The sequence below is a fragment of the Streptomyces sp. SAS_270 genome (genome assembly GCF_052543295.1).
The window spans coordinates 1-56,947 of sequence record NZ_JBMNDS010000043.1 but is presented as its reverse complement, the minus strand read 5'-3'; the positions used below and the strand labels follow the sequence as shown (position 1 = coordinate 56,947).

Genomic DNA, 56,947 nt, shown 5'->3' with positions numbered 1-56,947 from the left:
CGGTCAGGGCGCGCCTCAGGATCGCCCCCACCTGTCCGGTCCCCCCAGGTATCACGATCTTCATCAGGCTCCCCCTCAGTAGTTGATGGGAGCCTATCCCAGGAAGTTGAACATGTTCAAAAGAGGGGTGCAGTCGGTCTCCCCGAGCCCACGCCGCCTGGAAAACCGGTGGAACATCGCCCCCGCGCGCCACTACCGTGCTGCCGGACCAAGTCGTCTAGGCAAGGGCGTCCCGTTGTACACCGTGTGAGACCTCTCGAGCGCTGAATCGTCGCGCGGCGCGCCCTGTGCGCCGCGCTCCTCCGTGCTGCGTAATTCTCACTGAAACCGGTGTACCTCTGTGCTCAACAACTGGGTGGTCGCGCCCACCTGCCTGCCTCTTGTTCGCCGCCGTTGCCACGCGTGCGCGTCCGAACGTTTCCGGGCAAACGGAAAATTTCGGATTAACGCACACCACAAGCTCATCGACGCCTGGCTCCTCGTGCTCTGCACCGCTTGCGGGGAAACCGCGAAGCTCACGTTCCTGGAGCGGACGAATGTGCGCTCCGTACGGCGTGAGCTGCTGGACCGGCTGCATGACAACGATCCCGGCCTGGCAGCTGAACTGCTCCAGGATCCGGTGGTGCGGCGCCGTAATCGCATCGCTCTCGACTGGGACAACGCCTGGCGCCTCGACACCGGCGGATCGGATCATCTGGACCGCGAGGTGATCGACGTATCGGTCCGCTTTGCGGCACGGATCCCTGTCCGGCCGGTGCGACTGATCGCTGAAGGGTGCCGTCTTTCGCGCGCCGAGGTCGAGAGACTGATCATCGAGGGCAGGCTGGTGTCGGCAGTCCGGCTGAGCGACAAGCTCTCCGGCGACTTCACCTTCACGCTCAAGCGCTGAGACCCTTGGGCCCGTGGGCCTGACCGGCATGATCCGCCGGACGGGCCCATGGGCCCGGCCGGCGGATCATGCGGCAGTCCCGGAATCTGTCAGGCGCCGTTGCTTCCCTGCGAACTGATTCGCCGGACGGCTCTACGGGGCCTTCGCGTAGTCCTGCGCCATGCCGCCCGCGAAGTCGTACACGACGACCGGCTCGTCGCCGAGGACCCACGCGTCGTGCCCGGGCGGGCACACGAAGACGTCGCCGGGTCCGACCTCGCCTTCGGTTCCGTCATCCATACGCAGGTGCATCCGACCCTGGACGACATAGCCGTTGTGGTGGATTTCGCAGCTCTCGGTGCCGGCGATCGGTCCCACGGACTCGGACCAGCGCCAACCGGGCTCGAAGGTTCCCACGGCGAAGTCGAGTCCCGTGAGGTGGACGGCTTCGAGGTGGCCCCGAGGGAAATCTCGCCGTTCATCCGGCTTGTCGGCCGCCTTGATCTCAAGCATGACGGCTGCCTCCAATCTGGCCTTGCCCGGCGCGGTCGGACATTCGGTCACCACTCCCCCGCGTCCACCCTGAACGCCGCCGCCGACGCCGACCGCACTTCTTCCATTCCATCGTCTGCCTGTCCACCGGGAAGCGCCATTCGGGGGATGCGCCTCCGCCTGGCTCACAGTTCGAAGCTGACGAAACCGTCCTCCACGTCCTGCGCAGGCGCGGTGACCGTGTAGCCGAAACGGTCCTTGAGGGCTTCGACGTCCCAGAGGGCCGCACGGTCGCGGTAGTTGAAAACTATTTCTTTCTGCGGGCCGCCGTGCTTGAGGATGCGGGCCATGGCGATCTCGTTGGGGTGGGCGTGCCGGGCACCGCTGGTCGAGATCAGGTAGCGGTCGCAGTCGATCAGGTCGAGCAGTTCCTTGGACAGGTTGTGATCGCTGCCGTGGTGGGCGACCTTGAGGACGTCGACGTGCAGGCGGCCGCCCTCCGCCTCGGCGCGCGGTCGTATCGACGCCACGAGTCGGCGGTCGTCCGCGTCGCCGGTGAGGACGACGCGTTTGTCGTCGAACTCGAAGAGCAGTCCGATGCTGGTGAGGTTGGTCTTCGAGGTGTCCGGATCGAACGGGGTCGCGGCCAGCTGTTCCACGTTGACGCCGCCGAAGTGCTCGAAATCGGGGACCGCGGCAATCTCGTCCGGATCCCGGCCCGGTATCAGGCCGTTCTTGGCGCATTCCTTCACCCAGTCGGGGGCCAGTCGCTCCAGCTGTGCACGGTCGGGAGAGAGGACCTCCATGGCGGATCCGTCGTCGAACCACGCGAGCGGTCGTCCGACCTCGGCGCTCATCCCGCCGAACGAGTCGTTCCAGGCGATCCGCTGCGCGACGAGCGCACTGGTGAGCTTCTCGCCGTCCTGGGCGCCGAAGCCCTCGGTCTCCAGGAGGTGATCGAATCCGTTGAACCACACCTCGCCGAACTCCACTGTCCGCTCGGCGTCCGCGAGCAGGGCGAGGACGCCGAGGATGTGGTCCTGGTCGACGTGGGTGACGACGAGGAGGTCGATCAGTCCGTCGAGGCGGGCAAGGGTGGGTTTGATGCGCGGATACGTGCCCGCGCGACCGCCGTCGATGAGGATCCGGCGAATGAACGTGTCATCGCCGTACTCCAGGAGCAGGCAGTCGCCGTCCTCCCCGGGCATCATGGTCAACCTGATCATTGCTGCCTCCCTCGCAGGGCGACGATCACGAACGGCTCGCGCATGTCGACGCGGTACGACAGGCGCCGTGCCTGGTCGAGCCGGCGGGCGCACTCCGCGTCGTCGGGGAATTCGGACAGTCCGTGGATGAGCCTGCTCAGACCGAGGGTGAAGACAGGAACTCCGCGGTCGAAGGCCTCGACGAGCGCGTCGCGCGCCGCGCTCCGTTCCGTTTCGCTGTGTGCCCGGCGCAGATGGCGCATGGCCCACAGCAGGGAGCCGTCGCTCATCCAGTCGAACTCGCGGCGGAGATGGTCGAGCCAGGGGTCCCAGCGCTGCGGCTGTTCCGTCAGCTCGCTGCCGACCAGGACGTAGGCGCCGGCCACGGCCGCGAGCGGGTTCTCCATCTTGCCGTAGAGCAGGTTCTCCGCGTCCCGTACGAGGGTCGCCGCCGCGTCGAAGGCGCCCCGGGTCATGTATCCGAGGGCGGGCCCGACCAGGCTGTCGCGGACGCTGACCGAGATGGCGCTGCCGGTCGGGCTCTGGCGTTCGTTGACCATCACCTCGATCTGGGCGCTGCCCCACGGCGCGGGCAGGGTGACGACGTATTCGCTGCCGGCCAGTGCGACGACCAGGAACTGCCGCGGGCCCGTCGGACCGGCGAGCGTGGCACTGCCGTCCTCGTCGAGCGGGCCGTGCGCACCGAACCGGTACAGCCGTGCCGCCTCGTCGCCGAGGGCGAGGTGGGGGACGGAGTGGGGCTCGGAGCGGGCGAGCTCGAACACGACCTGCCGTTCGGCGCGCCCGTCTGCCAGGTCGAGCATCGGCGCGAAGTGCCAGCCGGCCGGTTCGGGGTCGCCGATCCAGGCCGCGTGCCCCGGTTCGACGATCGAGTCCCAGTCGCGGACCCCGGATCGCGATCCCTGGGAACGGGGCACCGGAACCGTGGAGTCGTCGTGATAGGCCCCATAGGATTCGATGTTGCCCATCAGGTACTGCCAGGAGTGCGATTCGAACGGCGAGGGTGCCATGCGCAGCGTCACCGGGGTGTCGCTGCCCTCGTGCGCCTCGGCGTCCCGGGAGAGGACGACGCCGGAGGGCAGGGTGGCGGAGACGGTGTAGCGGCCGGGAGCAACCTCGTAGCGTGCCGGGGGCGCCGATGTCCCGCAGGGGAAGAGGACGTTGCGGTGCGCGACTCCGGTGTCGTCGGCCGGGTAGATGCTGCCGACGATCTTCGCGCCCTCGGAGAGGTCCGGCTCGACCAGGCTCAGGGCGACGGTCACACTCAGGCCGGTGGTCATGGCTTCACCAGCTGCACGCGGCGGAAGACCGGGCGTACGGTGACGGTCTTGATGCGTACGTCCTGGTCAACGAGGTGTGCCTCGAAGTCGTAGTTGCCGAAACGGAGTTCGATGGCCCACTCGCACTCGGGATCCGCGCCGTCGGCATGGTCCGGCTGACGCCGCAGTCGTTCGAGTCCGTCCTCCCGGCAGACGAACTCCGCGTCGGCGTTGTCCTGCGCGGGATCGCAGCCGACGTACACCGGGACGACCGGCGGCCCGGGCAGCAGGTGCAGGACGAAGATGGGGAGCTCGCCGACCGAGGGGACCTGAACGCCCGCGACCGCTCCGGCGAACTGCCGCTCGTGCATGAAGTGGTCGATGGCCTCCAGCAGATGCGAGGTGTTGACCCGCCAGTCGCCCTCGGGGTCGTCGCTCGCAGCGCCGGCGAAGCTCTTCAGAAGGGCCTCGGTGAACAGGCTCACCTGCCCGGGCCGTGCGTGCGACTGGTCTCCTGCCAGGGTGGCGTAGTACGGAATGTGGAACCGCCGGGGCAGGTCCAGCGGGCGGGTCCCGGCGCCCAGCGGCGAGCGTCCGGCGAACCGGGCTCCCGAACGCTCGATCAGCACATCGGAGTTCGACCGGCAGGCATCGACGAAGAACACCTGCTGGGTTGCCTTGCAGCGCTTGAGCCCGTTCATCAGGCCCGTGAAGTCCAGGGCGCCGTTGAGGGGGTTGTGCAGGTCCTCGAAGATATCGGCGGCCAGCAGCGCCATGTCCTCGCCCTGCGAGACTCCGTGACCGCAGAAGTAGAAGACGAGGCGGTTGTCGACGTGGCTGTCGGCGCGGTCGTACCACTCGGTGACCGCCGCGAGGATGTTGTCGATGGTGGCGTTCTCGACCTCGTGGGCCTGCTGGGTGCGGGGATTCACGAACGGTGCGGGCTGCTCCTCGCTCAGCAGCAACGCGAGGCTGCCGAGCGGTCGTTGAGGGTCGTGGTACTCCGTGAGCAACCAGGTGGCGAAGGCGCGGGCGGACAGGGGCGGCGAGCTGAGCTGCCGCATGCCGTCGGGATCGGCCACCGGTGACGCGCCGCCGGCGAGATGGGGGTACTTGCCGACGCCGATGATCAGTGCGTGCGAGCACGCGGGGCCGGCCTGCTCATCGAGATGGATCACGGAACCGGCCATGGATCCTCCGGAGACTCGATCCTGCCGGAGCATGCCCTTGGGCAGCATTTCTCTTATTATATTTATTGAAGACCGATATGTCCTGGTAAATGCCCAGCGAGCGTCGTCCCGAGAACATCCAAGAGCAGCTCCACGAGCGCTTTTCCCGGTGAACGCGAGGCCCGACATGGCCAAGAACCTCGTCATCTGTCTCGATGGCACAGGTAATCAGTTGAAGGCGAAAGGGAACACCAACGTCGTCCGGCTGTACGAGATGCTGGACCTCTCGGACCCCTCCCAGCAGATCGCCTACTACGACCCCGGGGTCGGCACGTTCTCCGCGGCGGGCGCGTGGACACCGCTCGCGCGACGACTGTCGAAGCTCTTCGGGCTCGCCTTCGGCTCCGGCCTCAGGACCAACCTCGCGGAGGCCTACACCTACCTGATGGGCCATTACGAACCCGGTGACCGCATCTACGTCTTCGGCTTCAGCCGTGGCGCCTACACGGCCCGTGCGCTCGCGGGCATGCTCAAGGCGGTCGGGCTGATGCGGCCGGGCATGGAGAACCTCGTCCCGTACGCGGTGTCCGTCTATGCGAAGAACAAGGACTGGACCCGCCAGGACTGGGATCAACTCCACCATTTCGCGGGCGCGTTCAGCAACGCGGTCGGCGGACGCGTCGGCATCCCCCTCGACTACCTGGGGCTCTGGGACTCGGTGAAGGCCGCGGGCGTCCTGCGGTGGAACCTGCGGTGGCCGTACACCCGTCAGATTCCCGGCGCCCACAGCGTCCGCCATGCCGTGTCCATCGACGAGAAGCGGCGCCCCTACCGGGAGTACCTCGTCACAGCCGGCGACACCGGGCACGCCGTCCCGACCTCGGTCGAACAGGTGTGGTTCGCCGGTGTCCACTGCGACGTCGGAGGCACCTTCGAGGACGATCCGCGGCTGCCCACCGTCGCCCTGAAGTGGATCGTCGACGGCGCCCTCGCCTCGGGGCTACGGCTGAAGACCGGGGCGTACGCGCGTCAGGTGACCCTCACACCCGAGCACGCCTTCGGCAAAGTGCACCGGATGGGCTGGGTCTGGGCGCTGCTCACCTACCGGCGCCGCCAGGTTCCCCCCGAGGCACACGTGCACGCGAGCGTCCGCGCGCGGTTCGCCGAGGATCCCGGCTACGCGGGCCGCATTCCACCGACCGTGGTGTGGTCCGACGAGGACTGGCTCACCGCTCACGGATGAGACCGTGGCTTCAACGCCGGTGAAGGGGCGCACCATGGCGACCGTATCCGGGTCAACGCCTGCGCATCCGACGGGAGGCGGGTGCTCACACCGCGGCCGGCGTCGCCGTCGTGCCCCGCACCTCCAGGGTCGGCGTCGACAGGTGCACCCCGGCCGGGCGTGCTGGGTCGGCGAAGCGGTCCAGGAGGCAGCGGGCGGCGCGGCGGCCGACGTCGTGCCCGGCGTTGTCGACGGTGGTCAGCCACAGGTGCCGCAGCCGCGAGATGCTGGTGTTGTCGTAGCCGAGCACGGACAGGTCGCGCGGCACCCGCAGGCCGAGTTCCTCTGCGGCAGAGAGCGCGCCGACGGAGGCGATGTCGTTGACCGCGAAGACCGCGGTGGGGCGGCGAGGCCCACTCAACAGGCGGACGGTGGCGCGGTAGCCGCCCTCCTCGGTCATGTCGCTGGGCTCCACGAGCGCACCGTCGGCCAGTCCGTGAGCGCCCATCGTCGCTTCGAAGGTCCGGCGCCGCAGGTCGCCCACGGCCCCGTAGCCCGCGATGTGCGCAATGGACCGGTGACCGAGGCCGATGAGGTGCTCGACGGCCAGGCGCGCGCCGTGCTCGTCGTCGCCCGCGACCACGTCGACCCCGGGCAGCACCGGCTCACGGGTGCCCGCGATCACCACCGGCATCCGCTGGGCCGCCGCGCCGAGAGCGGCCGGGTCGGGCAGGGTGCCGATGGCGACCAGCCCGTCGACCTGGAGGTCGAGGAAGGGGCGGGTGAGGTCCTGGCCGATACGGCGGTTGAGGCGGGCGTCCGCCATCAGCATGTGCAGGCCGTTGTCGTGCAGCAGGGAGTTCAGGCCGTCGAGCAGGTCGACGAACCAGGGGTTTCGCAGGTCGTGGAGGAGGACGCCGACGGTGCGGGAGCGCTGCTCGCTGAGGCTGCGCGCTGCGGCGTTGGGCCGGTAGCCGAGTTCGTCCATGGCCCGCAGCACGGCCTCGCGCTTCTCGGGCCGTACCTGGTCGGAGCCGCGCAGCACGAGCGAGACCAGTGACTTGGACACGCCGGCGCGCTCGGCGACCGTACGGATGGTCGGACGGCCGTCGGCAAGCGTGCGCCCGCCCGCGCCCGTCATGCGAGCGCCCCGTGCACCTCGGCCATGGTTTGGACCGCTCCATTTCATCATTTCGCGTTTCCCGAACTGTCGCAGAGAGCTTTTGATGCTGTCAAAGGTGTTGACAGCATTCCGATGCTCCGATCAGGGTGGAGGGAGAGAGTTTGGACCGGTCCAAAGAGGTGGAACATGGAGAGCGAAACCAGTGGAGCCGCACGCCGGCCGCTCGGGGTCGCGGTCGTCGGCTTCGGCTGGATGGGCCGTGTGCACAGTCAGGCGTACGCCCGCGTGCTGCACCATTTCCCGCAGCTGACCGTGCACCCGGAGTTGGTGACCGTCGCCGAGGAGGTGCCCGGGCGCGCCGAGGAGGCCGCGGCGCAGTTCGGTTTTTCCCGGACGTCCCGCGACTGGCGCCAGGTCGCCGCCGACCCCCGGGTGCACGCGGTGAGCATCACGGCCCCGAACTTCCTGCACCGCGAGATCGGCGTGGCGATGGCCGAGGCGGGCAAGCACATCTGGATCGAGAAGCCGGTCGGTCTCACCGCCGACGACGCCCGCGCGGTCGCCGACGCGGTCGCCAAAGCCGGCGTCCAGGGCACGGTCGGCTTCAACTACCGCAACGCGCCTGCCGTGGAGACGGCCCGGGAACTGATCGCCTCCGGTGACATCGGAGCCGTCACCCACGCGCGCATCCGGCTCTTCAGCGACTACGCCGCACACCCCGAGGGCGCTCTGACCTGGCGCTACGAGCGCGCCCGCGGTGGCAGCGGAGTTCTCGGCGACCTCGCCGCGCACGGCGCGGACCTGGCCCGTTTCCTGCTCGGGGACATCACCTCGCTCGCCGCCGACACCGCGGTCTTCCTGCCGGAGCGGGCTCGCCCCAGCGGCGCCACCGCGGGTCACACGCTCGCCACCGGCGGCGAGTCGGGGCCGGTGGAGAACGAGGACTACGTCTCCTGCCTGCTGCGCTTCGCCTCCGGTGCGCGCGGTGTCCTCGAAGCCTGCCGGGTCTCGGTGGGAGAGCAGAACAACTACGGCTTCGAAGTCCACGGCACGCGCGGCGCGGTCTTCTGGGACTTCCGCCGTATGAACGAGCTCGGCGTCAGCCTCGGTACGTCGTACCAGGACCAGCCCGTCAGCACCCTTCGAGTCGGCCCGGGGCACGGCGAGTACGGCGCGTTCCAGCCGGGCGCGGCGAACAGCATGAGCTACGACGATCTGAAGGTCATCGAGGCCCACCGCTTCCTGCGCTCCATCGCCGAACAGACGCCGTACGGGGCCACGTTGACGGACGCCGTCCACAGCGCCACGGCGTTGGAGGCCATGGCGACGTCCGCCGAGAGCGGCACCTGGGTGAGCTTGCTGCACTCGGTGTGACGCGAACCGCCCTGGGGCCCCCGGCGCGGAGAGCCGGGGCCCGCAGGCGCACTGCCGCACGGGGCGGAGTGCTGGGGATCAGCGATAGAGCGCGGGGCGCTCGATCAGTTCGACCGCCACCCGGCCGCCGTCGGCCTGGGCGCGGACGCCCGCCTCGCACACGGCCGCTGCCGCGTAGCCGTCCCAGGAGCTCGGGCCGGTGACCTCGCCGCGCCGGGTGGCGTCCACCCACGCCTGGACCTCACGGTCGTAGGCGTCCTCGAAGCGTTCCACGAAGTCCGGGGCGATGGTGCCGCCCCAGCCGCCGGCCGAGTGGGTGACCAGGTCGTGGCCCTCGCCGATGCGTGCGGTGCCGTTCTCGCAGACGGCCTCGGCCTGCACCTGGTAGCCGAAGCGGCAGTTGACGTAGATCTCCACGTCGACCAGCACACCCCCGTCCGTCTCGAAGACGACGAACTGCGGGTCCGACAGACCCTCGGGGGCGTTGCCGGAAGGCCTCGGCTTCATCACCGTGACCGCGGTGATCTCCTGGTCGAGCAGCCAGCGGGCGACGTCCATCTCGTGCACGACGGAGTCGTTGATCAGCATCTGCTCGGTGAAGTACGGCAGCACGTCGGCGTTGCGGTGCCGGTTGTGCAGCATCAGCGGGCGGCCCAGTCGGCCGCCGTCCAGCAGCTCCTTGAGCTTCAGGTACTCGGCGTCGTACCGCCGCATGAACCCGACCTGGACGCGCCGGTGGCCGAGTTTCTGCTCGGCCTCCATGACGCGGAGCGCGGAGGCCGCGTCGGGGGTGAGCGGCTTCTCGCACAGCACCGGCAGGTCGTGCTCGAAGGCGGTCAGGAGCGCCGCCTCGTGGGCGGGTCCGGGCGAGGCGATGAGGACGGCGTCGACGTCGTCCGCGGCCATCGCAGTCGCCGGGTCGGTGTACGCGGTGCAGCCGTCGATGCCGTCGGCGAGCTGCTTGGCCCGTTCCGCGTCGATGTCCACGACGGCCGTCACCCGTGCCCCGCTGATCACTTCGCTGATGCGGCGTACGTGGTCGGCGCCCATGCGGCCGGTGCCGACGACGGCGACCCCGAGCGTTCCGCGGTTGGTCATGATGGTGGGTGGTCCTTTCGAATGGGCAGGCCGGATGAGGCAGACCGGTGGCTCGCGCCGGGTCTCCCGGGCCGAGTGGGTCAGGCGCCGCAGGTGCGCAGGAAGGCGCGGGTGCGTTCGGCGATCGGCAACGGCTTGTCCGGTGGGCAGGGGTACATGTCCTGCTCGACGATGGCGAACAGGTCGACGCCGAGCTTCTGCGCGGCCGTCAGGACCGGTCCCAGCGCCGGGATGCCGGAGGGCGGTTCGCACATCACGCCGCGCTGCACGGCAGGTCCGAACGGCACCTCGCCCGCGGTGACCTCCGCGAGGATGGCCGGGTCGACCTGCTTGAGGTGCAGATAGCCGATGCGTTCGCCGTAGGTCTCGATGAGCTTGACGCTGTCGCCGCCGCAGTAGGCGTAGTGGCCGGTGTCCAGGCACAGGTTGACGAGGTCGCTGTCGGTCGAGTCGAGGAAGCGCTCGACGTGGGCCTCGGTGTCGATGTGGGTGTCGGCGTGCGGGTGGACGACGATGTCGAGGCCGAACGTCTCCTTGACCTCGTGGCCGAGCCGCTCCATGCCCTTGGTGAGGTGGGCCCACTGCTCGCCGGTGAGCTCCGGCGGTTCGATGATCTCGGCGGTCTTGTCGTCGCGCCAGAAGGAGGGGATCACCACCAGGTGGCGTGCGCCCATCGCCTGAGTGAGGGCGGCGACCTCACTGACGTGGTCCCAGGTCGACTCCCAGACGGAGTGACCGCGGTGCAGGGAGGTGAAGACCGTACCGGCCGAGACCTTGAGTCCCCGCTCGGCGGTCTCGTCCTTGAGTACGGCCGGATCGGTCGGGAGGTACCCGTAGGGGCCCAGTTCGATCCACTCGTATCCCGAGGAGGCCACCTCGTCGAGGAAGCGCCGCCAGGGGACCTGCTGAGGGTCGTCGGGGAACCAGACGCCCCAGGAGTCCGGGGCGGAGCCGACCCGGATCCGGTCCAGGGAGGGGGTGTTCGACATGTCAGGGGCTCCCTTCGGAAGATGCCGCCGTGGGTGTGCGGAGGTCCTTGGCGTCGGGGAGTTCGTCGACGTCGACGCCGCGGACCTGTGCCAGTTCGTGTTTGAGGGCGGCGAGTTCGGCGCCGCCGGCCATGTGGTTGGTGAGCTCTTCGAGGCTGACCTCGCTGCGGGCGGCGCTGAGTTCGAGGGTGCCCAGGCGCAGGACGCTGAAGTGGTCGCCGACCATGTAGGCGTGGTGGGGGTTGTGGGTGATGAAGATGACGCCCAGGCCGCGGTCGCGGGCGGCGGCGATGTACTTGAGAACGACGCCGGACTGTTTGACTCCGAGGGCGGCGGTGGGTTCGTCGAGGATGAGGACGCGGGCACCGAAGTGGACGGCGCGGGCGATGGCCACGGACTGGCGCTGGCCGCCGGAGAGGGTGCCGATGGGCTGGTCGAGATCGTCCAGGACGATGCCCATGTGGCGCAGTTCCCGGTCGGCGGTCTCCTTCATCGCGTGGATGTCGAGGCGGCGAATGGGCCAGGGGCCCTTGGTGAGTTCGGAGCCGAGGAAGAAGTTGCGCCACACCGGCATGAGCGGCACCGTCGCCAGGTCCTGGTAGACGGTGGCTATACCGGCGTCGAGGGCCTCACGCGGGCTGGACAGCCGCACCGGGTGACCGTCGATGAGGAAGTCGCCCTCGGTGTGCTGGTGCAGGCCGGAGATGATTTTGATGAGGGTGGACTTGCCGGCGCCGTTGTCGCCGAGCACGCAGGTGACCTTGCCGGGGTGCACGGTGAGGTTCACGCCGTGCAGGGCGCGGATGTTGCCGTAGGCCTTGCCCGCGTTGCGCAGTTCGACGAGGGGGGCGCCGTCGTCGGGGGCGGGAGGGGTGTCGTGGAGGATGGCCCCGTGGGGCTTGGATCCCTTGGCGGTAGTCATGGGGTTCACCTCCGGGTCGCCTGGCGGCGGACCCACAGATTGACGAGGGCGGCGACCAGGAGCATCACGCCGAGGAAGGCCTTGAACCAGTCCGGGTTCCAGTTGGCGTAGACGATGCCCTGGGAGACCATGCCGAAGATGAAGGCGCCGATGACCGGGCCGACGGCGGAGCCGTAGCCGCCGGTGAGCAGGCAGCCGCCGATCACCGCGGCGATGATGTACAGGAACTCGTTGCCCACGCCCTCGCCGGACTGGACGGTGTTGAACGAGAACAGCAGGTGCATGCCGACGAACCAGGCGCCCGCGCCTACGCCCATGAACAGGGCGATCTTGGTGAAGTTGACGGGCACGCCGACCGCGCGGGCACTGTCCTTGTTCCCGCCGACCGCGAAGATCCAGTTGCCGAACTTGGTGCGCAGCAGCAGCCAGGTGGCGATCGCGGCGAAGACCAGCCAGTAGACGATGGTGATCTTGAAGCTGACGCCGCCGATGCTGAAGTCGGAGGCGAAGATCTTCTTGGCCTGGTCGAAGCCGTCCATGTCGCTGATCGAGTCACTGGCGACATTGCCGGTGAAGATCTTGGTGACCGCGAGGTTCGCGCCCTGCAGCACCAGGAACGAGCCGAGGGTGACCAGGAAGCTCGGCAGCCCGGTCTTGATGAGCAGCCAGCCGTTGAACGCACCGACCGCCAGCGAGACGATCAGCGCGACGAAGACACCGGTCCACACGTTCATCGACAGCTGGAAGCTGAGGATGGCCGCGGTGAGCGCGGAGGTGGTGACCGCGACACCCGCCGACAGGTCGAACTCCCCGCCGATCATCAGCAAAGCCACCGGAATGGCCATGATGCCCATCACCGACGCCTGGTAGAGCACCGTGGACAGTGCGCCCGCGTCACGGAAGGACGGCGCCGCCACGAAGAAGAAGACGTACACACCCACGGCCGCGATCAGCGCACCGACCTCGGGCCGGGCGAGCAGCCTGCGGCCCAGGGACTGCTGGGCGGTCCGGCCGTCCTTCTCGGCGGCCGGCGGGGCCGGCGACGAGGAACTCGCCGCCGGAGCCGTTGCCTGGGACATGAAGATCACCGAGTGCCCTTCGCGGCGAACTTCGCCACCGTGTCGGCGTTGCTCTTGTCGACGAAGGCCGGGCCGGTCAGCACCGGCTGCTCACCGCCACCGCTGTAGTTGCCGTTGTTCTTGTAGAGCCACAGCGAGTCGACCGCCAAGTAACCCTGGAGGTAGGGCTGCTGGTCGACCGCGAACTCGATGGTGCCGTCCTGGACGGCCTTCACCAGGTCCTTGTTGAGGTCGAAGGTGGCGACCTTCGCCTTGCTGCCCGCGTCGCTCACGGACTGCACGGCGGTCAGTGCGATCGGGGCGCCCAGCGTGACCACGTGGTCGATGCCGCTGTCCTGCTTGAGCTTGGCAGTGATGGTCGACTTCACCGACGGCATGTCGGTGCCGTTGACGTAGAGGATCTCCGTCGTGCCGCTGAAGGTCTTCTTCACGCCGCTGCAGCGCTGGGTGAGGCCGATGTTCCCCTGCTCGTGGATCACACAGGCGATCTTCTTGGCACCGGTCGAGTTCAGCTTCTTGCCGAACGCCTCGCCCGCCACGCTCTCGTCCTGGCCGAAGAACTCCATCAGGCCGAGCTTCTTCCAGTCGCTCAGACCCGAGTTGAGGCCGACCACGGGTATGCCCGCCGACCGCGCCTTGCCCACGACGTCCTTCATCGCGTCCGGCTTGGCCAGGGTGACCGCGATGCCGTCGACCTTCTGGGTGATCGCGTTCTGGACCAGGTTGGCCTGGTTCCCCGCGTTCGCGTCGTTGGAGTAGATCAGCTTGATGTTGTCCTTGGCGGCGGCCGCCTGGGCGCCCTTGCGGACCGTGTCCCAGAAGGTGTCCCCGGGCGGCGCGTGGGTCACCAGCGCGACCGTCATCCGGGGGGTGTCGGCCTTGCCCGCGGAGGCGTTGTCCGCGCTCTCCTCGGCCTTCTTCCCGCCGCCGCTGCTGGAGCAGCCGGCGACGAGCAGCACGGAGGCCGCGGCCGCTGTGACGAGAGTGGCGATTCTGCGGGAGCGGGGGTGAAGCGTGCGGTCCATCTTTCCTGCACCTCACTGTGCGACGGGTGGAAAGGGAGCGGGGGGTTCCGGGCCGTGAGCCCGGCCGGGGGCCTGGGCGGGGAGCCCGGGCCGGATGCCGATGACGACGCTGATGTCGATGCCGATGACGCGGCTGTTGCGTTGGGATGGGATACAAGTCCCTGATGCATCCACCTGTCAATAGTTTGTTAAGACATCATTTCACTAGCAGGTCAGAATGTCAGTACAAACCATTGACAGGACGTCGCCCGGGGCCCTACACCTGGTAAGCACCGCACACCTCGCACCCCCGCCTGAGGAGCGACGCTCATGCCCGAGTCCGCTGAACCCTTCGACCTGATCACCATGGGACGCATCGGTGTCGACCTCTACCCCCTGCAGACGGGCGTCCCGCTGGCGCAGGTCGAGTCGTTCGGGAAGTTCCTGGGCGGCTCCGCGGCCAACGTCGCGGTGGCCGCCGCGCGCCTGGGCCGCTCCACCGCGGTGATCACCCGAACCGGCAACGACCCGTTCGGCACCTATCTGCACCAGGAGCTCAAGGAGTTCGGCGTCGACGACCGCTTCGTCACGCCGGTCGACGCCTATCCCACGCCGGTCACGTTCTGCGAGATCTTCCCGCCGGACGACTTCCCGCTGTACTTCTACCGGCAGCCCAAGGCCCCGGACCTGGAGATCCGCACCGAGGAACTGGACTTCTTCGCCATCCGCGACGCCCGCGTCTTCTGGATCACCGGCACCGGGCTCAGCGAGGAACCCAGCCGCTCCGCGACCCTCGCCGCTCTCAAGGCACGCGCCAAGGCGGGCACCACCGTCTTCGACCTCGACTGGCGCCCCATGTTCTGGCGTGACCCGGAGGCCGCCCGCCCCTACTACGCCGAGGCCCTGCGTCATGTCACCGTGGCCGTCGGCAATCTCGACGAGTGCGAGATCGCCACCGGTGTACGCGAACCACGAGCCTGCGCCGAGGCCCTGCTGGAGGCCGGCGTCGAACTGGCCGTCGTCAAGCAGGGCCCCAAGGGAGTGCTCGCCGTGCACCGCGACGGAACGACCGCCGAGGTGCCACCGGTACCGGTCGAGGTCGTCAACGGCCTCGGCGCGGGCGACGCGTTCGGCGGCTCCCTCTGCCACGGGCTGCTGTCCGGCTGGGAGTTGGCGAAGACCATGCGGTACGCCAACGCCGCCGGGGCCCTCGTCGCCTCCCGGCTCGCCTGCTCCTCCGCGATGCCCACCGCCTCCGAGGTCGCGGACCTCGTCGCGCGCGGCTGATCCCGCCCCCCTGAACGGAGCTCGTCTTGACCATCAGCATCCCCGACCTCGTTACGGTGCGCGCCCGGCACCCCGAGGCCGTCGCCGAAGCGGCCGAGCGCCGCACCCGCCGCCCGCTGATCGGCGACAGCGGCCGCCTCATGATCGTGGCCGCCGATCACCCGGCCCGCGGCGCGCTCGGCGTGGGGGGCCGACAGCTCGCCATGGCCAACCGCGCCGAGCTGCTGGAGCGCCTGTGCGTCGCGCTGTCCCGGCCCGGCGTGGACGGCGTGCTGGCCACCGCGGACATCCTGGAGGACCTGCTGCTCCTGGGCGTGCTGGAGAACAAGGTCGTCATGGGGTCGATGAACCGCGGCGGACTGTCCGGCGCCTCCTTCGAGATGGACGACCGCTTCACCGGCCACCGCGCCGAGGACATGGAGCGACTGCGCTTCGACGCGGGCAAGCTGCTGCTGCGCCTCGACTACGAAGACCAAGGCTCACTGGAGACGCTGGAATCCACCGCCCGCGCGATCGACGACATGGCCGCACGCCGCCTCCCCGTCTTCGTCGAGCCGTTCATCTCGCGCCGAGTGGAGGGCAACGTCCGCAACGACCTGGGCGCCGAGGCCGTCAGCCGCTCCATCGCCATCGCCTCGGGCCTCGCGGGCACCTCCGCCTACACCTGGCTCAAGCTGCCGGTCACCGCGAACCCCGACGACATGGCGGAGGTCCTGGAGACCTCCACCCTGCCCACCGTGCTGCTGGGCGGCGAGGTCGGCGCGGATCAGGAGGGCGCGTACGAGAAGTGGCGCAAAGCGTTGCGGCTGCCCACCGTCCAGGGCATGGTCGTGGGCCGCTCGCTCCTGTACCCCGCCGAGGGCAGCGTGGAGACCGCGGTGGACACCGCGGTCGGCCTGCTCTGACACCGCCCTCCCCGGAAGACCTCCATGTCGACTTGTCGAGGAAGAAGCGCATGACGACCACACACCACCTGCCCGCCGGGAAGGCCGCGGCCGGCCCGTACGCGGTGGACATCTCCCCCGAGTCGGCCGACTGGGGCCACTCCAGTCTGCGTGTGCTCGAACTGCCGCCGGGCGGCTGGCACTCCTTCGACACCGCGGACAGCGAGTGGATCGTGCTGCCGCTCGCCGGGTCGTGCACGGTCGCCGTCGGCGGGGAGACCTTCCGGCTGGCCGGCCGCAAGAGCGTCTTCACCTCCGTCAGCGACTTCGTGTACGTACCGCGCGACGCCCAGGTCTCCCTCGCCTCCCGCGACGGCGGACGCTTCGCACTCACCGGCGCCCGCTGCACCCGGCGCCTGCCCGCACGCTACGTCCCCGCCTCCGCCGTCCCCGTCGAACTGCGCGGCACCGGTGGCTGCTCCCGCCAGGTCAACAACTTCGCCGCCGCCGGGGCCTTCGAGTGCGACCAGCTGATCGCCGTCGAGGTGCTGACGCCCGGCGGCAACTGGTCCTCGTACCCTCCGCACAAGCACGACGAGCACCGGCCCGGCGAGGAGTCCGAGCTGGAGGAGATCTACTACTTCGAGATCGCCGACCACGACGGCACACCCGGCCTCGGCTACCAGCGGGTCTCGCCCTCCGGCCACGGACAGGGCACCGACGTACTGGCCGAGGTACGCGACGGCGACACCGTCCTCATCCCGGACGGCTGGCACGGGCCGTCGATGGCCGTCCCCGGCCACGACATGTACTACCTCAACGTCATGGCGGGTCCCGGAGCCGAGCGCGACTGGCTGATCCGCGACCACCCCGACCACGGCTGGATCCGCGGCACCTGGCCCGACCAGCCGGTCGACCCCCGACTCCCCCTCTACACGGCCCCGGAGAAGTCCTGATGAGCACCACCACTCGCCGTCTGACCGTCGCCCAGGCCCTGGTGCGCTTCCTGTCCGCGCAGTACAGCGAGCGCGACGGCGTACGGCACCGGCTGATCGCCGGCACCTGGGGCATCTTCGGGCACGGCAACGTCGCCGGCATCGGCCAGGCGCTGCTGGAGGCCGGCGAGGAGCACATGCCGTTCCACCAGGGCCGCAACGAGCAGTCGATGGTGCACGCGGCCGTCGGCTACGCCCGCCAGCTCGACCGCCTCTCCGCGCAGGCGGTCACCACCTCCATCGGCCCCGGGGCCACCAACCTCGTCACCGGCGCCGCCCTGGCCACCATCAACCGCCTCCCGGTGCTCCTCCTGCCCGGCGACTACTTCGCCACGCGCCCCGCCGACCCGCTGCTCCAGCAACTTGAGCACCCGGTGGAGGCCGACGTGTCGGTCAACGACACGCTGCGGCCGGTCTCCCGCTACTTCGACCGCATCACCCGCCCGGAGATGCTCATCCCGTCCGCACTCCAGGCGATGCGGGTGCTCGCCGACCCGGCCGAGACCGGCGCCGTCACCCTCGCCCTGCCGCAGGACGTGCAGGCGGAGGCCTACGACTGGCCGGAGGAGTTCTTCGCCGAGCGCGTCTGGCACGTACGGCGCCCCGCGCCCGACCCGGTCGAACTCGCCGACGCGGTCCGGGCGATCCGCGCCGCCGCACGTCCGTTGATCATCGCGGGCGGCGGCGTCCATCACAGCAGGGCCGAGGACGCGCTCAAGGCACTCGTGGACGCGACCGGCATCCCCGTCGCCTCCACCCAGGCGGGCAAGGGCTCGCTGCGCCACGACCACCCCGCCGACCTCGGCGGCGTCGGCCACACCGGCACCGCAGTCAGCGACGCCCTCGCCCGCGGCGCCGATCTGGTCATCGGCGTCGGTACGCGCTACACGGACTTCACCACCGCCTCCCACACCCTGTTCGCCGCGCCGTCGGTCCGCTTCGTCAACCTCAACATCACCGCGTTCGACGCCCACAAGCTCGCCGCCCGCACGCTGGTCGCCGATGCCCGGGCGGGTCTGGAAGCGCTCACGACAGCGCTGTCCGGTCACCGCGTGAGTACGGCGTACGAGGCCGAGTACCGGGCGGGCAAGGCGCGTTGGGACGAGGTCGTGGACAGCGCCTACCGGGCGGACGACGAGCACGCCGTGCCCACCCAGACGCAGGTGCTCGGCGCACTGGACGCGGTCGTGGGCGACGACGACGTGGTCATCAACGCGGCCGGCTCGCTCCCCGGCGACCTGCACAAACTGTGGCGGGCCCGCTCACCGCGCCAGTACCACCTGGAGTACGGCTACTCCTGCATGGGCTACGAGATCCCGGCCGGCATCGGTGTCCAGCAGGCCGCCCCCGGCACGCCCGTGTGGTCGCTGGTCGGCGACGGAACGTACCTGATGATGCCGACCGAGATCGTCACCGCGGTCCAGGAGGGCCTGCCGGTCAACCTGGTCCTGATCCAGAACCACGGTTACGCCTCCATCGGCGGCCTCTCCGAGTCGGTGGGCGGCGAACGCTTCGGCACCGCCTACCGCTACCGGGCCGCGGACGGCACCTTCAGCGGCGCGCCGCTGCCGGTGGACCTCGCGGCCAACGCCGCCAGCCTCGGCATGGACGTCCTGCGCGCCAAGACCGTGCGCGAGCTGCGCGAGGCGCTCGCCGAGGCCCGCGCCTCCGAACGGCCCACCTGCGTGTACGTCGAGACCGACCCGACCCCCACCGCTCCGCCCGCGGAGGCCTGGTGGGACGTTCCGGTGGCCGAAGTGGCCTCCCGCGAGGCTGCCGTGACCGCCCGCGAGGCGTACGACCGTCAGGTCGCCGACCGCCACATCCACCTCTGACACCCCTCCCGCTCCCCTTCTTCTCCTTCCCTCTCCGGCTTCCCTTCTCCGGCTTCCGAAAGGCCCCGCACCATGAAGACCATCACCCACTGGATCGGCGGCAAGCCGGTCGAGGGCGCCTCCGGGCGCTTCGGCCCCGTCTACAACCCGGCCACCGGAGCCCAGGAGAAGCAGGTCGCCTTCGCCTCGGTCGACGACGTCGACACGGCCGTGGCCTCGGCCCAGGCCGCGTTCGAGAGCTGGGGCGACACCTCGCTCGCGAGGCGCACGGCGATCCTGTTCAAGTACCGCGAGCTGCTCGACGCGCACCGCGACGAGATCGCCGAACTGATCACCGCCGAGCACGGCAAGGTCCATTCGGACGCGCTCGGCGAGGTCGCGCGCGGCATGGAGATCGTGGAGCTGGCGTGCGGCATCGCCGACAAGCTCAAGGGCGAGCTGTCCACGCAGGTCTCCACACGGGTCGATGTCGCTTCGATCCGTCAGCCGCTGGGTGTCGTCGCGGGCATCACGCCGTTCAACTTCCCCGCCATGGTGCCGATGTGGATGTTCCCGCTCGCCATCGCCTGCGGCAACACCTTCGTGCTGAAGCCCAGCGAGAAGGACCCGTCGGCCTCGTTCCGGCTGGCCGAACTCGCCTCCGAGGCCGGCCTGCCGGACGGCGTGCTGAACGTCGTGCAGGGCGACAAGGTGGCCGTGGACCGCCTGCTGGAGCACCCCGACGTCGTCGCGGTCTCCTTTGTCGGCTCCACGCCGATCGCCAAGTACATCCAGCTCAAGGGCGTCGAGCACAGCAAGCGCGTGCAGGCGCTCGGCGGCGCCAAGAACCACATGCTCGTACTGCCCGACGCCGACCTGGACTTCGCCGCGGACCAGGCGATCAACGCCGCGTACGGCTCGGCGGGCGAGCGCTGCATGGCGGTCTCCGTCGTCGTCGCCGTGGGCGACATCGGAGACGAGCTCGTCGACAAGATCGCCGAGCGGGCGAAGGGGCTGCGGATCGGCCCGGGCAACGACCCGTCGAGCGAGATGGGTCCGCTGATCACACGGGAGCACCGCGACAAGGTCGCCTCGTACGTCTCAGGCGCGGCGGCTCAGGGCGCCGAGGTCGTCGTCGACGGCACCGGCTACTCCGTCGAGGGCCACGAGGACGGCTTCTTCCTCGGTGTCTCGCTGCTCGACAAGGTGCCGGTGACGGCGGACGCCTACAAGGACGAGATCTTCGGCCCGGTGCTGTGCGTGGTGCGCGCCGACACCTACGACGACGCCATCGAGCTGATCAACAGCTCGCGTTGGGGCAACGGCACGGCGATCTTCACACGGGACGGCGGCGCCACCCGCCGCTTCCAGCTGGAGGTCAAGGCGGGCATGGTCGGCGTGAACGTGCCGATCCCGGTCCCCGTCGGCTACCACTCCTTCGGCGGCTGGAAGGACTCCCTCTTCGGTGACCTGCACATCTACGGCAACGACGGGATCGCCTTCTACACACAGGGCAAGGTGATCACCACGCGCTGGCCCGACCCGTCGGACGCGGGCATCAACCTCGGCTTCCCGAGCCACTCCTGAGATGCGGTGGCCGGTGCGCTTCCCCTCGCACCGGCCACCGCCTGCCGGCCGGTCGGCCGGTCAGGGAGCGGCGGTCGGCCCGTCCGGCTGATGCCGGCGCTGTTCGACCATCTCGCGGCTGAGTTCCTCCGCCTCCGCATCGGGCAGCCGCTCGAAGCCTTTCTCCGTGATGACCGAGACGATGGGGAAGATCCTCCGGCTGATGTCGGGGCCGCCGGTGGCGGAGTCGTCGTCCGCGGCGTCATAGAGCGCCTGGAGCGCGGCCAGGGCCGCGTCGCGCCGGGACATCCCCTTGCGGAAGAGTTTCTTCAACGCGCCCCGGGCGTACGGGGATCCCGAGCCCTCGGCATGGAAGTCCGGCTTCTCGTAGGGGCCGCCTGTGACGTCGAAGCTGAAGATGCGGCCGTTCTCACCCTTGGGGGCCGTGACGTCGTATCCGACCAGGAGCGGCACCACGACCAGGCCCTGCATGGCCTGTCCCAGGTTCTCCCGGATCATGCCGGCCAGCCGGTTCGCCTTCGCGTTGAGGGTCATGGGGATGCCCTCGATCTTCTCGAAGTGCGTCAGTTCGACCTGATACAGCTTCACCATGTCGAGCGCGACCCCGACGGTGCCCGCGAAGGCCACCGCGGTGTAGTCGTCCGTGGGGTGCACCTTTTCCAGGTCGCGCTGAGCGATCAGGTTCCCCATGGTGGCCCGCCGGTCGCCGGCGATCATCACGCCGTCACGATAGGAGAGCGCCAGGACCGTGGTGCCGTGAGGGAAGGCGTCCGCCGGCGAGTGGACGCCGTCGGGCAACTGTGGGCGGGTGTTCAGCAGTTCCGGTCGGTGGGCCGACAGGAACCCGGTGAAGGACGAGGTGCCCGGGGTGAAGAACTCCTCCCCCAACCGGCCGTCGTTCTCGCTCCGTGCCATCCCTCTCCCCCTCCGCCGTGGGCGCACGACGGAGTCCTACCATGCCCCGACGCACGGGAAACGCCGCTCTCCGCAAGGCACTTCCCACCAGCAGCGCCGGGGCAGGGTCGACCTGATTCCGTCCAGAACCTCCTTCGGTCAGCCGCGCAGAGCGGACGCGAAGATCTTCGGGAGGGCCGACCAGCGGGGCCGGGCGGCGAAGTCGACGAGCAGGCGGCCGGTGCCGGCGCCGGTGCGGTTGGTGACGAACCACGGCGGCTTCGGGGACATCGACAGTTCCCCGTGCAGGACGGACCGCGGTGCCGGGCGGAAGGGGCCGCGGACGACGGTACGTTCGGGTCCGTCGAGGAGAACGGCGTTGTGCACGACGCCGATTCCGCTCTGCACGTCGTCGACGGTGTGTCCGGGGAAAGCGCCCCAGCTGGCCCGTGCGGTCAGGTAGCCCAGGCCGGTCCAGGCGTTCAACGCGACAGTGCCGTACCGCAGTTCCGCGATCGCCAGCTCCAGGGCCTCGCCGAGCTCGGCGATGGTGCGCGGGTGAGCGATGACGTTCACGCCGAGGGTGCCGGTGAACTTCTCGTTCGCCGTGCGCACCGCCGTGTCCAGGAACTGCCGGGCGTCACCGGGCAGTTCGAGGACGCCGAGCACCGGTGCGAAGTACTCGGTGGTGAGAGCCGGGCCGGGTTGCCGCTCATCAAGGCCTTCGACAAGCAGCCGCTCGCCGATCCTGCGGGCCTCCGGATAGGCGGTGAGCGCCTGCCCGACCCGCTCGTCGCTGCCCGGGTAGTAGGCGGCACGCTGCGGCGCCTCGGCCAGGACCGCGCGCAACTGCTCCAGGAACCGGTCCTTCTGCGGCCAGTCGGAACTGATGACGACGACCTGGCCGGCCACACAGTTGTAGCCGCCGTTGTGGAGGCGCTGGGTGACCACATGCTCGGCCTGGAACCGCAGATCGGCCTCCGACCAGGTGCCCGGCACCACGATCGTCGGTGAGACTCCGCCCAGTTCGCTGGTGATGTCCTTGTCCAGGAGCGGCGTGCCCGCCTGCTTGCGCGCGGCGCCCTCGGCCCCCGTGCCGTAGACGATCGCGTCGTGCGTCAGGGCGCTGCCGGTCATGTGGACGTGTCGGATCCGCGGATGGTGGACGAGATAGGTGCCGATGTCGGCGCCGCCCGTCACGATGCGGACGACGCCCCGTTCGATCAGCGGGGCGAGCACCTCGCTGAACACGTCGTGGAGGCCGTCCGTGAGCGGGTTGAGCTTCAGCGCGACGACCCGGTTGTGGGCGTACAGCTCGTAGAGCACGTCGAGGACGGGGATCGAGGTGATGTTGCCGGCGCCCAGGACGACCCCCACTCCCCCGGTCTCCTCGGGCCTGCGCAGTCCGAGTCCGGCGCTGCCGCGCACCGTGTCGGAGGTGACGCCCGGCGGCATCCAGACCTCGGCGCTGAAGCCGCTGAGCAGCAGCCGGTCGTAGGTGTCGTGGGGCAGGACGCGGACAGCAACGCGGCCGCCCGGCGCCCGGCCGAGGGAGAAGTCGTCGACGGGACTGCGCCCCTCCTCCAGGGCACGGACGGTCTGGGCGAGCGCGCTGGTGCCGATCAGCACGGGGTAGGGGCCCGAGGTCCACTCCTCGCCGAGCAGCGCGTCCTGGTCGGGAAGCTTCTTGTACGCCGCCGCGGCACGCACCCAGGCCTCGGCCCGCGCCGCGGTCGCCTCGTGCACGCGCTCCAGCAGCGTCCGGCGCTCGGCCAGACCGCAGGCCGCCCACGCCGCTTCGCCGCGGACGAGTTCGTCCACGATCCGGTCGATCCGCTCCGTCCTCTCCGCGTTCGGCGCCGGAATCGGGGTCGGGGCCGGGGTCGGGCTTGTCATCGTGCGGTCTCCTTGATCAGGTCGGCCGCTTTCTCGGCGGCCATCACGGTGGGGGCGTTGGTGTTGCCGCGCGGCACCGTCGGGAACACCGACGCGTCGACGACCCGCAGGCCCTCGACGCCGAGCACGCGCAGTTCGGGGTCGACCACGGAACCGATCGCGCAGGTCGACGTCGGATGGAACAGGGTCATCCCGCTCCTGCGCGCCCACGCGAGCAGGCCCGCCGCGTCGGCATCCGGTTCGGGGATGTCGTACGGGCCGGTGATGACGTCGGCCAAAGGACCCTGTCGCGCGATGTCCAGCGCGCTGCGCACGCCCGCCACGATGCACTCCTGGTCCTCGGCGGTCGTCAGGTAGTTGTGCACGATGCGCGGCGCGGAGTCCGGGCGGGGCGTGCGCAGGGTCACCTGGCCGCGGCTGCTGGGGGCGAGGACGCACGGGCCGAGGGCGAGTCCGTGCTCGGCGACGGCGCCGAGCCCTTCCTGGTGGAAGAGCACCGGCGCCATGTGGAACTGCCCGTCCGGCGCCTCCAGTCCGTCCCGGCTGTGGAAGAACCCGCCCGCCTCGCCGATGTTGGAGGTCAGCGGGCCGCGTCCCTCGTTCTGCAGGAGCGCAGCGTTGTCCGCGCTCGCGGCGGTGAGCAGCGACTCGACGTCGGTGCGGAAGTTCAGCAGCGCCATGTAGTGGTCCTGGAGACCCTGGCCGACGGGAAGGTCCTGCGCGACGTCGATGCCGAAGGCCGCGAGCGTCGCCGCCGGACCGACTCCCGACAGCATCAGCAGTTTCGGCGACTCGTAAGTACCCGCGCAGACGAGCACCTCACGCTCGGCGCGCACCGCCTCGACCGCTCCGTCGCGGACGATCTCCACCGCGCGCGCCCGGCCGCCCTCGATCACCACCCGCTGGGCGTGGGCCGCGTGCAGCAGGGTCAGGTTGGGGCGCTCCAGCGCCGGGTGCAGATAGGCGACGGCCGTGCTGCACCGCAGGCCGCCGCGCTGTGTCAACTGGTAGGGCCCGACGCCGAGCTGGGTCGGCCCGTTGAAGTCGTCGTTGCGCTGGTGCCCGGCCTTCAGGGCGGCTTCGACGAAGGCTGCCGCCAGGGGGTGGCGGGAGCGGCCTTCGCTCACGCTCAGCGGTCCGCCGGCGCCGTGGTAGGCGTCGGCTCCGCGTTCGTTGTCCTCGGAGCGCAGGAAGTACGGCAGTACGTCGGCGTAGGACCAGCCGGTGGCGCCGGCCGCGGCCCACCCGTCGTAGTCGGCCCGGTTGCCCCGGATGTAGATCATCGCGTTGGTCGAGCTGCACCCTCCGAGCACCTTGCCGCGGGGCAGATAGGCCCGGCGCCCGCCCAGCCCCGGTTCCGGCTCCGAGTCGAGGTCCCAGTCGAGGGCGCTCTTGAACAACTGGCCGAACGCGGCCGGGACATGGATCTCCTGAGCCGTGTCGGGCCCACCGGCCTCGATGAGAGCCACGCTCACGGAGGCGTCCTCCGAGAGCCGCGCCGCCAGCACACAGCCGGCTGATCCCGCCCCGACGACGACGTAGTCGTACGTGTTCACCCGATCTCCTTTGACCAGACACGAACTGTGCACCTGCCACATCCGCGGAACCGTGCCGCGACGTACTGCCCGTGATATTCACGGGTCGGTGCCGGTTGCGGCCATAGGCGGTCGACGGAGATATGGGGGCTCACGTTGTGCCGTCGCACAATCAGCAGGGTCTACGATACGAGCGTGACGACGCTGTTGCCCGCCGAACACCCCGGCCAGGGGGTCGACCTCATCGGTCGGCTGCTGCGGTCGGTGGACGCCCTCGCCGACGAACTGACGCAGGACATCGTCAGCGGCGAGCACTCGTACGCCGAGAGCACGCTACTGACCCACGAGGTGCTGCGCGAGACCGTGTGCGACAACCTCCGTACGGTCCTGATGGCGTTGCAGGGCCTGCCGACCACGCTCGACGCCCCCCGGGCGGCCGGGCGGCTGAAGGCCGAACAGGGCATCCCGCTCGACGCGTTGCTGCATGCCTACCGGCTGGCGGGCCGGTTCGTCTGGGACCGGTTGCTCGCACTGGCCGTCGACGCGGGCGGCACCGACCAGTTGCTGCCGATGGCGTCCGACATCTGGCTGATGATCGACGAGTACTCCAGCGCCGCCGCCGAGGCCTACCGGACCACCTTCGAGGAGCAGGCGCGCCGCGAGGCCGCCGCCCGCAGCCTGATGCTGACGACGCTGCTCGACGGCAGCGCGCGCGACAGCGCCGGCGCCCGGGAGATCGTGCGTGTCCTGCACCTGGAACGTCCGGGCCCGTTCGTGGTGGTGTCCGCCGAGATCAACGACGCCAGTGAGCCGCTGCCCTCCGTCGAGGGGCGGCTGCGGGCTGTCGGCGTCGGTTGTGAGTGGATCCAGAAGGACGGCGCGAAGGTGGGCCTCCTCGCGCTGCCGAGCGGGCACGCGGCCGAGACGGCCCTCGCCGAACTCGCCGGGTCCGCGCTGTCCCGCGTGGGGGTCAGCCGCCCCTTCGCCTCTCCCACCGACGCGCCGAAGGCGTGGTGGGAGGCCCGGCTCGCGGCGCGCTGTCTGCCGCCGGGTTCCACGGGCGCGCATCTGTACGGCAGTTCACCGATCGCCCTGCTCGCGGCGGCGTCGCCGGACGCCGCGGCGCAGGTGGCCTGTGCCGTGTTCGGGCCGCTGCGCACTCTGCCGGAGGCGGAGCGCCTGACCCTGCTGGAGACCCTTGACGCCTGGTTCGCCTGCGGAGGCTCGACGACGAAGGCGGCCGACCGGCTGCACTGCCACCGCAACACCGTGCTGTACCGACTCAACCGCATCGCCGAGCTGACCGGCCGCCCCACCACCCACGCCGAAGCGTGCGCGGAGCTGTTCATCGCGTTGCGGGCGATTCGGCTGGGCTCACCGATCACCGAGGGCTGACCGGGTCGCGGGGGTACGCGCCCACCGGGCTCCTGGAGGAGAGGGAGGCCGGATCCGGCGCGTGCCGCGGCCGACGTCGTACGGCCGGCCTATTTGGTTCGGTGCGTCGCGCGTGCTTCGGGTGCCTGCGTGCGTTGCCGTGATCGGGGCAGCCGTTGCCCGTTCACCCTTTCCGGGAGGGGCGTCGGGCTGACAGACTCCGGAGGGTGCCCGACTTCGACATGCTTGTCATCGGATCCGGCCCCGGCGGGCAGAAGGCTGCCATCGCGGCCGCCAAGCTCGGCCGCCGGGTCGCCGTCGTCGACCGCCCCGACATGGTCGGCGGGGTCTCCATCCACACCGGGACCATCCCCTCCAAGACCCTGCGCGAGGCCGTCCTCTACCTCACCGGACTCACGCAACGCGATCTGTACGGCCAGAGCTACCGGCTCAAGGAGGACATCACCGTCGCCGACCTGACCGCGCGCACCCAGCACGTGGTGGGCCGTGAGGTCGACGTCATCCGCAACCAGCTCTCGCGCAACCACGTCTCGTTGTTCGGCGGCACCGGCCGCTTCGTGGACGATCACACGGTCGCCCTGCGCGAAGTGACCGGCCGCGAACGGCTGTTGAGCGCGCAGCACATCATCATCGCCACCGGCACCCGGCCCGCGCGGCCCGCGACCGTCGAGTTCGACGAGCGGACCATCATGGACTCGGACAACGTCCTCAATCTGGAGCAGGTGCCCCGCTCCATGGTCATCGTCGGAGCGGGCGTGATCGGCATGGAGTACGCCTCCATGTTCGCCGCGCTCGGCAGCAAGGTCACCGTCGTCGAACAGCGGCCGGGGATGCTCGACTTCTGCGATGTCGAGGTGATCGAGTCGCTCAAGTACCACCTGCGCGATCTCGCCGTCACCTTCCGCTTCGGGGAGACCGTCTCCGCGGTCGAACGGCACGCCCGGGGCACCCTGACCATCCTGCAGAGCGGCAAGAAGATCCCGGCGGACGCCGTGATGTACTCCGCGGGCCGGCAGGGCCTGACCGACGAACTCGATCTGGACAAGGCGGGGTTGTCCGCGGACCGGCGCGGCCGGATCACGGTCGACGAGCACTACCGCACCGAGGTTCCGCACATCTACGCCGTGGGCGACGTCATCGGTTTTCCCGCGCTTGCGGCGACGTCGATGGAGCAGGGCCGTACGGCGGCGTACCACGCGTGCGGTGAGCCGGTGAACCGGATGCACAACCTGCAGCCCATCGGCATCTACACGATCCCGGAGATCAGCTTCATCGGACGGACCGAGGACCAGCTCACCGAGGACAGCGTGCCGTTCGAGGTCGGCATCTCCCGCTATCGCGAGCTGGCCCGCGGGCAGATCATCGGTGATTCGCACGGGATGCTGAAGCTGCTGGTCTCCCCGGAGGACCGCACACTCCTCGGGGTGCACTGCTTCGGCACGGGGGCCACCGAGCTGATCCATATCGGGCAGTCCGTCATGGGCTGCGGCGGCACGGTGGACTACCTGGTCGATGCGGTCTTCAACTATCCGACGCTCGCGGAGTCCTACAAGGTCGCCGCGCTGGACGCCACCAACAAGATCCGGCAGGTCGACCGGCTGCGGGAGTGACCGGCAGCGCGCAGGTCCCGCGACACCGTTCGGCGGGACCTGCGCGAGCGCGGCCGATCAACGGCATAAGCTCGACGGATGGCGAAGTACTTCGACGTTCACCCAGAAAACCCTCAGCCGCGCACCATCGGCCAGGTCGCCGACAGCATCCGCTCGGGCGGGCTCGTCGTGTATCCGACGGACTCCTGCTTCGCGCTGGGCTGCCAGCTGGGCAGTCGCGACGGCATCGACCGGATCCGTTCGATCCGCCGGCTCGACGACCGCCACCACTTCACCCTGGTGTGCCAGAACTTCGCGCAGCTCGGCCAGTTCGTGTATGTCGACAACGACGTGTTCCGCGCCATCAAGGCCTCGACGCCCGGCAGTTACACGTTCATCCTTCCGGCCTCGCGGGAGGTGCCGCGCAAGCTGCTCCACCCGAAGAAGAAGACGGTCGGAGTCCGCATTCCCGATCATGTCGTGGCCCAGGCTCTGCTCGCCGAGCTCGGAGAGCCGCTTCTGTCCAGCACGCTGCTCCTGCCGGACGAGACCGAGCCGATGACCCAGGGATGGGAGATCAAGGAGCAGCTCGACCACGTGGTGGACGCGGTCATCGACTCAGGCGACTGCGGCACCGAGCCGACGACGGTCATCGACTTCTCCAACGGCGAGGCGGAGATCGTACGGCGAGGGGCCGGCGACGTCACACGGTTCGAGTGACCCCCGGCTGAAGCGGCAGAGCCCCGAGCCCACGTGGTCATAACCGATGGCTATGGTCACGGGTCTTGGACGTGACCTCGATCGCGGGCCGACGATGGATGGCAGGCACCGCCACCCGGAGGAGGGGTCACGATGCAACTCGGCGTCCACGGACTCAACACCAACGCGACACTGGATCCGGCCGTCACCGTCCAGCTGGCCCGGCGGGCGGAGGAGTTGGGATACACCTCGTGGTGGGCCGGTGATCACGTCGTACTGCCGAGCCCGCGCACGCCCCCGTCACCGATGGCTCCGACGGACCCGGTTCTCGATCCGCTGACGCACCTGGCGTACGTCGCCGCAGTGACCGAGCGTCTCGAACTCGGCACGGGCATCCTCATCCTGCCCCAGCGCAACCCGCTGGTCCTGGCCAAGCAGGCGGCGAGTGTGGATGTGCTCAGCGGGGGGCGGCTGCTGCTCGGGGTGGCGGCGGGTTTCCTCGAAGCGGAGATGACGGCCGTCGGGGTGCCGTTCAAGGAGCGGGGCCGACGCACCGACGAGTACATCGACGCGATGACGGCGCTGTGGACGCAGCGGCAGCCCGCGTTCGAAGGCCGATACGCCTCCTTCCGCGATGTCGACGCGCACCCCCGACCGGTGCGGCCCGGCGGTCCGCGGATCATGGTCGGCGGGCACAGTCCGGCCGCGTTGCGGCGAGCCGTCGCGCGCGGCCACGGCTGGATCGGCAACGGCGACTCCCCCGAGACCCTGGCCGGCCACCTCGCCGCGCTGAAGCAGGCCGCGGCCGAGGTCGACCGCCCGGCCCGGCTGGGCCCGCTGGAGATCACCTTCGCCCATCTGGACCCGGCAACGCTCGACGCGGAAACCGTCCGGCGGTACGCCGCACTCGGCCTGGACCGGTTGCTTCTCTACCCCGTGCCGCTGGAGAACCCGGCTGACATCCTCGCCTTCCTCGAAGAGCGGGCGCCGACGGCCTGACGACGGCCACGGATGCGCGCGCCGGCGGTCAGGTCACGCCAGCAGCAAGAGATGCGCGTCGACCAGGGCCTGGCAGAGTTCCAGGCGCTCGCTCACGTCGAGGGCGAAGGACAGGTCCTGGGGCTGGAATTCACCGCACGCGGCGATGTGCCGTACCGCGCTGCCGAAGTGGTCCGGGACGGTGACCGTACGGCGCCCGAGCACGACATGCAGTCGCCGCGTCTCCGGCTGCCGGAACAGCGCGCAGGGCACCGTCTCCTGCCGGCGCAACCGTGTCGTGTCGTTCACACCGAAGAAGCCGAGCGTGTGGTCCGTCGCGAACGCGCCGGGTATGCGGTCCGTCAGCTCGGTGAGGAAGGTGCGGAGGTGTGCGGACCGGATCCGTTCGGGGTCCGCGTCGTCGAGGACGGTCCGGAGGCCGGCCATGAGCCGCTCGGTGGGTCCGGTCGTGGAGCCGCGGTCGTGGAGCCAGCCGACCGGCAGTTCGGCGTCCAGCTGCTCGGCGGGAAGGCTCTCTTCGAGCAGTTCGAGAAGGGAGGTCCGCAGCACATCCCGCCAGGTGTTCGAGGTGACGCTGATGGTGACGTGCCCCGACTGGCCGCTCTGGGTGTGGGCCCGGTGCGGGGTTCCCTGGGGCATGTAGAGCACGTCGCCCGGGCGCAGCACCAGGTCGGTGAGCCCGGGCTCCAGTCGGTGCTGCCGCTCCCAAGGCGTGGCTTCCAGGTGCCAGTTCTTCTCGCCGAAGGCCTGCAGCACGAAGACGTCGTGGGGATCGGAGTGGAGACCGAAGCCCTGGGCGGATCCGGGCGTGAGGTAGATGTTCGCCCGGCATCGATGCCCGAGGGCGAGTTCCAGCGAGCGGCAGAACGCCGTCAGCGGCGGGTGGTACCAGTGCGCGCTCTGAAGAATGAGCGTGGCACCGCCGCGTACGGCGGCCGTCACCTCCGCGGGGCTCGCTATGCCGTGCGTCAGGTCTTCGAAGGTGCGCTCGACTTCCGTCATCCGGTGGTCGACGGGGCGCGGGTACACCTCGCGCAGAGACCTCAGATAGGACGCTCGGGGCAGGATGTCCCCCTTGCGCACCAGGCGAATCAGCTCCGCGCGAAGCAGCGGCAGGCTGGTGAGCATGCGGTCGATGTCGCTCACATCGATCAGGTCACTGGCCGGAATCCCCTTCGTCAAAACATGCGCTCGTTTTCCCCACACGTCGGCGATGAAGGGTTCCTCGTCGCCGACGCAGCGACGCAGCGTCTCCTTGTCGACCGGTAGCGTCCGCGCCGCGTCGTCGAGTGCTTCCGCTTCCTCGGGGAGCGAGACCAGCGAGCCCATCTGCCCGCGCAGCGATGCGGTGTTGACGATCTGGACCCTCGGCGCCTGTTGAGCAGTGGAGAGCATCGCGTCCTTCCGGTTCCGTCCGGCGTCACCCGGCAGGCAGTCTCGCTTCGGACGCTCGAGTGCCACTCGACCGCTCCGCGGCCGGGAAGGTCAGGGAAGGCCGGGCGACCTCAACCGGCGTCGCCTCCGGCGAAGGTCACCTCCGCCGTACTCACGGTGTCCCCGCGGCGCCCCGGTGCGAGCTGCCCGTGCCAGTACAGGTTGGTGTGTGCGATCACCTGGCCCGGAGGCGGTGCTCCGTACGCGCTGAGGTCCTCCGTCGTATGGGCGTCGCCGACCAAGGTCACGTCGTAGCCGCGGACGAAGGCTCCGTGCAGGGTCGAGCGGATGCACGCGTCGGTCTGGGCACCGGTGACGATGACGCGGCCCACTCCGCGCTCGGCGAGCAGTGTCTCCAGTTCGGTGCCCTCGAACGAGTCGGAGTAGTTCTTGTGCACGAGCGGTTCCGCATCGTGGCGGACCAGCTCCGGAACGTACTGCCATCTCTCGCTGTCCCGCTGGAGCTGGTCGTCGGCGTGCTGCACCCAGAGCACGGGCACGTCCTCGGCCCGCGCCTTGCCGACCAGGGTGTTGATGTTGGCGATCACTCCGTCGCGGTCGTGGCTGCCTGCCATCACGCCGTTCTGGACGTCGATGACGAGCAGTGCGGTGTGCTGCCGGCCGGGCAGAGTCGTCACGGGTGCCTCCTGTTGCCGTGCGGCTTCATCAGCCACGGTATTGCGTGGAGCGCTCGTGGGAGGTCCAGGCGGGCGGCTTGGGCTTCGCCTCTGATGCGAAGAGAGAACCCGAACCCGGCTGCCGCTGTGCGGAGTTGCCCCCGGAAGCGGGCCGCTGCGCCCCCGGACCGCCCCAGTCTCCTTCGCCGAGGACCAGGAGGGGGTCGAACATCACTACCACGCCGGCCAGGATCAGGAAGACGACCGGGCCGAACAGCATGGGAAGCATGATCGAGGTGGGTGAGCCGCCCAGCGAGGACGCTGTCGCGTCGCCGTGCAGGTGGACCCTGACCGCCGCCATGGCCGTGTAGTGCATGCCGCTCACGGCGACGCCCATGACGAGGCTCGCCCCCAGGCTCGCGAAGAAGCCGCGGATCGAAACGGCCGCCCAGAGAGCCGCGGTGGCGGCGACGACGGCGATCACCACGGAGATCGCGACGACGGTGGGGTCGTAGCGAATGTCGCCGCCCATGCGCATCGCGGCCATGCCCATGTAGTGCATGGCCGCCACCCCGAGACCGGTGATGGCACCGGCCGTGAGCAGGGCGGTCCGGCCGGCTCCGCGGTAGCCGACGATGAAGACGCCGATACCGACCACCAGGACGGCCACGAGCAGGCTCGCGAAGGTCAGGTACGCGTCGTACCGGATACGCGTTTCCTCGACCTGGAACCCGATCATGGCAATGAAATGCATGGTCCAGATGCCGCAGCCGATAGACGCCGCTCCGAGCGCCAGCCATCCGGGTTTCCAGGACCGTTTGTTGCGCAGCGATCTGGTGACGCAGCGCAGTCCGAGCGCGCCGCCCAGGGACGCCATCAGATAGGCCGCCACAGGCGTGACCGCGCCATAGCTGAATCCGTCGACTGTTCCTTGCATATGCCAAATCCCCCCAGACTCTGGCTCCTGCGTGGCAAAGGTCTACGGGGTCGACGGTGCGAGAGCAAGCACTTTCAGTGGATTGCGTGTCAACTCCTCATTGAAAAGTGCGCAATAGGTGCACGAGTGCGTCATTTCCGGTACGGATGTGGGGAGTTGAAGCCGGATCCACCGCACGCCTGCACCGGCTCCGGTGCGCGGGAGCCGGTGCAGACGCGGATCAGGAGGGACCGCCACGGGTCACGTGTGGGGGCACTCCTTCCAGGCGAGGTGGTAGATGGTGCTGATGTCGCCGTCCGTCGAGTCCATGGTCATGAAGCTGGTACTGCCGGGGGCGGAGCTGCCCGCGTTCACGCGCAGTTCGGTGTTGATGTTGAAGTTCCGTTGAACTCCACAGGGCGCCCAGACCAGTTGGGCCCAGTCCGTCGTGTCGGTGGCCTGCCAGTTGTCGTCCTGGGGGCCGGCGAAGGCGTGGGTGAGCGACGCGGTGTTCGAGGAGCCCTGGAAGTAGTACGAGGCCTTCTCCGTGCTGTTGGCGCCCGGCTGGAGTGAGGCGAAGCCTCGGTAGTCCGCGCTCGCGATGGCGTAGGTGAAGCCCTGCGGGACGTGGACGATCAGATTGAGCTGACAGTTCTTGCGGAACGCGGTGGGGTCGGCGTTGCCGCCGACCTGGGCGAGGTAGTTGCTGTAGGTCACCGTGAAGGCGGTGTTGTCCGGGGAGACCGCGACGGCGGCGGTTCCCTGGGGGCAGCCGGAGCCGTTCACGGTGGCGACCTTGATGACGATGCGGTCCGGGGGCGGGTCGACGAATCCGGACGACGGGTCCTGCGTGGGGAGTGCGGTGGCGAACAGCGCGGCTATCGCGCCGCTCAGGAGCAGCCCACCAGTCATGGTTCTCCCATCCATTGCGTTGGCGTTCCGGCGGCGCGAGAGGTGCGCCGCCGTGAATTGGGGGGTGCGGCCTCCCTGGTGCACGGAGGCCGTCGCGGACCGATTGCATGGGATCGAGCAGGGAAACTGACTGATCATGCACATGCCAATGCGGCAGGCACATTTACTCCCACCCTGTGAAGGAGCTGTGAAGGCCGGGAGTGATCGCAGCGTACGCACCCCGGCTTTTGGTGGACAGGGCGATCTCCGGCCATTCACCGCCGTCCCCGCCGCCGAATCTCCCCCGTGTGCAAAGGGATCTCTCCGGGCCTCTTTTCCACACCGTCCGCGTCGCGCGGGGTACCCGGAAAGCCCGTAGCGTGAACCGTACGAGGCCCGTGACTGCCAAGGAGCGATCATGCCGATCAGTCAGCCCGATGCGCCCTCCCCCTCCGACGACACCACGACCCCAGACGCCCTGCTGCACACGGGCTCGGGCGGTGAGGTGTCCCCCGAGGACCTGGTGCTCGCCACCGGTCGCGACATCACCCCGCAGAACCTCGCCTGGGCCGAGCGAAAGCTCGCCGCGGAGGGGCCGGCAGCCCTGGACAAGCTGCTCCCGTAGGTCACCGGGCCTCCCGTGGACGCACTCGGCGCAAGTCACGGTGAGTGACGCTCCTCGCCTCCTGGCACCAGGCAGTGTAGATATGAGCACATGGTCCGACTCGTGGGTCGATCCTGGGCTCAGTCGACCCTCTCCCGCAAAGCCCTGCGCTCGCGGCGCGGGGGTGATCGCGTTCGCCCTGCGCACGATCACCAGGCATCGCAGCCGCCGCGCACACCGGTGACGCCGAGGAGGTCGCACCGGGGCGGACGGCGCAGACGGTCCGCCGGAGGGCTCAAGTCGGCCCTGAGCGGGCGCAGCGTCGCCGGCCAGGTCTTCGTCCTTCAAGTGGTGATCGTGCTGCTGCTGGTCGTGGCAGCGGTGGCGGCCCTGGTGCTGCAGGTACGGCACGACAGCACCCAGGAGGCCCGCAACCGCTCACTCGCCGTCGCCGAGACGTTCGCGAACGCGCCGGGCACGCGTGAGGCCCTCAACAGCCCCGATCCCACGGCCGTACTGCAACCGCGGGCCGAGGCCGCCCGCAAGCAGTCCAAGGTCGACTTCATCGTCGTGATGAACACCGACGGCATCCGCTACACCCACCCCAAGCCGGACCGGATCGGCAAGAAGTTCGTCGGAACGCTGGCACCGGCACTGGCCGGCCGCTCCATCACCGAGGAGATCACGGGAACGATTGGACCGCTGGTGCAGGCCGTCGTCCCGATCAAGGCGGACGACGGCTCGGTGGTGGGTCTGGTGTCCGCGGGGATCACGACCGCCAACGTCGGCGGCGTAGCCGATCACCAGCTGCCGATCCTGCTGGCCGCCGCAGCGGTCGCGCTGGCCCTCGCCACGGGTGGAACGGCGCTGGTGAGCCGCCGGCTGCTGCGTCAGACCCGCGGCCTTGGCCCGTACGAGATGACACGGATGTACGAGCACCACGACGCGGTGCTGCACGCCGTCCGGGAGGGCGTGATCATCGTCAGTGGCGACGGTCAGCTGCTGCTCGCCAACGACGAGGCGCACCGGCTGCTCGATCTGCCTTCCCCGGCAGAGCGCAAGCACGTCCTCGAACTCGGTCTCGACGCGGACACCGCCGACCTGCTGGCCTCGGGGCGGATCGCCACGGACGAGGTGCACCTGGTCGGAGACCGGCTGCTGGCGATCAACCAGCGGCCCACCGACCTCCAGGGTGGCCCGCCGGGCAGTGTCGCCACGCTCCGTGACTCGACCGAACTGCGGGCACTGTCCGGACGCGCCGAGGAGGCACGCGAACGCCTCAACCTCCTCTACGACGCCGGTGTGGGCATCGGCACGAGCCTGGACGTCACCCGCACCGCCGAGGCTCTCGCGGAGGTGGCCGTACCCCGGTTCGCGGACTTCGTCACCGTCGACCTCCTCGACGGCGTCCTCAACGGCGAGGAACCGGACGCGGCCACCGATCTGCACCGTACGGCGTTCAGCGGCATCCGCGACGACGCGCCGCTGTACCCGGTGGGCAAGCGGATCGCGCTGGTCGACTCCTCACCGCAGGCCCGCAGCCTCAGCTCCGGCGAGGCCGTCATCGAGCCCGACCTCAGGGACGCCGCCGGCTGGTACGCGCAGGACCCCGCACGCTCCGCGCAGGTCGTCGAGTACGGCATCCACTCGCTGATCACCGTCCCGCTGCGGGCGGGCTCCCAGGTGATGGGCGTGGCCAATTTCTGGCGTTCACAGGAGCCCGACCCCTTCGACCTGGAGGAGCTGGCCCTCGCCGAGGAGCTGGTCGCCCGCGCCGCGGTCTCGATCGACAACGCACGCCGCTACACGCGCGAGCACACCATGGCCGTGACCCTGCAGCGCAGTCTCCTGCCACGCACCCTGCCCGAGCAGAGCGCCCTGGACGTCGCCTACCGCTATCTGCCCGCCCAGGCGGGAGTCGGCGGGGACTGGTTCGACGTCCTGCCGCTGTCCGGTGCGCGCGTCGCCCTCGTGGTCGGCGACGTGGTCGGCCACGGGCTGCACGCCGCGGCCACCATGGGGCGGCTGCGCACCGCGGTCCACAACTTCTCCGCCCTGGACCTGCCCCCGGACGAACTGCTCGGACTCCTCGACGAGTTGGTCGCCCGCGTCGACCAGGACGAGGCGGCGCACGACAGCAGCGCCGCCATCACCGGCGCCACCTGCCTGTACGCGATCTACGATCCGGTCACCCGGATGTGCACCGTCGCCCGCGCGGGCCACCCGATGCCCGCCCTGGTCCGGCCCGACGGGAGCGTCGAGTTCCCCGAGGTGCCGGCCGGCCCGCCCCTCGGGCTCGGCGGCCTGCCCTTCCGGACGGCCGAACTCGAACTGGAGGAGGGCAGCCGGCTGGTCCTGTACACGGACGGACTCATCGAGGACCGGGACCGGGACATCGACGTGGGGCTCGATATGCTGCGCACCGCGCTCACCGAGGCCGACCCGTCCCCGGAGGAGACCTGCCGGACCGTCCTCGAAGCGCTCCTTCCGGCGCGGCCGAGCGACGACATCGCCTTGATCGTGGCCCGTACCCGTGCGCTCGAAGCCGACCGGATCGCCGACTGGCAGGTGCGCTCGGACCCGGCGGCCGTCGGCGAGGTGCGCGCCTCGGTCACCCGTCAGCTGTCCGCATGGGGCCTGGAGGACCTGGCGTTTGCCACGGAGCTGATTCTCAGCGAGCTGGTCACCAACGCGATTCGCTACGGCAGCGATCCCATCCAGGTCCGTGTGCTGCGCGACCGCAGCCTGATCTGCGAGGTCTCCGACAGCAGCAGCACCTCGCCGCACCTGCGCTACGCGGCCACCACCGACGAGGGTGGGCGGGGTCTGTTCCTCGTCGCGCAGCTCGCCGAGCGCTGGGGCACCCGCTACACCCCGGAGGGCAAGGTCATCTGGGCGGAACAGCCGTTGCCCTGATGCAACGAGGGGGCGAGGTGCGGCACCCGTCCTCCCCCGAAGTACCCAGGACAGGTGCCGCACGTTCTGTGCTCGCGCGCCGGCGACGACCGCGCGAGGTCCATACGATGCCGCGGGCCGCGGCGCGGGCACCTGAGGCACGGGTCCCGACCGCCACGGGCAAGGTGCCCGGGGCCCCCGGGACCGCGCGCGTACGCCTGCGAGATGCTGGGGTGCCGCCGTACGACGGCACAGTGGGCTCGGCAGTCGCCCCCAACGAGGGAGTAGGTCATGTCAGTTGATGTCGTGGTGGGCGCGGGAAGCACCGGGGTCGCGACCGCCTCCTTGCTCGCGGACGCCGGCCGCCGCGTCCGCCTCGTGACGCGCAGCGGAAGCGGGCCCGAGCATCCGGGCATCGAACGCGTCGCGGCCGACGCCACCGACGCCGACCGGCTCACCGCACTCTGCCGGGACGCCACGACGTTGTTCACCTGCGCCGCTCCGCCGTATCACGCCTGGCCCAAGGCGTTCCCGCCGCTCTCCGCGGCCCTGCTCACCGCCGCGGAACGCACCGGTGCCGGTTATGTCGTGCTCGACAACCTCTATGCCTACGGGCAGGTCGACGGGCCCATGACCGAAGACCTGCCACCGGCTCCGAACAGCGTCAAGGGCGGTGTGCGGGCGCGGATCTGGCAGGAGGCGCTGGCCGCGCACCAGGCGGGCCGGGTGCGTGTCACGGCGGTGCGCGCCTCCGACTTCATCGGCGTCGGCGCCTCCTCCGTGTTCACGCTGGCGGTGGCCCCGAAGGTGCTGGCCGGCAAGCCGGCTCTCGTACCCGGGGACCTCGACGCGCCGCACAGCTGGAGCGCCGTCCGGGACGTCGCCCGGGCACTGGTGGCTGTGTCCCGGGACGACAGGGCATGGGGGCACGTCTGGCACGTCCCCACCCCGGCGCCCGTCTCCGTACGCGAACTGGCCGGACTGCTGGCGCATACGGCCGGTGTCCGCGCTCCGAAGCTGCGCACCATGCCCGCCTGGATGCTGACGCTCGGTGGTCTGTTCTCGGCGACCGTGCGTGAACTCCCGGAGATCCAGTACCAGTTCCGGCAGCCCTTCGTCCTGGACTCCGCGCACACCGAGGAGACCTTCGACCTGAAACCGACACCGCTGGAGGTCACCTTGAAGGAGATGGCGACCGTCTGACCGGTCGGGGTGGGGAGGCCCGCTGTCCAGATCCGCGGTGGGCGATCCTGAGGTTCAGCGCAGGACAAGCACGACGGCCAGCGCGATGAGCAACGAGTCGATCCTGTCCAGCAGGCCACCGGAGCCGGGTAGCCAGCGGCCGGCGTCCTTTGCCTCCACACCTCTTTTCACCATGGATTCGAGAAGGTCGCCGGCAGGGCCGCCGACCGCCACCGCGACCGCCATCGGCCAGCTCAGCGCGGACAGCACAGTGAGCACTCCGACGCCGGCCGCGGCCCCGGCCAGAGTTCCGCTCCACCGCTTGGCCGGTGACAGGGGTGACAGTCGTGGCCCGCCGAGCTGCCGACCGGCGAAGTACGCCACGATGTCGGCGATCGAGACCCCCACGAACAGCGCGAGCGCGCTCGCCCCGAGCGGCACCAGCCCTGCCACGACACCCAGCCAGGCCAGCCCGAGCAGGCCTGCGCCGGTCCGGCGCAGGCCGTGGTCGGCGTCGCCGGCCAGGAGCGGCACCGCGGCCACCGCCAGCGCACCGATCCCGACCACCCGGAACACCTCTCCGGGAGCCAGCCAGGCGGCCAGCACCACACCGGTCACCGCAGCGGCCAGCACCACTCGGTCCACCGGCCCCAGCTGCATCAGCCCGCCGAACTCCATCACCGCGATCACGCCGACCACGACGGCAATGGCCGCGGTGCCCGGGCGGCCCAGCCAGAACGCCCCGGTGACCAGCGGCACTCCGACCGCCCAGGCGCACCATCGGACCATCAGCTCACGACGCCGGGACGCCGCCACCGCGATACCGCCCAGGACCAGCGCCCCACCGAGGTAGGGCGCCAGGGAGGCCACCGTGATCACCTCGCGGCTCCGGCGGCGGGAACGCCGGTGGGCATCGCGAGGAGCGAGTCCGCGCCCGGGCGCAGCACGTCCAGGGCGGTCCGGCACGCGGCCACGATGCGCGCGTTCTCCGCCGTGTCCTTGACCGCGATGCGCACGGTGAGTCCCCGGTACTCCGACGACAACGGCGACAGGTCGCGCAGGTACACGTCGTGGCGACGGCACTCGGCCACCAGCTGCGCGGCGCTCGGCCCGTCGGACGGCAGCGTCACGGTGAGGAAGTTCGCCACGGCCTCCTCGACCACCAAGGCCTCGTCCAATCCGGCCAGGTCGGCGGCCAGTTGCCGGCGCAGCACATGGGTGCGCTCCCAGCAGTCGCGGTAGTACGCCGGGTCGCGCAGGGCCTCCACGGCGGCCAGCTGGGCGGGGAGGCTGACCGGCCAGGGCGGTGTCCGCCGGCGTAGCTGCGCCGCTGTGGCCGGTTCGGCGACCAGGTACGCGGCCCGCATCCCGGACAGTGCGTACATCTTGGACAGCGACGTGCAGACCACGGCGCGCGGGTCCGTCGCGGCGAGGCCGACGAGCGACTCGGCCGGGTCGACATAGCCCAGGTACGCCTCGTCGATCCACCAGCGGGTACGGGCGGGCGCGTCGGCGATCAGCGAGCGCAGCTCGGCGGCCGGCGCGTGGCGGCCGGTCGGGTTGTTCGGGTTGACCACCACCACGAGGTCGTAGCGGCCGGACGCGACCGCGGCGGACAGCCGGGCCGGATCGATCCGCCAGCCGTCCTCCCGGCGCAACCGGAACCGGTCCACCCGGCATCCGATCACCCGCTCCGTGACGTGGGCGTACTCGCCGTAGCCCGGGTCGGTGAGCAGCACCCTGCTGTCCGGGGTAAGCCACTGGCCGAAGGCCCTGAAGATCAGGTCGGACGAACCGGCGCCGACCGCGAGCGTCTCCACCGGCAGCGCCCGGGCCGTGGCGATCTCCGCGAGCAGACCTTCGGCGTCGGTCGGCGGCGAGGTCCTGGCGGCCCAGGCCGGGTCTTCCGCGAGCGCTGCCCGTACCCCCGGGGCCGGCGGGAACCAGGCGTCCAGCACGTCGGCCGCGACCACCTCATGGCGCCGCTGCAGAGTGCGGAAGTCGGTGCCGATGGCGGTGAAGGAGGCACCGCCGTGTTCGCAGCCGTCCGGCCGGGGTGCGAACGCCACGTCAAGCCGCCAGTCCACCGCGGACCTCAGTCTCTCCAGCGTGGTGGCGTACCGGTCCCTCGCGAGTTTCGTCAGCTCGGTCACGCTGCCGGTCAGCACCTCGAACGTCAACGCACCGCTGTGCACGGTGCGGCCGACCGGGCGCAGGCCCGCAGCCAGGTACATGTCGAGCAGCTCGGTGCGGCCCATCGCGACCACCCGGCGGCCGCCCCTGGCGGCGATCCAGCGCAGCGCCGCGTACATCAGCAGCGGCGCCGCCCCGGTGGCGCGCCAGCGCGGTTCGACGGTGAGGATGCGCACCTCGAACAGATCGTCCTCGTCCAGCAGCGGCAGTTCGTCGCGGGTGAGGTACTTGTCCAGCGCGTACCGCCCCACCCAGGGCGCGGTCAGGCTGACAAAGCCGATCCGGGCCTCTCCTCGCGCCGCGACGAGGTAGACGTTGTCACCGTCCAGCCCGTCGCGAAGCCGCCCGCCCGGATTCGGCGCATGCTGGCCCAACTCCTGTGCGTACACCCGGTGGCGCAATTCATGGATCCACTGAAGGTCCTCCGGAGTGGCAGCACGCACTTGCAGGTCACGGCCCATCAGTACCTCTCTCGACGCGAGGGGACTCCATCCTGGGGAACACTGCGCGGCCACGTCAGGGCCAAACGACGCATTCGGCCTGAGTACGCGTACTCAGGCACGGTCGTCCTGTGCAGGCCCGCCCAGCGATCAACCACAAGTTACCTTGAGGTATGTAGTGACTTAACAAGCAAGCAACAGTAGAACTTGTTCTCACTCTGTCGAGAGTGAGGAGCGTCACATGAGTGGCATTACCGTGCACGACAAGGGTTCTGACGGTGTATCACGTCGAAGATTCATCACAGGAACTGGTTCTATTCTTGGAGCCGTGGCTCTCGCCGGCCGCGCCACGGCGGCCCCGAGGACGGCGGTCGCCGCGGCCGCTTCCCTCGACTCCGGGGCTCATGTCCCCGTCCTGGTGATCGGCACCGGGTACGGCGGTTCGGTCGCCGCCCTGCGGCTCGCCGAGGCCGGCGTCGACGTGCAGATGGTCGAGATGGGCATGGCCTGGGACACCCCCGGTTCGGACGGCAAGATCTTCGCCAACACGACCAGCCCCGACTACCGGTCCTACTGGCTGCGGACCAGAACCAAGCAGCCCATCAGCAACTTCCTCGGCTTCCCGATCGACAAGGACATCCCCCGCTACACCGGGATCCTGGACGCGGAGCAGTTCGGCGGGATCCTCGTCTACCAGGGCCGCGGCGTCGGCGGCGGCTCCCTGGTCAACGGCGGCATGGCCGTCACCCCCAAGCGGGAGAACTTCGGCGCCATCCTCCCGTCGGTCAACGCCGACGAGATGTACGGCACCTACTACCCGCGGGCCAACGCCGGACTGGGCGTCGCCACCGTCGACCCCGCCTGGTTCGAGACGGCCGACTGCTACCAGTACGCCCGGGTCGGCCGCAAGCAGGCCCAGCGCTCCGGCTTCCCCTTCGTCTTCGTGCCCGACGTATACGACTGGGACTACATGGAGCAGGAGGCGGCCGGCACCGTCCCCAAGTCGGCGCTGGCCGGCGAGATCCTGTACGGCAACAACTATGGCAAGAAGTCACTCCAGAAGACCTACCTCGCCCGGGCCGGGGCCACCGGCAAGGTCACCATCTCCCCGCTGCACCAGGTCACTTCGGTCTCCCCCGCGACCGGCGGCGGCTACACCGTCGTCATCGACCAGCTCAGCACCAGCGGCGCAACCACCGCCACCAAGACCGTCACCGCGGACAAGGTGTTCTTCGCCGCCGGAAGCATCGGCACCAGCAAGCTCCTGGTCAAGCTCAAGGCCACCGGCGCCCTGCCCGCCCTCAACAGCGAGGTCGGCAAGGGCTGGGGCGACAACGGCAACGTCATGTGCGGCCGCGCCAACCACATGTGGGACCCCACCGGTGCACTCCAGTCGAGCATCCCCTGCTCCGGCATCGACAACTGGGCGGCCGGCGGCGCCTTCTCCGAGATCGCACCGCTGCCCACCGGCATCGAGACCTACGCCTCGTTCTACCTGTCCATCACCAAGAACCCGAACCGCGCCCAGTTCTCCTGGAACAGCGCGACCGCCGCTGTCGACCTGGACTGGCAGACGGCATGGAAGCAGCCGGCCATCGACATGGCCAAGACCATCTTCGACAAGATCAACGCGAAGGAGGGGACGATCTACCGCACCGATCTCTTCGGCACCTACAAGATCTGGGGCGACCACCTCACGTACCACCCGCTCGGTGGCGCGGTCCTGAACAAGGCCACCGACAACTACGGCCGTCTCCGGGGCCATTCCGGCCTGTACGTCATCGACGGCTCCCTGATCCCCGGCAACACCAGCGTCAACCCGTTCGTCACCATCACCGCGCTCGCCGAACGGAACATCGAAGCGATCATCGCCGCCGACCTGTAGCGATGACCTGACGCGGCAGGTATCCGTGGGAGGCGACCGGGAGCGCCTCCCGCACGTACGGCACCCCTCTGCGCCGGCAGTGCACAGCCGACTCGACGCCTCGGAGCACGCGGACGGCTCAGTGCGCCGGCAGTACGCAGACGGCGTCGAGGCCCAGCACATGGTTGAGGCGGCCGAACGCCAGCCAGGAACCGATGCTCATGCTCAGCTCCACGATCTCGCGCTGGCTGTAGTGCGCGGTCATCCGCGCCCAGAACGCGTCGTCGAGCCCGTGGTGGTCCAGGGCGTACCGCTCGGCGTACTCGGCGGCCAGCCGGGTGCGGTCGTCGAAGTCCTCGGTGGTGCGCCACTCGGTGACCGCTTCGGCGAACTGCTCCTCGACCTTCTGCCCGTCGCGCTCGGTGCGCCAGTCGAGGCAGAAGAGACAGCCGTTGATCTGTGCGATGCGCAGCCGTGCGGCCTCGAACTCGCGCAGCCCCAGGGTCGTGTGCTCGTACACCGACAGCGAGAAGTTCGCGGCGGCCATGCCGATGCCGGGCACCATCTCGCCCCACACATAGCCGATCGGTTCCTGGCCCTCGGGGATGTCGATGTTCATCGTTGCTTCCTTCCGAGTCTGCCGACTGCGGGGCGCAGCGGGACGTCGAGCGCGTCGTAGAGTCCGGGTTCCGCGTCCACGAGCCAGTCGATGGCACCGACCAGCCGGCCGACCGCGGTCGCGTTGCCGCCCGCGGAGCGGTTCTCGCCCTCGTCGGTGGCCTCGACCGTGACCTCGATGCGCGGCCGGCCCTCGATGATCACGCGGTGTGCTCCGTCGCCGCCGTCGGGCGGCGTGGGCCAGTCCGGGGCGCAGGAGGCGTGGATGCGGGTGACGTGCTCGATGACGATGCGGGGTTCGCCGTCGACGATGCCCTGCACCTCGAACCGCACCGCGCCCTGGGTGCCCGCGGCGAACTCGCCCATCGTCCGGGTGGTCACGGTCGTCTCCAGTGCGCGGCGTTGCACGGTCTCGCGGATGTCGTCGAGTTCGGCGCCGAGGGCCCGGGCCATCAGCCGTATCTGCCCGCCCCACACCATGGTGGGGATCGACGGGGCGAGCATCAGCGGCTCGTGGTCCATCGGCAGGCCCATGCCGACCAGGTTGCGGACCGAGTCCTCCTGGTCGTAGGTGGAGTAGTCGAAGATCTCCTGGCAGCGGATCGCATCGATGGTGGTGCCGAGTCCGCTGACCAGCAGGGGCAGCACATCGTTGCCCCAGCCGGGGTCCACGCCGGAGACGAACAGGGAGCCGCCGCCGTCCGCGATGGCATCGAGCACCGGTTCACTGAACTCCGCGGGAGCGTTGCGCTGGTCGTAGAGCGCGTACAGGGCGGGGGTGACGACAACGGCGCCGGACCGGACGGCCCTGGTGATGTCGGCGAGTGCCTCGTCGGGGCGGATGTCGCCGGAGGCCGCGTAGACCACGGCACGGGGGCCCGCGCCCAGGACCGCGTCGACGTCGTCGCTCGCCGCTATGCCCAGGCCGTGGCCGAGTCCGGCGAGGTCTCCCGCGTCGCGGCCGACCTTCTCCGGGTCGTGGACGATCACGTCCGCGAGTTTCAGCGCCGGATGGGCCTCGACGGCGCGAATGGCCGCGCGGCCGACGTTGCCGGTGCCCCAGACCACTGTGGCAATCATGCGGCGGAGGGTAGCGAGCGGGCCTGAAGGTTCCTAGTGCCGTGCCGCAGGTTCCTGCCCTCGTGGCCCGGGTCGCCGCAGCTCGGGTCGGGGCCAGGAACACCGCATCCAAAACGCCAGGCCGCGCCACCCCTTCCGCCGCATAGAAATATCTACAAGCATGCATATGCCAGGGCCGACCTGCGGAAATCCGCCGGTCAGCGCCCGGCCGAACTCTCCCCTGCACCTGGCACGGCGGAGCTATGACCCTCAGGAGATCGACATGACGAACTCGCTGTGGATGCAAGGCGTGGAGTGGCTCGCCGCGGCCGCTTCGGACCCGCGGGCCTGCAAGCGCGCGTGGGACCAGGGCAACGGCACCGTGCTCCTGGAGGCCGGACGGTACTGGGACGTGCTGAGTGTTCCCGATCAGCTCGGTCTGCTCACCCTCGACGTCCTGTGGCAGGAGCCGCTCCAGGTGCCCGGACCCACCCTGGTGGACACCGCGGCCAATCGAGTCGGATTCTTCCTGCCGCCGGACCCCGCGAGCCACTGGGTCGGCGCGGGCCTGCGCCACGCGGGCAAGGGCGCCTGGGTCGCCGTACCGCCACCGTACCGGCAGGCACGGTTCCTGGAGTGGCTCATCCCGCCCGACGGCACGGGTGTCCTGCACTCCCCCGTCACTCTGGAACGGGCGCTGGGCCGGGCGAACGGCACCCTGACGGCATTGGCGCCGCTGCGCGAAGGCTAGCGGCTCCGCTCGGGGCCGGGCCGGGCGGGCGGTCGGGGGCATCCCCTCAGGCCGCCCCCGGCCCCGCTTCCTCTCCCCGCAGGAAGTTGCTGACCTGGCACGCGAGGCTCTCCCGGGCCGCGCCGGAGGGGGCGTCGGGGCCCTCGGGGTCCAGGCCGATGGCGCCGGACCAGAGGTAGCGGTCGGTCCACTCGTCGTCGACCTTCAGCACGATCTGGATGTCCACCTGGGTCAGACAGGCATCCGCGCCCGCCGCGTAGACCACGGCGGTGACCCGGCGCAGCGGGTAGAGGTCGAAGCCCTCGATGAACTGGGAGTTCCGCCAGTCGAGCAACGCGCTCTCGCCGTCGGCTCCGATACGGACGTCGATCTGTCCGTCCTCGAGGTGGATGCCGAAGTGCTCGGCGGCGCGGTTCTCGACGGTCACGCGGAAGCGGAAGTAGCTCAGCCCCTCGGCGGCGTCGTCGCGTCCTCGCGGGGGTTGCGCGGGCTCCAAGCCGTGAACGCGAACGCGCAGGCCGGCATGCTCGTCGTACTCCTGCCAGTCCCCGGTCACATTCGGCTCGTACACAATCCACCTCTCGACTTCAGAGAGCTGCTTCCTATCTGGGCGCTCAACGAAGTGTCAAATGGATGGAAGGTGCCGTGGCCAGGGATTTTCCCCTGCTAGATCGTCGATCAAGCCGTGCGCAGCCAGAACCCTTCTCCGCGGTGTCCGGCGCCGGTCCCACGCGTGCTGCACATCACGTTCGCCGGCGCCGGACGAGTGCGGATCAGGCCCGCTGTGCCGGTTGGATGTTCTGGTTGAGGCGGAACAGGTTGTCCGGGTCGCGGTCGGCCTTGATACGGGAGAGGCGGGCGTAGTTGTCGCGGTAGCTGGCCCGTACACGCTCCTGGCCCTCGTCCATCATCATGTTCACGTACGCCCCGCCCGCCGAGAAGGGGTGCAGTGCCTCGAAGTAGTCGACGCACCACCGTTTGATCAACTCGGCGTTGGCCGGGTCGGCGTCGACGCCCGCGAAGACGGATGCCCAGCGGGCGTCGCGGTAGCTCCAGGCGGTGTCGGTCGGCCCGTGGTCGTGGACGGCGCCGTCGATCGGGTACAGGTGCATGGTCGATTTCCAGGTCGGCAGTTCGGCGCCGAACTTGGCGTGTCGGTCGACGGCGTCGGCGGGGATCTCGTTGACGAAGTCCGCTCGCCAGTACCACTGGTCGCCGGGCGGGTAGAGCCCGTCGAACGCGGACTGGATCGTGGGGTGCGGCATGGGCGCGGGGCCGTGCAGCAGGGGCGCGGGCAGGGCGTCGAGGAGGGGGGCCATCGCACGGGCCGCCGCGTCCGGATCCGCCCCGGCGCAGCACCAGACGACGCCGCAGATCTTGCGCAGGTGCAGTTCCTCGGGGAACGGAGGGGCCGGCGGGACGGAGCCGAACAGGAAGAAGCCGTTCAGTTCGCGGGGCGCGTGCGGGATGAAGTCGCGGTAGGCGGTGAGGACTTCGGCGCCGAGTTCGACGGGCCAGAAGGTGGGGCCGGCCACGACCGTGCTCAGCTCGTGCAGCCGGAACCGGAAGGAGGTCGCGACACCGAAGTTGCCGCCGCCCCCGCGGATCGCCCAGTACAGGTCGGTGTTCTCGTCGGCGCTCGCGCGCACCTGCTCGCCGTCGGCCAGCACCAGGTCGGCCTCCAGGAGGTTGTCGACGGTGAGTCCGTAGGTGCGGGCGAGATGGCCGATGCCGCCGCCGAGGGTCAGGCCCCCGACGCCGGTCGTGGAGATGATGCCGCTGGGCGTGGCCAGTCCGTGTTCGTGGGTGGCGCGGTCGACCTCGCCCCACACGCAGCCGCCGCCGACGCGCACCGTCCGCGCCTCGGGGTCCACCTGTACGTCCTTGAGCGGGGACAGGTCGATGACCACGCCGTCGTCGCAGGAGCCCAGGCCCGCTCCGTGGTGGCCGCCGCCGCGCACGGCGAGCGGCAGACCGCGGTCGCGGGCGAAGGCGACGGCGTGTGCGACGTCCTTGCCGTTGGTGCAGCTCGCCACCAGCGCGGGCCGTCGGTCGATCATGGCGTTGTAGATGGCGCGGGCCTCGTCGTACCCGGAGTCCTCCGGACCGGTCAGCTTCCCCTCGAATCCGGTCAGTTCCTGGCGTGCCGCCTGTGCCGGTGTGATGGACATGAGCATCCCCCGTGTCTGGGGCGGCGCTCGGGGCTCCTGTGTCCGTGTCCCCGGCGTCCGTCCCGCCGATGAGTCCGATACGCCTGTTCTAGCCGGATTCCCGTACGCAGATATCCGTGCCCGTCACCCAGCTCGCCGCCTTCGGCTACCTACCTTTCGGCCGTCCCGTCCCCCCTTCCGCCTCACGGCTGCCCGCCCGTCACCGGCGCGGCAGCAGGCCCAGTTCGTCGGCGCGCGCGGCGGCCTGACGACGGGTGTGCACGCCGAGTTTGTCCAGCACCGCGGAGACGTGGTTGTCGACGGTGCGCACGGAGACCACCAGCCGGTCGGCGATCTCCGGATTGGTCAGCCCCTGCGCGAGCAGCCGGATGACCTGGAGCTGGCGTTCGGTGAGACCGGCGGGGTTCTCCCGGGTCGCCGCGAGCGGGCCGCGCGGGATCCGGCGTACACCGAGGCCGCGCAGCTCCGCACGGATCAGGCGGGCAAGCGGCTCCGCGCCCAGCGCGTCCAGTGCGGCGAGCGCGGTGAGCTTGTCGGCCGGGTCCGGGCTCTCGGCGAGCGCGGCGGCATGCTCGTAGGGGCAGCCGGCCGCCTTCCAGGCGTGGGCCGCCTCGCGCCAGTGCCCCGCTGCCTGCAGGGCGTACGGGTGCTGCGAGTCGTCCGCCGGCACCGGGTGACCGGCTTTCGCGAGCCAGTAGCCGAGTTCCGCCCGCGCCGGTACGGCGGCCAGCCGGCGCGCCTCCGCGTACACCGGTCCGGCGGCCTCGGTGACCGCGAGGTGGTCGCCGCGCAGCCAGGCCGCCTCGGCGCGGGCCCCGGCGACGGGTGCGGTGCGCTGGAGTTCGCGGCTGCGCACGGCGATCTCCCACGCCTGTGCGAGCAGTTCGTCGCCGCCGCTTCGGCCGCGGCGCACCCGCACCCGGGCCAGTACCGTCAGGGCCGGGCAGCGGGCGGGCACGAAGTCGTGCGCACCGGCCTCCGCGTATCGCTCGGCGTCCTCCCAGTCCGCGGCGGCGAGTCGGCGCATGGCCATCTCGACGTTGAGGTAGCTCAGGAAGCCCAGGTGTTCGGCGCGGTCCGCCAGTTCCACCGCCGGTGCGAGGAAGCGGTCCGCCTCGGTGTACTCCAGCCGTTCGAGCAGCGTCCAGATGATGTTGGCGTAGGCCCTGCAGGCGTGTTCGACCTCACCGGCTGCCAGTGCCACCTTCAGGCTCTCCTCCACCTGGGCGCGTCCCAGCGGATCGCCGCTGTGCCAGCGGGAGGAGCCGACGTTGTTCAGGGCGTGCGCGAGGATTCCCATGTCGCCCGCGCGCCGGGCGAGCGCGATGGCGCGCTCGCCGAACGCGATGGCCTGTGTGTGCCGGTCGGAGAGCATGTGGAGCTGGGAGGTGTTGCTGAGGGCGAGCGCGAGCAGCCGGTCGTCGCCCGCCGGCTCCAGGACGGTGATCGCCTCCCGGGCTGCCTCCCGCGCCTGTTCGGCGTCACCGGCCCACCAGTGGATCCTGGAGAGCCAGCGCAGATCGGCGCCGAGTGCCCGGGTGTCGCCCAGGGACCGGCGCAGCGCGACCGCCTCCCGCTCGGCGGTGACGGCGGCCCCGGAGTCGGCGATGGTGTAGCTCTCCACGGCGTACTGCTCCAGCAGGTCGGCGAGTTCGGCCGGGGCGAACCGCTCGCGCCGGCGCAGGACCAGCCGCAGGTGGGCGGCTGACTCGCGGTGCGCTCCGGCGCGCGATGCGTCGCGGGCCGCGTCGGGCCCGTAGCGCGCGATGGCGTCCAGGTCGCCCGCCTGCGCCGCGTGGTGGACGATCCGCGAGGAGTCGGCTCCCGGCAGGGCGACGAGGGCGGCGAGCACATGCCTGTTCAGCTCGATACGGCGAGCGGCGGGCAGCGAGTCGGCGACGGCACGACGGATCAGCTCGTGCCGGAATCCCGCGCGCTCCGGCGTCACGACCAGCAGCCCGCGCTGCTCCGCCGCGGTCAGCGCGGCCACACCGGCCGGCAACAGTGCGTCGACCAACCGGTGTTCGACCGCGGACGGCACCACGGCGAGCTGCTCCAGTGCGTCCCGCGTGCCGTCGTCGAGTGTGCGCAGCCGGGACAGTACGGCGTCGACCACGGTCGGCGGTACGCCGCCGGTGCCGCCGGCCGCCAGTACTTCGGTGACGAAGAAGGGGTTGCCCGAGGTCACCTCGTACACCTGGTCCGGATCCAGCCGGCTGGCCGCGCTCAGGCTGCGGACGGCATCGGGGGAGAGCCGGGAGAGCGGAAAGCGGTGCACGCGCTCCGCCCGGGAGACCATGCCGAGCAGATGGTGCAGGGGGTGCTCACGGCTCAACTCGTCGTCCCTGTACGTCAGTACCAGGACGGCCGGCAGCCGTTCGACCCGGCGGACCAGGAAGCGGAGGGCGTCCAGCGATGCCTCGTCGGCCCAGTGGACGTCCTCGACGACGAGTACCGCCGGGTGCGGGGCCCTGTTCAGCTCCGCGCGCAGGGCGTCGTAGACCCGATGGCGGTCGCCGCCCTCGGTGAGCGCGCGGGCCAGCTCCGTACCGACGCTGCCGACGAGGTCGCGGAAGGGGCCGAGCGGTCGCCGGGTCGCCAGGTCGTCGCACTCTCCCAGCAGCACGCGTACATCGGGGGGAAGGACCTCCGGCAGGGCCTTCACCAGGCTGGACTTGCCGATTCCGGCCTCTCCGAAGACAAGCGCGACCGATCCGGCGCCATCGGCCGCTTTCCTTGCGGCGGCAGCCAGTTGTCCGAGCTCCTCATCGCGTTCGAGGATCCCCCCATCCACGGCGCAATTCTGGCACGCGACGCGCTCAGGCCACCGCTGTCGGCGCGAGGTCGTGCAGCTCCCGCAGCGCGGCCGCGACGGCGGGGCGCCGACGGCCGGCGCTGCGCGTGCAGGAGAGGAGTTTGCGGTGCGGGTCGCCCGTGCAGGGGACACGGCTGATCGGCAGGTGGGGTGCGAGGTGGGCGAGACGGGGGATCAGGGCGACGCCGAGTCCGTGGGCGACCAGGTGGGCGGTGACGTTCCAGTCCAGGGCGTGGTGGACGATGTCGGGCGTGAAACCGGCGGCACCGCACGCGGACAGCACGTGCGGACGGCAGGGGCTTTCCGGCACGGGGGCGATCCACTCCTCGCGAGCGGCTTCCGCGAGGTCGACGCGCGCGAGCCCCGCCAGGTGGTGGGTGTCGGGCACGACCAGGTCGTACGGGTCGTCCAGGAGCGGCTGTTGATCGAAGCGGGCGTCACTGAGCGGTGGGTTGTACGGGGTGACATCGACGACCGCGAGATCGATCTCCCCTTCGAAGAGAAGGTCGAAGCTCTCCAGGACCGGCGCTTCCTGGATCCTGACCGTCAGCCGTGGGTGGCGTTTGCGCAGGTGGGCGGCCATCGGGGCGAGAAGCACCGAGACGGCCATGGGGAACCCGCTCACCCGCAGCAGTCCGGCGGGGGCTCCGTGGTCGGCCCGCAGGTCGAGTTCGGCCTCCTCCCAGCGGACCTGGATCGCATCGGCGTGTGCGAGGAGGCTGTGCGCGGCCGGGGTGAGCCGCACGCCGCGACCGTGGGGTTCCAGCAGCTGGACGCCCAGGTCCCGGGCGAGTTGGCGGATCTGCTGCGAGGCCGCGGACGGCGTGAAATGCATGGCTTGGGCGGCGGCGGTGACGGTGCCGTAGTGGTCGACCGCTCGCAGGACATGAAGTCGGCGCAGGTCAATCATGAAGCCCAGGCTTCAAGGTCGGATCCACAAAGTCAACCTGGACGTACACGGTGGCTCGGATCCACCCTGGTTGTGTCGCGACGCTCAGCCCGTCCCTGCCACCGAAGGAGTGCCCGATGACCACCACCAGCGGCACGAGCACCGAAACCTGCCCCTACTGCGGATGGCCGGACCGCGCCGACCCCTTCACCGTGGTGTCCCGCCACTCCACCGCCACGGGCCACACGGCGTGGATCCGCTGCGGCTGCGGTTCCCTTCAGGTCCGCGTGGTCGACGAGTCCGGCATGCGCGTCGTCTCGCGCGGCCGGCCCCACCGGGAGACCGTGTCCGGGTGACCGGACGGCCGTTGGGCGGGCACTTGGTGTCGACGCCGGAGAACAGCATCGGGGCAAGCCCGCCGGAGCGGGCGTGGCCCAATGCTGTACCTCGCCGCCTCGCGGCGGGTTGCCGTCAGCCGTCGGCGTTCGACGCCACGCCGACGAGGGAGCCCGACCCGTCCGGACGGGTCAGAGCCGGTTCCGGCAGCAGACAAGGCGTCCGGCGTGCCTCCCGCAGACTGGGGACGGGCACGGCAGGGACCAGCGGAGCACGTTCCGCGGCACGGGCACGCCAGGAGAACCAGATGATCTTTCCTCCGGCGCCGGTGGCACAGCACCCCCAGCCGTCGCTCAGCGCCGCGATCTGCGCCAGGCAGCCCTGCGGGGCGTAGTGCGGGCCGATGTCCTGGTCGTTGTCGGACACGGCCGTGATCAGGTGCTGGCCGTTCCACCACATCTCGATGGTCGTGTTCTTGTCCGGCGCGTGCTCGTCGATCGTGTGCAGCAACGCTTCGGCACAGTGGCCGACGGGCTCGACGAGCGTGTCCAGGTTCCAGTAGCGGAGATGGGCGGCCAGGATGCGCCTGACCTGCCCGACCCGCTCCGGGCTGACCTCCACGTCGAGGTAGTAGTAGCAGGGCACTGCTTTCATTGTCGTTGGCTCCTCGCTGGCGAAGCTCCCGCTTCGTTCTCGCCCTTGCGGGCCGAGCCCCGAACACGAAGCGTGAGCGGTGATCGCTCCTGAGTCAGTCCCAGGGTGCAAGGGCTACTCCATTCGTGCAACACGAGAGCGGCGCGCACGGATCATCCCCCCGTTCAAGATCCAACAGGACACTCGGTGTCCGCGCGGGCACCATGAGTGAAAGGTTCGCCCGCGGTCACCCGCGGGTGCCCTCCGTGCGCGACCGCCGCGGACCGTCCCGGCCAACCGTGCGCACCCGAGAGAGTGGGAAGGTGACCAGCACGATGCTGCTGCCTGCCAAACCCGAGGTCGCCAGACATCTGGAGCGTTACCGGGCCTGGGAACGCCTGCTGCTCGCAGCCCCCACCGACCACACGGTGCGGGGCTACTTCGAGAACACGGGATACACGCTGTGCGTCCTGATGGGGAAGCGCTGCGCACGGGAGGCGGCGGACGCCGCCGAGCACTACCTCCGTGGGAACTCGGCCTCGCCCGTCCGAATGCAGGGCGGCGGGGCCTGCGGCACCGTCGTCGGCGGTCACGGATGATCCCTGCGAGGCACCGGGCCGCGCCGACGCGGGGGTGACCGCAAGCTCTCCCGGCACGAGCGAGGTCGACGACGACGGATTCGAGGACGACGGAGGCGAAGCACATGAAGGCAGACCGGATCAGTGGCCGTATCCCGATCGTTGAGGTCCATCCCGTCGTCGAGTGCGGCGGACGCCCGGCGAAGGCCGTCGCCGGTGAGACCTTCCGCGTGACCGCCACGCTCTTCGGCGAGGGGCACGACGCGGTCGCCGCGAACGTCGTCCTGCGTGACCCGGACGGCCGCCCCGGCCCCTGGACCCCGATGCGGGAACTCGCACCGGGCAGCGACCGCTGGGGCGCCGACGTCACACCGGAAACGGCCGGCCGATGGACGTACCAGGTGGAGGCGTGGAGCGACCCGGTCACCGCCTGGCGTCACGCCGCCGGGATCAAGGTCCCGGCCGGTGTCGACACCGGGCTCATGCTGGAGGAGGGCGCAGCCCTGCACGAGCGCGCCGCCGCCGGCGTACCGAACCCGGCGAAGCGGTCGGCGGTGCAGGCCGCGGCGCGCGCCCTCGGCGACGACTCCCTGCCGCCGGCGGACCGTCTCGCAGCCGCCCTCACGCCCGAGGTGACCAGCGCCCTCGCGGAACGCCCGCTGCGCGAACGGCTCACCCGCTCGGCGCCGATGCCTCTGCTGGTGGAACGTGAGCGGGCGTTGTACGGCGCCTGGTACGAGTTCTTCCCGCGTTCCGAAGGGGCCGTGGTCGAGGAGGGCAAGCCGCCGGTCAGCGGCACCTTCCGCACGGCCGCCGAGCGGCTGCCCGCGGTCGCCGCGATGGGCTTCGACGTGCTGTACCTGCCCCCGATCCACCCCATCGGCACCACCTTCCGCAAGGGCCGCAACAACACCCTCTCCCCCGGCCCGTACGACGTCGGGGTGCCCTGGGCGATCGGCTCCCCGGAGGGCGGACACGACGCGATCCACCCCGACCTGGGCACGATCGACGACTTCGACGCCTTCGTACGACGGGCACATGCCGAGGGCCTGGAGATCGCCCTCGACTTCGCCCTCCAGTGCTCCCCCGACCACCCCTGGGTGCACAAGCACCCGGAGTGGTTCCACCACCGCGCCGACGGCACGATCGCCTACGCGGAGAACCCGCCCAAGAAGTACCAGGACATCTACCCGATCGCCTTCGACGAGGACATGCCGGGCCTGATCGAGGAGACCGTGCGCATCCTGCGGCACTGGATGTCCCACGGTGTGCGGATCTTCCGCGTGGACAACCCGCACACCAAACCGGTGGTGTTCTGGGAGAAGGTCATCGCGGACATCAACCGCACCGACCCCGACGTGATCTTCCTCGCCGAGGCGTTCACCCGGCCCGCGATGATGCACACCCTCGCGGCGATCGGCTTCCAGCAGTCGTACACCTACTTCACCTGGCGCAACACCAAGCAGGAGCTGACCGACTACCTGACCGAGCTGTCGGGCGAGGCGGCCGCGTACATGCGGCCCAACTTCTTCGTCAACACCCCCGACATCCTCCACGAGTTCCTGCAGCACGGCGGGCGTCCCGCCTTCGAGCTGCGGGCGGTGCTCGCGGCCACCCTGTCTCCGACGTGGGGCGTGTACAGCGGCTTCGAACTCTGCGAGAACCGTGCCCTGCGCGAGGGCAGCGAGGAGTACCTGCACTCCGAGAAGTACCAACTGCGGCCACGCGACTGGGAGTCGGCCGAGCGCGAGGGCCTGACCATCGCGCCGCTGATCACGGAGCTCAACCGGATCAGACGGGACCACCGCGCCCTGCACGCCCTCAGGAACCTCCACTTCCATGATGCCGACAACGAGGCGCTGATCGTCTACAGCAAGCGCACAGACGCGGACACCGTCGTGATGGTGGTCAACCTCGACCCCCACCACACCCAGGAGGCCACGGTCTCGTTGGACATGGCCCAACTCGGCCTGGAGCCAGACGAGTCCGTGCCGGTGCGCGACGAACTCACCGGCGAGACCTATCACTGGGGCCGGGCCAACTACGTGCGTCTGCGGCCGGGTGGCGCTCACGTCCTCGCCGTCGACAGCTCACCGCGGAGCGGAGGCCCACCCGCCACGTGATCGTCGACGATGCCTCCGCCCCCAGCCTGAAAGGACGCGCGCCATGCCGAAGACCGCGTTGCAGCGGGCGTACGGTCAGGGCCTCGCCGCCCTGCCCTCGGCCTCGCTCGTCGAGCTGTTGCGGGAGTGGCTGCCGCGACAGCGCTGGTTCGCGGGCAAGGGGCGGGGCATCACCGGACTGACCGTCCTGACCAGTACCGAGCTCTCCCCCGGCTGCCTGCACCTTCTGGTCCGCACCGAACACCTCGGCCCGCCCACGCCCGATGATCCTGCCACGCCCGCAGCCGACGACTGCTATCAACTGCTTCTCGGCGTAAGGGAGATGCTGCCGCCTCGTCTCGCTCCCGCCTTCATCGGCCGCCTGAGCTCCGGTCCGTTGAACGAGATGGTCGTGTACGACGCCCTGCACGACCCCACTGCGGCAGGGCTGCTCCTGGAGCGGCTGCGCAGTGCGGGATCGGTCGGCCCCCTGCGCTTCGAACGCGACGCACGAGTGACCGTGCCCGCCGGCCTCACCCCCCGTCTCCTCGACACCGAGCAGACGAACACCTCACTGGTGTACGGCGATTCGTTCATTCTCAAGGTGTTCCGTCGCGTCCAGCCCGGCATCAACCCGGATCTGGAAGTGCCCTGGGTGCTGGCCCGGCAGGGATGCACCCGCGTGCCCGCTCCGGCGGCGTGGTTTCGCACCTCGCAGCCGCAGGAGGCGACGCTCGGCGTGCTGCAGCCGTTCCTGCCCGACGCCGAGGACGGCTGGACCCTGGCGCTCGACTCACTCGCCGCAGGCGAGGAGTTCGATGACCAGGCCTACGCCTTGGGACAGGCCACCGCCGAAGTGCATCGTGCGCTCGCCTCGTCCTTCCCTTGCGACGTTCCAACGCAACGCCAGACTCGGGCACTTGCTGCCGAGATGAGTGAACGCCTCGACGCCACCGCGCGTGCTGTCGCAGAGCTCGAGCCGTACGCGCTCCGGTTGCGGGGCGCTTTCGAAGCAGTCGCGGCGCTCGGCGTCTCCCGTCCCGCGCAGAGGATCCACGGCGACCTCCATCTCGGCCAGATGCTGCGCGCCGGACAGCAGTGGTTCGTCATCGACTTCGAAGGCGAACCGGCCCGCCCACTCGCGGAACGCCGCCGCACCCAGTCCCCCGTACGCGATGTCGCGGGCATGCTGCGCTCCTTCGACTACGCGGCACGCTCCCGTCACCCCTGGCACCCCCAATGGGCGTATCGCTGCCGGGAGGCCTTCTGCGCCGGCTATGCCTCGGCAGCGCACTGGGATCCACGCGAGGAACCCGGGCTGCTGCGCGCATACGAGACCGACAGGGCCGTGTACGAGGTGCTCTACGAGGCACGACACCGCCCCGAATGGCTGCCCGTCCCGATGGCGGCGGTCGGACGGCTCGCCGAACATACGTGATACCGACGTGGTCCGGCCAAGGGCCGCCCACCATCCGCCCACATCCGTTCACCACCAGAGGAGGCCGAAGCCGTGGCAGCACGCACCACCGCCGTTGGCGTACGGCGCACCGCTTCACCGAACGCGTCTGCTGTGTCTGCCGCGCCTGCCGCCAAGCGCGCTCCCAACCGGCCGGACGCCCTGGAGCCGACAGACCGCAGGCGCCTGCTGGAGGGCGCTCACCACGATCCGCACGCCCTGCTCGGCGCGCACCTGATCGCGGGCGGTGTGCTGTTCCGCGCGCTGCGTCCGTGGGCACGCGCCGTGGCCGTGGTGGTCGACGGACAGCGGAGCGAGCTCGCCGACACGGGTGACGGTCTCTTCTCCGGTGTACTGCCGCTGGACGCGATCCCGGACTACACGCTGCTGGTGACGTACGGGGACGACGAGCACGAAGTGCAGGACCCGTACCGCTTCCTGCCCGCCCTGGGCGAACTCGACCTGCATCTGATCGGAGAGGGCAGGCACGAGGAACTGTGGCGGGCCCTGGGCGCCCATCCGATGATCCACGACGGCGTTAGGGGCACCCGCTTCACCGTGTGGGCGCCGAACGCCCAAGGAGTCAGGGTCTGCGGGGAGTTCTGCCACTGGGACGGGACCGCCCATCCGATGCGCTCCCTCGGCTCGACCGGCGTATGGGAGCTCTTTCTGCCCGGCATCGGGGAGGGGACGCTCTACAAGTTCGACATCACCCGCCCCGACGGCAGCCACACCCTGCGCGCCGACCCGATGGCCCGTCGCACGGAAGTGCCTCCGGCGACCGCATCCATCGTCACGCGGTCCGCCTCTTCCTACGAATGGCGGGACGAGGACTGGATGGACCGGCGGGCGGGCCGCCCGGTGCACGAGGCGCCGTTCTCCGTCTACGAGGTCCATCTGCCGTCCTGGCGACCAGGCCTGACGTACCGACAGCTCGCGGATCAACTGCCCGCCTACGTCGCCGACCTGGGCTTCACCCACGTCGAACTGATGCCGGTCGCCGAGCACCCCTTCGGCGGCTCCTGGGGCTACCAGGTCACCGGCTTCTACGCCCCCACCGCCCGCCTGGGCACCCCCGACGACTTCAAACACCTCGTCGACGCC

Annotated in this window: 49 protein-coding genes (1 of these 49 cut by a window edge); 22 read left to right on the top strand and 27 right to left on the bottom strand. The window is 70.2% G+C overall.

Features of this window, described 5'->3' with window-relative positions:
* On the bottom strand, positions 1–64 hold the 5' end (the start) of the coding sequence (locus ACN6LB_RS26250) for a TIGR01777 family oxidoreductase (RefSeq protein WP_445028072.1). The gene continues 893 nt to the left of window position 1, outside the view; the window shows 64 of its 957 coding nt (coding positions 1–64); the start codon lies at positions 62–64; its stop codon lies off the left edge, out of view.
* Positions 65–340: 276 nt separating this feature from the next.
* Here ACN6LB_RS26250 and ACN6LB_RS26245 point away from each other — a divergent pair, with 276 nt between their 5' ends.
* On the top strand, positions 341–889 hold the full coding sequence (locus ACN6LB_RS26245) for a DUF1062 domain-containing protein (RefSeq protein ID WP_445028071.1): 549 nt from the start codon (positions 341–343) through the stop codon (positions 887–889).
* A gap of 132 nt (positions 890–1,021) precedes the next feature.
* Here the strand turns inward: ACN6LB_RS26245 and ACN6LB_RS26240 are convergent, their stop codons facing one another.
* From ACN6LB_RS26240 to ACN6LB_RS26225, 4 genes are all read right to left on the bottom strand, one after another.
* On the bottom strand, positions 1,022–1,381 hold the full coding sequence (locus tag ACN6LB_RS26240) for a cupin domain-containing protein (protein ID WP_356145666.1): 360 nt from the start codon (positions 1,379–1,381) through the stop codon (positions 1,022–1,024).
* 164 nt (positions 1,382–1,545) lie between these two features.
* The gene (locus ACN6LB_RS26235; protein WP_445028070.1) at positions 1,546–2,586 is read right to left on the bottom strand and encodes a ComEC/Rec2 family competence protein; all 1,041 of its coding nucleotides are present in this window, start codon (positions 2,584–2,586) and stop codon (positions 1,546–1,548) included.
* Complete coding sequence (locus tag ACN6LB_RS26230; RefSeq protein WP_445028069.1) at positions 2,583–3,866, bottom strand: hypothetical protein; 1,284 nt, start codon at positions 3,864–3,866, stop codon at positions 2,583–2,585. Before ACN6LB_RS26230 ends, ACN6LB_RS26235 begins: the two co-directional genes overlap by 4 nt.
* Positions 3,863–5,035, bottom strand: coding sequence for a caspase family protein (locus ACN6LB_RS26225; RefSeq protein ID WP_445028068.1), 1,173 nt, complete (start codon positions 5,033–5,035; stop codon positions 3,863–3,865). The genes ACN6LB_RS26230 and ACN6LB_RS26225 overlap by 4 nt, the downstream gene beginning before the upstream one ends.
* 166 nt (positions 5,036–5,201) lie before the next feature.
* Here ACN6LB_RS26225 and ACN6LB_RS26220 point away from each other — a divergent pair, with 166 nt between their 5' ends.
* Entirely contained in the window at positions 5,202–6,257 is a 1,056-nt protein-coding gene (locus ACN6LB_RS26220) for a DUF2235 domain-containing protein (protein ID WP_445028067.1), read from the top strand.
* Positions 6,258–6,342: 85 nt separating this feature from the next.
* On the opposite strand, the gene ACN6LB_RS26215 is transcribed toward ACN6LB_RS26220, so the two are convergent.
* Positions 6,343–7,377 carry a LacI family DNA-binding transcriptional regulator gene (locus ACN6LB_RS26215; RefSeq protein ID WP_445028066.1) on the bottom strand — a complete coding sequence of 345 codons (1,035 nt, stop codon included), beginning with the start codon at positions 7,375–7,377 and terminating at the stop codon, positions 6,343–6,345.
* 168 nt (positions 7,378–7,545) lie between these two features.
* Between ACN6LB_RS26215 and ACN6LB_RS26210 the strand changes: the two genes are divergently transcribed.
* Positions 7,546–8,733 carry a Gfo/Idh/MocA family protein gene (locus ACN6LB_RS26210; protein WP_445028065.1) on the top strand — a complete coding sequence of 396 codons (1,188 nt, stop codon included), beginning with the start codon at positions 7,546–7,548 and terminating at the stop codon, positions 8,731–8,733.
* Between the two features lie 78 nt (positions 8,734–8,811).
* On the opposite strand, the gene ACN6LB_RS26205 is transcribed toward ACN6LB_RS26210, so the two are convergent.
* The 5 genes from ACN6LB_RS26205 to ACN6LB_RS26185 form a co-directional block, all read right to left on the bottom strand.
* Positions 8,812–9,831: a Gfo/Idh/MocA family protein gene (locus ACN6LB_RS26205; protein ID WP_356145641.1), complete on the bottom strand. Its 1,020-nt coding sequence runs from the start codon at positions 9,829–9,831 to the stop codon at positions 8,812–8,814.
* Positions 9,832–9,911: 80 nt separating this feature from the next.
* Positions 9,912–10,820, bottom strand: a complete 909-nt coding sequence (locus ACN6LB_RS26200; protein ID WP_445028064.1) for a sugar phosphate isomerase/epimerase family protein — start codon at positions 10,818–10,820, stop codon at positions 9,912–9,914.
* 1 nt (position 10,821) lies between these two features.
* On the bottom strand, positions 10,822–11,742 hold the full coding sequence (locus ACN6LB_RS26195) for an ATP-binding cassette domain-containing protein (protein ID WP_356145631.1): 921 nt from the start codon (positions 11,740–11,742) through the stop codon (positions 10,822–10,824).
* 5 nt (positions 11,743–11,747) lie between these two features.
* Positions 11,748–12,821, bottom strand: coding sequence for an ABC transporter permease (locus ACN6LB_RS26190; protein ID WP_356145629.1), 1,074 nt, complete (start codon positions 12,819–12,821; stop codon positions 11,748–11,750).
* Between the two features lie 5 nt (positions 12,822–12,826).
* The gene (locus ACN6LB_RS26185) at positions 12,827–13,846 is read right to left on the bottom strand and encodes a sugar ABC transporter substrate-binding protein (protein WP_445028063.1); all 1,020 of its coding nucleotides are present in this window, start codon (positions 13,844–13,846) and stop codon (positions 12,827–12,829) included.
* Between the two features lie 309 nt (positions 13,847–14,155).
* Between ACN6LB_RS26185 and iolC the strand changes: the two genes are divergently transcribed.
* The 5 genes from iolC to ACN6LB_RS26160 all read left to right on the top strand — a co-directional run bounded on the left by iolC (position 14,156) and on the right by ACN6LB_RS26160 (position 20,392).
* Complete coding sequence (iolC, locus tag ACN6LB_RS26180; protein WP_445028062.1) at positions 14,156–15,112, top strand: 5-dehydro-2-deoxygluconokinase; 957 nt, start codon at positions 14,156–14,158, stop codon at positions 15,110–15,112.
* A gap of 26 nt (positions 15,113–15,138) precedes the next feature.
* Positions 15,139–16,017 carry a Cgl0159 family (beta/alpha)8-fold protein gene (locus ACN6LB_RS26175; RefSeq protein ID WP_445028061.1) on the top strand — a complete coding sequence of 293 codons (879 nt, stop codon included), beginning with the start codon at positions 15,139–15,141 and terminating at the stop codon, positions 16,015–16,017.
* Between the two features lie 50 nt (positions 16,018–16,067).
* Positions 16,068–16,952: a 5-deoxy-glucuronate isomerase gene (gene iolB / locus ACN6LB_RS26170; protein WP_445028060.1), complete on the top strand. Its 885-nt coding sequence runs from the start codon at positions 16,068–16,070 to the stop codon at positions 16,950–16,952.
* Positions 16,952–18,826, top strand: coding sequence for a 3D-(3,5/4)-trihydroxycyclohexane-1,2-dione acylhydrolase (decyclizing) (gene iolD / locus ACN6LB_RS26165; RefSeq protein ID WP_445028059.1), 1,875 nt, complete (start codon positions 16,952–16,954; stop codon positions 18,824–18,826). The genes iolB and iolD overlap by 1 nt, the downstream gene beginning before the upstream one ends.
* Before the next feature lie 72 nt (positions 18,827–18,898).
* A complete protein-coding gene (locus ACN6LB_RS26160) occupies positions 18,899–20,392 on the top strand; it encodes a CoA-acylating methylmalonate-semialdehyde dehydrogenase (RefSeq protein ID WP_445028058.1) in 1,494 nt (497 codons plus the stop codon).
* A 60-nt stretch (positions 20,393–20,452) separates the two neighbouring features.
* Here the strand turns inward: ACN6LB_RS26160 and prcB are convergent, their stop codons facing one another.
* The 3 genes from prcB to ACN6LB_RS26145 all read right to left on the bottom strand — a co-directional run bounded on the left by prcB (position 20,453) and on the right by ACN6LB_RS26145 (position 24,738).
* Positions 20,453–21,307, bottom strand: coding sequence for a proteasome subunit beta (prcB, locus tag ACN6LB_RS26155; protein ID WP_445028057.1), 855 nt, complete (start codon positions 21,305–21,307; stop codon positions 20,453–20,455).
* Positions 21,308–21,445: 138 nt separating this feature from the next.
* Positions 21,446–23,182, bottom strand: a complete 1,737-nt coding sequence (locus ACN6LB_RS26150; protein ID WP_445028056.1) for an aldehyde dehydrogenase family protein — start codon at positions 23,180–23,182, stop codon at positions 21,446–21,448.
* Positions 23,179–24,738: a GMC family oxidoreductase gene (locus tag ACN6LB_RS26145; protein ID WP_445028055.1), complete on the bottom strand. Its 1,560-nt coding sequence runs from the start codon at positions 24,736–24,738 to the stop codon at positions 23,179–23,181. The genes ACN6LB_RS26150 and ACN6LB_RS26145 overlap by 4 nt, the downstream gene beginning before the upstream one ends.
* 174 nt (positions 24,739–24,912) lie before the next feature.
* Here ACN6LB_RS26145 and ACN6LB_RS26140 point away from each other — a divergent pair, with 174 nt between their 5' ends.
* From ACN6LB_RS26140 to ACN6LB_RS26125, 4 genes are all read left to right on the top strand, one after another.
* Positions 24,913–26,112, top strand: a complete 1,200-nt coding sequence (locus tag ACN6LB_RS26140) for a PucR family transcriptional regulator (protein ID WP_445028054.1) — start codon at positions 24,913–24,915, stop codon at positions 26,110–26,112.
* 206 nt (positions 26,113–26,318) lie between these two features.
* Complete coding sequence (sthA, locus tag ACN6LB_RS26135; protein WP_356142627.1) at positions 26,319–27,722, top strand: Si-specific NAD(P)(+) transhydrogenase; 1,404 nt, start codon at positions 26,319–26,321, stop codon at positions 27,720–27,722.
* Positions 27,723–27,800: 78 nt separating this feature from the next.
* The gene (locus tag ACN6LB_RS26130) at positions 27,801–28,421 is read left to right on the top strand and encodes an L-threonylcarbamoyladenylate synthase (RefSeq protein WP_356142629.1); all 621 of its coding nucleotides are present in this window, start codon (positions 27,801–27,803) and stop codon (positions 28,419–28,421) included.
* Between the two features lie 132 nt (positions 28,422–28,553).
* Complete coding sequence (locus ACN6LB_RS26125) at positions 28,554–29,399, top strand: LLM class F420-dependent oxidoreductase (RefSeq protein WP_445028053.1); 846 nt, start codon at positions 28,554–28,556, stop codon at positions 29,397–29,399.
* A gap of 33 nt (positions 29,400–29,432) precedes the next feature.
* Here ACN6LB_RS26125 and ACN6LB_RS26120 read toward each other — a convergent pair whose 3' ends face one another.
* From ACN6LB_RS26120 to ACN6LB_RS26105, 4 genes are all read right to left on the bottom strand, one after another.
* Positions 29,433–30,794: a JmjC domain-containing protein gene (locus ACN6LB_RS26120; protein ID WP_445028052.1), complete on the bottom strand. Its 1,362-nt coding sequence runs from the start codon at positions 30,792–30,794 to the stop codon at positions 29,433–29,435.
* A 110-nt stretch (positions 30,795–30,904) separates the two neighbouring features.
* The gene (locus ACN6LB_RS26115; RefSeq protein ID WP_445028051.1) at positions 30,905–31,471 is read right to left on the bottom strand and encodes a cysteine hydrolase family protein; all 567 of its coding nucleotides are present in this window, start codon (positions 31,469–31,471) and stop codon (positions 30,905–30,907) included.
* A 28-nt stretch (positions 31,472–31,499) separates the two neighbouring features.
* Positions 31,500–32,387, bottom strand: coding sequence for an MHYT domain-containing protein (locus ACN6LB_RS26110; protein WP_445028050.1), 888 nt, complete (start codon positions 32,385–32,387; stop codon positions 31,500–31,502).
* A gap of 240 nt (positions 32,388–32,627) precedes the next feature.
* Entirely contained in the window at positions 32,628–33,278 is a 651-nt protein-coding gene (locus tag ACN6LB_RS26105; RefSeq protein ID WP_356142639.1) for a DUF4360 domain-containing protein, read from the bottom strand.
* 397 nt (positions 33,279–33,675) lie between these two features.
* Here ACN6LB_RS26105 and ACN6LB_RS26100 point away from each other — a divergent pair, with 397 nt between their 5' ends.
* From ACN6LB_RS26100 to ACN6LB_RS26090, 3 genes are all read left to right on the top strand, one after another.
* Entirely contained in the window at positions 33,676–33,882 is a 207-nt protein-coding gene (locus tag ACN6LB_RS26100) for a hypothetical protein (protein ID WP_356142640.1), read from the top strand.
* Between the two features lie 90 nt (positions 33,883–33,972).
* The gene (locus tag ACN6LB_RS26095) at positions 33,973–36,777 is read left to right on the top strand and encodes a SpoIIE family protein phosphatase (protein WP_445028049.1); all 2,805 of its coding nucleotides are present in this window, start codon (positions 33,973–33,975) and stop codon (positions 36,775–36,777) included.
* Positions 36,778–37,047: 270 nt separating this feature from the next.
* Entirely contained in the window at positions 37,048–37,959 is a 912-nt protein-coding gene (locus ACN6LB_RS26090; protein ID WP_445028048.1) for an NAD-dependent epimerase/dehydratase family protein, read from the top strand.
* Positions 37,960–38,013: 54 nt separating this feature from the next.
* Here the strand turns inward: ACN6LB_RS26090 and ACN6LB_RS26085 are convergent, their stop codons facing one another.
* Positions 38,014–38,817, bottom strand: a complete 804-nt coding sequence (locus tag ACN6LB_RS26085; RefSeq protein WP_445028047.1) for a phosphatidate cytidylyltransferase — start codon at positions 38,815–38,817, stop codon at positions 38,014–38,016.
* Positions 38,814–40,592, bottom strand: coding sequence for an aminotransferase class I/II-fold pyridoxal phosphate-dependent enzyme (locus ACN6LB_RS26080; RefSeq protein WP_445028046.1), 1,779 nt, complete (start codon positions 40,590–40,592; stop codon positions 38,814–38,816). The genes ACN6LB_RS26085 and ACN6LB_RS26080 overlap by 4 nt, the downstream gene beginning before the upstream one ends.
* 220 nt (positions 40,593–40,812) lie before the next feature.
* Here ACN6LB_RS26080 and ACN6LB_RS26075 point away from each other — a divergent pair, with 220 nt between their 5' ends.
* A complete protein-coding gene (locus ACN6LB_RS26075; RefSeq protein WP_445028045.1) occupies positions 40,813–42,456 on the top strand; it encodes a GMC oxidoreductase in 1,644 nt (547 codons plus the stop codon).
* Between the two features lie 118 nt (positions 42,457–42,574).
* On the opposite strand, the gene ACN6LB_RS26070 is transcribed toward ACN6LB_RS26075, so the two are convergent.
* Together ACN6LB_RS26070 and ACN6LB_RS26065 are read right to left on the bottom strand one after the other, a co-directional pair.
* Positions 42,575–43,054, bottom strand: a complete 480-nt coding sequence (locus ACN6LB_RS26070; protein WP_445028044.1) for a carboxymuconolactone decarboxylase family protein — start codon at positions 43,052–43,054, stop codon at positions 42,575–42,577.
* A complete protein-coding gene (locus ACN6LB_RS26065; RefSeq protein ID WP_445028043.1) occupies positions 43,051–44,133 on the bottom strand; it encodes an NAD(P)H-dependent amine dehydrogenase family protein in 1,083 nt (360 codons plus the stop codon). Before ACN6LB_RS26065 ends, ACN6LB_RS26070 begins: the two co-directional genes overlap by 4 nt.
* 262 nt (positions 44,134–44,395) lie before the next feature.
* On the opposite strand from ACN6LB_RS26065, the gene ACN6LB_RS26060 reads away from it, so the two are divergent.
* A complete protein-coding gene (locus ACN6LB_RS26060) occupies positions 44,396–44,863 on the top strand; it encodes a hypothetical protein (protein ID WP_356142654.1) in 468 nt (155 codons plus the stop codon).
* A gap of 46 nt (positions 44,864–44,909) precedes the next feature.
* Here the strand turns inward: ACN6LB_RS26060 and ACN6LB_RS26055 are convergent, their stop codons facing one another.
* The 4 genes from ACN6LB_RS26055 to ACN6LB_RS26040 form a co-directional block, all read right to left on the bottom strand.
* Entirely contained in the window at positions 44,910–45,434 is a 525-nt protein-coding gene (locus ACN6LB_RS26055; RefSeq protein WP_445028042.1) for a hypothetical protein, read from the bottom strand.
* 202 nt (positions 45,435–45,636) lie between these two features.
* A complete protein-coding gene (locus tag ACN6LB_RS26050) occupies positions 45,637–47,034 on the bottom strand; it encodes an FAD-binding oxidoreductase (protein WP_445028041.1) in 1,398 nt (465 codons plus the stop codon).
* Between the two features lie 199 nt (positions 47,035–47,233).
* Positions 47,234–49,828, bottom strand: coding sequence for an ATP-binding protein (locus ACN6LB_RS26045; protein WP_445028040.1), 2,595 nt, complete (start codon positions 49,826–49,828; stop codon positions 47,234–47,236).
* A gap of 25 nt (positions 49,829–49,853) precedes the next feature.
* Positions 49,854–50,759: a LysR family transcriptional regulator gene (locus ACN6LB_RS26040; protein WP_445028039.1), complete on the bottom strand. Its 906-nt coding sequence runs from the start codon at positions 50,757–50,759 to the stop codon at positions 49,854–49,856.
* A 116-nt stretch (positions 50,760–50,875) separates the two neighbouring features.
* Here ACN6LB_RS26040 and ACN6LB_RS26035 point away from each other — a divergent pair, with 116 nt between their 5' ends.
* Positions 50,876–51,094: a hypothetical protein gene (locus tag ACN6LB_RS26035; RefSeq protein WP_445028038.1), complete on the top strand. Its 219-nt coding sequence runs from the start codon at positions 50,876–50,878 to the stop codon at positions 51,092–51,094.
* 115 nt (positions 51,095–51,209) lie between these two features.
* On the opposite strand, the gene ACN6LB_RS26030 is transcribed toward ACN6LB_RS26035, so the two are convergent.
* A complete protein-coding gene (locus ACN6LB_RS26030) occupies positions 51,210–51,728 on the bottom strand; it encodes a pep a2 (protein WP_445028037.1) in 519 nt (172 codons plus the stop codon).
* Positions 51,729–52,030: 302 nt separating this feature from the next.
* On the opposite strand from ACN6LB_RS26030, the gene ACN6LB_RS26025 reads away from it, so the two are divergent.
* The 4 genes from ACN6LB_RS26025 to ACN6LB_RS26010 form a co-directional block, all read left to right on the top strand.
* Complete coding sequence (locus tag ACN6LB_RS26025) at positions 52,031–52,306, top strand: DUF5133 domain-containing protein (RefSeq protein ID WP_445028036.1); 276 nt, start codon at positions 52,031–52,033, stop codon at positions 52,304–52,306.
* Positions 52,307–52,410: 104 nt separating this feature from the next.
* Positions 52,411–54,408 (top strand): maltotransferase domain-containing protein, encoded by a 1,998-nt coding sequence (locus ACN6LB_RS26020; RefSeq protein WP_445028035.1) that lies wholly within the window; start codon positions 52,411–52,413, stop codon positions 54,406–54,408.
* 43 nt (positions 54,409–54,451) lie between these two features.
* Complete coding sequence (locus tag ACN6LB_RS26015) at positions 54,452–55,825, top strand: maltokinase N-terminal cap-like domain-containing protein (RefSeq protein ID WP_445028034.1); 1,374 nt, start codon at positions 54,452–54,454, stop codon at positions 55,823–55,825.
* A gap of 132 nt (positions 55,826–55,957) precedes the next feature.
* Positions 55,958–56,947, top strand: a 990-nt coding sequence (locus tag ACN6LB_RS26010; RefSeq protein WP_445028088.1) for a GlgB N-terminal domain-containing protein, incomplete at its 3' end; no start/stop codon positions are given.

Bases quoted from the DNA above. Each gene is read 5' to 3' on its own strand.
- ACN6LB_RS26240 (WP_356145666.1), bottom strand. From the start codon at position 1,381: ATGCTTGAGATCAAGGCGGCCGACAAGCCGGATGAACGGCGAGATTTC.
- ACN6LB_RS26235 (WP_445028070.1), bottom strand. From the start codon at position 2,586: ATGATCAGGTTGACCATGATGCCCGGGGAGGACGGCGACTGCCTGCTC.
- ACN6LB_RS26230 (WP_445028069.1), bottom strand. From the start codon at position 3,866: ATGACCACCGGCCTGAGTGTGACCGTCGCCCTGAGCCTGGTCGAGCCG.
- ACN6LB_RS26225 (WP_445028068.1), bottom strand. From the start codon at position 5,035: ATGGCCGGTTCCGTGATCCATCTCGATGAGCAGGCCGGCCCCGCGTGC.
- ACN6LB_RS26220 (WP_445028067.1), top strand. From the start codon at position 5,202: ATGGCCAAGAACCTCGTCATCTGTCTCGATGGCACAGGTAATCAGTTG.
- ACN6LB_RS26215 (WP_445028066.1), bottom strand. From the start codon at position 7,377: ATGACGGGCGCGGGCGGGCGCACGCTTGCCGACGGCCGTCCGACCATC.
- ACN6LB_RS26210 (WP_445028065.1), top strand. From the start codon at position 7,546: ATGGAGAGCGAAACCAGTGGAGCCGCACGCCGGCCGCTCGGGGTCGCG.
- ACN6LB_RS26205 (WP_356145641.1), bottom strand. From the start codon at position 9,831: ATGACCAACCGCGGAACGCTCGGGGTCGCCGTCGTCGGCACCGGCCGC.
- ACN6LB_RS26200 (WP_445028064.1), bottom strand. From the start codon at position 10,820: ATGTCGAACACCCCCTCCCTGGACCGGATCCGGGTCGGCTCCGCCCCG.
- ACN6LB_RS26195 (WP_356145631.1), bottom strand. From the start codon at position 11,742: ATGACTACCGCCAAGGGATCCAAGCCCCACGGGGCCATCCTCCACGAC.
- ACN6LB_RS26190 (WP_356145629.1), bottom strand. From the start codon at position 12,821: ATGTCCCAGGCAACGGCTCCGGCGGCGAGTTCCTCGTCGCCGGCCCCG.
- ACN6LB_RS26185 (WP_445028063.1), bottom strand. From the start codon at position 13,846: ATGGACCGCACGCTTCACCCCCGCTCCCGCAGAATCGCCACTCTCGTC.
- iolC (WP_445028062.1), top strand. From the start codon at position 14,156: ATGCCCGAGTCCGCTGAACCCTTCGACCTGATCACCATGGGACGCATC.
- iolB (WP_445028060.1), top strand. From the start codon at position 16,068: ATGACGACCACACACCACCTGCCCGCCGGGAAGGCCGCGGCCGGCCCG.
- iolD (WP_445028059.1), top strand. From the start codon at position 16,952: ATGAGCACCACCACTCGCCGTCTGACCGTCGCCCAGGCCCTGGTGCGC.
- ACN6LB_RS26160 (WP_445028058.1), top strand. From the start codon at position 18,899: ATGAAGACCATCACCCACTGGATCGGCGGCAAGCCGGTCGAGGGCGCC.
- prcB (WP_445028057.1), bottom strand. From the start codon at position 21,307: ATGGCACGGAGCGAGAACGACGGCCGGTTGGGGGAGGAGTTCTTCACC.
- ACN6LB_RS26150 (WP_445028056.1), bottom strand. From the start codon at position 23,182: ATGACAAGCCCGACCCCGGCCCCGACCCCGATTCCGGCGCCGAACGCG.
- ACN6LB_RS26130 (WP_356142629.1), top strand. From the start codon at position 27,801: ATGGCGAAGTACTTCGACGTTCACCCAGAAAACCCTCAGCCGCGCACC.
- ACN6LB_RS26125 (WP_445028053.1), top strand. From the start codon at position 28,554: ATGCAACTCGGCGTCCACGGACTCAACACCAACGCGACACTGGATCCG.
- ACN6LB_RS26120 (WP_445028052.1), bottom strand. From the start codon at position 30,794: ATGCTCTCCACTGCTCAACAGGCGCCGAGGGTCCAGATCGTCAACACC.
- ACN6LB_RS26110 (WP_445028050.1), bottom strand. From the start codon at position 32,387: ATGCAAGGAACAGTCGACGGATTCAGCTATGGCGCGGTCACGCCTGTG.
- ACN6LB_RS26105 (WP_356142639.1), bottom strand. From the start codon at position 33,278: ATGACTGGTGGGCTGCTCCTGAGCGGCGCGATAGCCGCGCTGTTCGCC.
- ACN6LB_RS26100 (WP_356142640.1), top strand. From the start codon at position 33,676: ATGCCGATCAGTCAGCCCGATGCGCCCTCCCCCTCCGACGACACCACG.
- ACN6LB_RS26095 (WP_445028049.1), top strand. From the start codon at position 33,973: ATGGTCCGACTCGTGGGTCGATCCTGGGCTCAGTCGACCCTCTCCCGC.
- ACN6LB_RS26090 (WP_445028048.1), top strand. From the start codon at position 37,048: ATGTCAGTTGATGTCGTGGTGGGCGCGGGAAGCACCGGGGTCGCGACC.
- ACN6LB_RS26080 (WP_445028046.1), bottom strand. From the start codon at position 40,592: ATGGGCCGTGACCTGCAAGTGCGTGCTGCCACTCCGGAGGACCTTCAG.
- ACN6LB_RS26075 (WP_445028045.1), top strand. From the start codon at position 40,813: ATGAGTGGCATTACCGTGCACGACAAGGGTTCTGACGGTGTATCACGT.
- ACN6LB_RS26070 (WP_445028044.1), bottom strand. From the start codon at position 43,054: ATGAACATCGACATCCCCGAGGGCCAGGAACCGATCGGCTATGTGTGG.
- ACN6LB_RS26065 (WP_445028043.1), bottom strand. From the start codon at position 44,133: ATGATTGCCACAGTGGTCTGGGGCACCGGCAACGTCGGCCGCGCGGCC.
- ACN6LB_RS26060 (WP_356142654.1), top strand. From the start codon at position 44,396: ATGACGAACTCGCTGTGGATGCAAGGCGTGGAGTGGCTCGCCGCGGCC.
- ACN6LB_RS26050 (WP_445028041.1), bottom strand. From the start codon at position 47,034: ATGTCCATCACACCGGCACAGGCGGCACGCCAGGAACTGACCGGATTC.
- ACN6LB_RS26040 (WP_445028039.1), bottom strand. From the start codon at position 50,759: ATGATTGACCTGCGCCGACTTCATGTCCTGCGAGCGGTCGACCACTAC.
- ACN6LB_RS26035 (WP_445028038.1), top strand. From the start codon at position 50,876: ATGACCACCACCAGCGGCACGAGCACCGAAACCTGCCCCTACTGCGGA.
- ACN6LB_RS26030 (WP_445028037.1), bottom strand. From the start codon at position 51,728: ATGAAAGCAGTGCCCTGCTACTACTACCTCGACGTGGAGGTCAGCCCG.
- ACN6LB_RS26020 (WP_445028035.1), top strand. From the start codon at position 52,411: ATGAAGGCAGACCGGATCAGTGGCCGTATCCCGATCGTTGAGGTCCAT.
- ACN6LB_RS26015 (WP_445028034.1), top strand. From the start codon at position 54,452: ATGCCGAAGACCGCGTTGCAGCGGGCGTACGGTCAGGGCCTCGCCGCC.